Source organism: Saccharothrix sp. CCNWYY140 (genome assembly GCF_037401995.1).
Taxonomy (GTDB): Bacteria; Actinomycetota; Actinomycetes; order Mycobacteriales; family Pseudonocardiaceae; genus Actinosynnema.
Genome location: NZ_JBBEGC010000005.1, coordinates 111,654 through 168,255, shown reverse-complemented (window position 1 = coordinate 168,255; position 56,602 = coordinate 111,654). Strand labels below are relative to the sequence as shown.

Below are 56,602 nucleotides of genomic sequence, written 5' to 3'. Positions count from 1 at the left end.
GCTGTGGGTCGGCGTGTTCCTCGCGGGCATCTACGGCGGCTACTTCGGTGCGGCGCAAGGCGTTCTGGTGATGGGGTTGATGGGCGTGCTCATGAACGAGCACCTCCAGCGCATGAACGCCCTCAAGAACGTGCTCACCGCGTTCGTGAACCTCGTCGCGGGCATCCTGTTCATCTTCATCGCCGACGTGGCTTGGCTCGCCGTGGCACTGCTCGCGGTCGGCTCGGTGATCGGCGGGCAGATCGGCGCGAAGGTCGGCCGCCGACTCCCACCGACCGCGCTGCGGGCGGTCATCGTGCTGGTGGGAGTGGCGGCCATCGTCCAGTTGCTGGTGAAGGACTAGAACTGGAAGGACTTCGCGGCGGCCAGGAAGGCGTCGTTCTCCTCCGGCTCGCCGATCGTCACGCGCACCCCGTCACCGACGAACGCCCGCACGACCACCTTGTGCGCCAGGCAGTGCTCGTTGAACGCGGCGGTGCGGTCGCCCAGCGGCAGCCACACGAAGTTCGCCTGCGACTCCGGCGCCTCGAACCCGGCGGCGATCAGCTCCGACCGGACCCGCGCCCGCTCGCCGACGATCGCCCGGCACCGCGCCATCAACTCGTCCTCGGCGTCCAGCGACGCGATCGCGGCCACCTGCGCCAGCGCGTTCACGCTGAACGGCACGTAGACCTTGCGCAGCGTCTCGGCCACCTCCGGCGACGCCACGGCGTAGCCCACGCGCAGCCCGGCCAGGCCGTAGGCCTTGGAGAACGTGCGCAGCACGGCCACGTTGTCCCGGCCCGCCGCCCACTGCCGCTTGGCCAGCTCCACCCCGTCCGGGATGGCGTCGTCGTCCACGAACTCCCGGTAGGCCTCGTCGACCACGACCAGAGCGTCGCGCGGCACGCGTTCGATGAACGCCTCGATCTGCTCGGTGCGCAGCGCCGTGCCGGTCGGGTTGTTGGGGTTGCACAGGAACACCAGCCGGGTCTTCGGCGTGATCGCGGCGGCCATCGCGTCCAGGTCGAGCCCGTGCCCGGCGGTCAGCGGCACGCGCACCTGCCCCGCGCCGACGACCTGGGTGATGATCGGGTACGCCTCGAAGGAGCGCCACGGGAACACCACCTCGTCGGCCTCCGTGCAGGTGGCCTGCACCACCTGCTGGCACAGCGTCACGGAGCCGCAGCCCACGGCCACCCGCTCCGGCGCCACACCGAGCTTGTCGCCCAATCGCGCCACGAGGTCGGTGGCGGCGTTGTCGGGGTAGCGGTTCACGGCGGTGGCCGCGTCCGCGATCGCCCGCACCACGCTGGGCAGCGGTCCGGCCGACACCTCGTTGCTCGCCAGCTTGATCGCGCCGGGGATGGTTTTGCCGGGCACGTAACTGGGTAGCGCGGAGAGGTCTGCGCGGGTTCGCACGGTCATCCAAGTGCTCCTTCCGGTTCTGACCAGGACGTTAGCCGCTCAAGACCCGGATGGGGCATACCAGCCGTCTGGTTGCTCACGTTGACTGACGTTCACCCCGACGTGGAAGGGTTGCGCCATGACACCTACCCGCACCGAGACGCTCTCGCTCACCGACGGCCGCACGCTGCGGCTGACCGTCGCCGAGCCGGAGAACGTCGTCCGCGGCGGCATCGTCGTCCTGCACGAGGCGCGCGGCGTGACCGACACCGTCCGGGGACTGGTGAGCAGTCTCGCCGGCGAGGGGTGGCTCGCGGTCGCCCCGCACCTGTACCACGGCGCCGAGGACGAGCCGGCGGACGCGGACGAGCGGGCAGGCAGGCTGTCCGGCGAGTCGGTGCTGGCCGACACGGACGTGGCGTTCGTGTGGCTCGGGCAGCAGGGCGTGAGCACCGACCGGCTCGGCGTCATGGGCTTCGACCTGGGCGGATCGGTCGCGATGGTGGTTGCGGGAAGCCGAAGCATCGGCGCCGCGGTCACCGTGGGTGGCGGCGGCATCCTGGAACCGCTGGCCGAGGGGCTGCCCTCGCTGGTGGAGGTGGCGGAGGAACTGGCGTGCCCCTGGCTGGGGCTCTACGGCGACGACGACGCGGAGATCCCGTTCTCGGACGTGGAGAAGCTCCGGGACGCCGCCGCGTCGGCGTCCGTGGCGACCGACGTGGTCCGCTTCGAGCACACCAGCCACCGGTTCGACACCACCCCGTCCGCCAGCGCCGAGGCCTGGCAGCGCGCGCTCAACTGGTTCGACTCCCACCTGCGCTGAAGCGCTCCGACAAGAGTCTTTACAGCGGCTTGGAACCGGACGTGCTTCCCGGTACATCTAAGGAGTGCGTCCGCCAACGCCGGCGCGGACGCGGTGGCTGGGTAACGCGCGGCGCGACTTCGGCGAAGTGCGCAGTGCAGGGGGTAACTGATGAGCGACGGGAACACCGTTCCACTGACACATCCCGCACCACCGGTGAGCGCGCCGTACCCGGTGCCGGACACTTCGACGACGCAGGTGATCACGGCGGCCGACCTGCCGCAGACCGCGGCGGGTCCCTTCGCCGCGGCCGTGCAACCGCCGCCACTGGCGCCACCGCCACTGGCGCCGCCGGCTGACGGCGCGACCGTGACGCTGAGCGCTCCCGGCCTGTCCGAGGCGCCGACCTTCGCCACGACCGTCCAACCGACTCCACCGGCACCCGCCGACGCGCCGACGCTCGCCACCGGGGCGCAGCCGGTGCCGCCGGCCGACGCGCCGACGTTGTCGACGGGCGCGCAGCCCGTGCTGACCGCTGACGCGCCGACGTTGTCGACCGGAGCACAGCCCGTGCTGACCGCTGACGCGCCGACGTTGTCGACCGGAGCACAGCCCGTGCCGCCGGCCGACGCGCCGACCTTCGCCACCACCGTGCAGCCGACGCCACCGGCACCCACCGACGCGCCGACGTTCTCGACGGGCGTGCAGCCGGTGCCGCCGGCCGACGCACCGGCGCTGTCGACGGGCGCGCAGCCGGTCGTCCAGGCACCCGCGCCGACCGCACCCGCACCCGCCGGCCCGGCGCCGACCGACCAGTCCGCCACGCAGGTGATCAAGCCCGAGACGCTCGCCGGCGTCTCCCCGAACTTCGCCACCGCCGCCCAGACCGACCTCCAGAAGGCCACCACGGCGCTGGACGCGGTCGACAAGGAAGAGGTCAAGCTCGACCTCGACAAGCAGGCCGTGCACGACCTGCTCAAGCTGATCACCCAGGCGCGCGACGTGGTCGACGGCGTGCACCGCACCGCCGTCGACAGCCTCGACGTGGAGCTCAAGTTCGGCAACAACTGGGTCGGCGAGGCGATCAGCCGCCGGCTGCGCGAGGTGGCGGTGGGCGACGACGCGTCGGCCGTCTCGGTCATCGGCGACTTCCTGAACGTGCTGTTCGAGGTCGAGAAGACCATCCGCGACGCCGCCCGCAACCTGGAGGACGCCGACGACGAGGCCGCCGACGTCTTCGGCAAGGCGGCGGGGGAGGTCAAGGGTCCGTGAGCAACAACAGGCCCGGCAACAACGGCAACCAGGGCAACCACGGCAATCAGGGGAACCACGGCAACCAGGGGAACAACGGGCAGCACCACGGCCACGACAAGCCCAGCGACCTCGGCCAGAAGGTCGACTGGATGACCTACTCGCACGAAGCCCTCTACAAGATGATCCACGAGGGCGTCGACCTGAAGGCCGCCGGTTCCGCGCAAGCCGACTGGACCGCCGTGGGCAAGCAGCTCACCGACGTGCACGAGCTGCTCGCGCGCGCCATCGCCCAATCCCAGCAGGCGTGGTCCGGCGAGTCGGCCGACCGCGCCCGGGAAGCGCTGGAGTCGGTCGAGAAGTGGGCGCTCAACACCAGCGACCACGCCGGGAACGTCGCCAAGTGCATCGGCGACGAGATCCAGCACGTGCAGACCGCGCGCGAGATGATGCCCCCGCCGGTGCCCCCGGCCCCGCTGCCCGACCCGGCCGTCCCGCCGACCACCGGCACGCCGGTCGCGCCGACGCCGGTGCGCTCGCCGCTGGTCTCGGCCCGCCGCCCGCTGGTGGACTCGGTGTACGAGGACCGCCTGCCCGTCGACAGCCTGCACGAGCCGGTCGAGCCCATCGGCACCACCACGCCGACCAGCCCGTTCACCGGCATCGACCGGGTCGGCGCGCCCGCGGTCGACTCGGTCCTGACCGCCGACGCCTCGCACCGCCAGGCCGCCGAGGTCATGGCGATGTTCCAGCAGAACTCGTACCTGGTGGACCGGACGGTGCCGTCGTTCGCGCCGCCGCCCAACCCGGTCGCCCCGGCGCCCACGCCGGTCATCACGCCGCCGGCCGGTCCGAGCACGCCGCCGGACGCCTCCGGTGGCGGCGGTGGCCCGGTCGTCTCCGGCCAGCCCCAGCAGCCGGGCCGCGAGCAGACCACCCCGCAGCAACGGGGTCGCGGCGGTGTCGGCGGGCGCGGCGGCTACGCGCCCGGCCGGGTGCCCGTCATGGGCGGATCGGCCGGTGCCGGTGGCGGAGGCGGCGGTGCGCCCCTGGGCAGCCCGGCGTCCAGCCCCGGCGTCGTCAGCTCCGAGCGGACGGCCCACCCGGGCAGCGTGACCAGCCAGTTCTCCTCGTCCAAGGCCGTCACCCCGCAGTCGGGCATGATCGGCGCGGCGCCGATGGCCGCCCCGCCGCCCGTCGCCGGTGGCTCCGCCGGGTCGAACGAGCGCAACCGGCCCGGGTACCTGGAGGAAGAGGACAACGTGTTCGGCGTCGACCGCAAGGCCGCACCCCCGGTGATCGGCCTGTGACCGACAGAGTCTTCCGGCTCAGCACGCTGGAGTTCTTCCTGCTGTGGCAAGCGGTCCACCGCGAGGCGCACCCGGTCCCGCTGGGCACCCGGCACTACGGGCACACCCAGCAGGAACGGGCGCGGCTGGTGGAGACCACGTCCCGCGAGCTGTTCGCGCGCGGCCTGGGCACCGTGCAGCGGCCCGACGAGGAGCTGTACGGGGTCCTGCGCGGCCTGGCCGAGTTCGAGGTCGGCCTGGAGGTCGTCTTCACCCGCGGCGGTGAACAGGCCCGCGGCCTGGCCACCGCCGCGTGGCACGGCGCGTTCGCGGGCCGGGTCGGCGAGCAGGTCCAGGTGACCGGCTTCCGGCCGACCGCCCTGGCCGCCACCACCATCGGCACCCTGCCGCCCGCGCCACCCGGCACGGGCCGCTCGGTCAACGTCCGGTGGGACGACTACCTGGAGGCCGGGCGCGCCGGCGAGCAGGACGGCACCGAGGGCTTCCTGGACGTGCTGCGCCGCGCCGGCCTGCGCGAACCCGAGGCCAACACGCTCATGCGCGCGGTCACCACCCGGCGCGGCGGCGGCCAGGTCGGCGTGATCGCCCGCAACCGCAACGGCTACCTGCACCCGACCGGTGACACCGTGTCGTGGCTGGACACCGCCGACGGCCGGTACCTGGTCCGGCGCGACGGCACGTGGCTCGTGATCGCCCCGGTGGACGCCCAGCGGCTCGCGTCGGCGGTCGAACAACTGGTGGCGGGCGCCAGCCGCAACTGAGCCGGTGTGTGGTTGACGACTGTGGTTCCGGGCGCTCCGATGAGCTAGGAACTTCAGGTATGACCGACATGCGTGCCGGCACCGCCGCCGGCGAGGCAGAGCTGCTCTGGCGTCCCGACCCCGACCGGGTCGCGGACAGCCGCATGGCCGCGTTCCGCACCTGGCTCGCCGCCGAGAAGGGCCTGTCCTTCGCCGACTACCCCGAGTTGCACGAGTGGTCCACGACCGACCTGGACGGCTTCTGGGGCGCGATCGCCGAGTTCTTCGACGTGGCGTTCCACAGCGCGCCCACGGCCGTGCTGGGCGCCCGGACCATGCCCGGCGCGCAGTGGTTCCCCGGCGCGACCCTGAACTACGCCGAGCACGCGTTGCGGCACGACACCGACGACCTCGCCGTGATCTTCCACCGGGAGGACGGCCTGGCGACCCAGCTGACCTACCGCGAGCTGCGACGCCGGGTGGCGGCCGTGCGCGCCGGGTTCGTCGAGCTGGGGGTGACCAAGGGCGACCGGGTGGTCGCGCTGGTGCCGAACTCGCCGGAGGCCCTGATCGCGTTCCTGGCGGCGGCGTCGCTGGGCGCGGTGTGGTCGTCGTGCTCGCCGGACTTCGGCGCGCGGGCCATCGCCGACCGGTTCACCCAGATCGAGCCGACCGTGCTGGTCGCCGTCGACGGGTACCGGTACAACGGGCGCGGGTTCGACGTGCGGCCGACGGTGGAGCAGCTGCGGTCGGAGATCCCGTCCCTGCGCGCCACCGTGCTGATCGACTACCTGGGCGGCACCCTGCCCGGCACGGTCGAGTGGAACTCCCTCCTGAAGGCCCACGCCGACGCCGAACTGGCCTTCGAACCCGTGCCGTTCGACCACCCGCTGTGGGTCCTGTACTCGTCCGGCACGACCGGGCTGCCCAAGGGCATCGTCCAGGGGCACGGCGGGATCGTGCTGGAACACCTGAAGATGCTGGCGCTGCACAGCGACCTCGGCCCCGGCGACCGGTTCTTCTGGTTCACCACCACCGGCTGGATGATGTGGAACTTCCTGGTGTCCGGCCTGCTGGTGGGCACCACGATCGTGCTGTTCGACGGCAGCCCCGCCCACCCGGACCTGAGCGTCCTGTGGCACCTGGCCGAACAGCACCGGGTGACGTACTTCGGCACGTCCGCCCCGTACATCCAGTCGTGCCTCAAGGAGGACCTCAAGCCGGCCACCAGGTACGACCTGACCGGCCTGCGCGTGGTCGGCTCGACCGGCGCGCCCCTGACCCCCGAGGGCTTCCGCTGGATCGCCGACGCGGTGGGCCGCGACCTCCAGATCGCCTCGGTGTCCGGCGGCACCGACCTGTGCACCGCCTTCGTCGCCGCCGCCCCGGACCTGCCGGTGTGGCTGGGCGAGCTGTCCTGCCGGGCACTGGGTGCGGCCGTGCAGGCCTACGACGAGTCCGGCAACGCGGTCGTCGACCAGGTGGGCGAGCTGGTGATCACCGAGCCCATGCCGTCCATGCCGGTGTTCTTCTGGGGCGACGAGGACGGCTCACGCCTGCGCGAGGCGTACTTCGACACCTACCCGGGCGTCTGGCGCCACGGCGACTGGATCCGCATCACCCCGCGCGGCTCGGCCGTCATCTACGGCCGCAGCGACTCCACGCTGAACCGGGGCGGGGTCCGCATGGGCACCAGCGAGTTCTACCGGGTCGTCGAGGGTTTGGAGGGTGTCGTCGACTCCTTGGTCATCGACACCTCCGGCGCCGGCCAGACCGACGGCGAACTGCTGTGCTTCCTCGTCCTGGCCCCCGGCACCACCCTGGAATCGGTCGAGCCGCTCCTCAAGTCCGAGCTGCGCACCAACCTGTCCCCGAGGCACGTCCCCAACAGGTTCATCGCGGTGGCCGAGATCCCGAGGACCCTGAACGGCAAGAAGTGCGAGGTCCCGGTCAAGAAGATCCTGGCCGGCACCCCACCGGAGAAGGCCGTCAGCAGGGACGCCCTCCGCAACCCGGACGCCCTCACCCCGTTCCTCGCACTGGCTCACGGTTGATCAAGCGAGACGTACGCCACAAGTACACCTCCTGAACCCCCGCTGAACGCCCCCCTCACCCCCCCTGACCAGGGCGGATGACCTCACGAGGGGGGCGTTTTGCTACCAGGGCACCGGCATGTGTAACCTATGCGTCGTACCGCAGGGCTCCGGGAGGCTTCGCCTAGTCTGGTCTATGGCGCCGCACTGCTAATGCGGTTTGGGTTCACCCCCATCCCGGGTTCAAATCCCGGAGCCTCCGCAACACCCGACCCGGTCGGGTGACAACTGAATACGATGCGCTCGTAGCTCAACGGATAGAGCATCTGACTACGGATCAGAAGGTTGCAGGTTCGAATCCTGCCGAGCGCGCAACACCATCAGGGTCTCCTTCACTCGAAGGGGACCCTGATTTCGTGTGGGACAGTCCACGTGACCGCCGTCGGCCAGGGCCTCGCTCGTGGAACGAGGCCCTGGGGCGGTGGTCAAGCCAGGATTTCCTCGTCCGCCGGGTCGAAGGCCGGGGAGCAGATGATCAGGACGCGGGCGGCGTGGCCGACCATTTCGTGTTCCTCGTCGACCCGGACCAGGATCGTGGATCCCGCGTCGGCGGTGTACTTGCGGCCGTCGATGGTGATGTCCAGGGTGCCGCGTTCGACGTAGTACAGCTTCGTGCTGCGCCGGTTCACCCGGAGCGAGTGCAGTCCGTCCAGTTCGGCGGCCACCAGGTCCACCGCCGTGCTCTGCTCGGCGGAGAAGTAGGAACGGATCGTCATCGCGTCGTCCACGACCCGTTCCACGGCGTCGGCCTCCCGGACCAGGGACAGTTGCTCAAGCGATTCCATGCGCATCCTTTCGGGTGTGGTCACCCGCGTTTCCGCGGGTGCGGTGCAGTGCCGTGCGCAATTCGGCGATTTCGGGCCAATGGGCACATCGGGGATCCGATTCCAGCTTCGCGCACAGCTTGTTCAGCGTCGACCGGTTCTGGTCGAGGACGGCGACGGCTTCTTGTGCCGAACAGGTCCGGGACGTGGCGATGTCGACGAGGCTGTACAGGTCGAGTCGCCAACTCGCCTGGTGGGTCGCGGTGTGCAGTTGGTAGATGAGTCGCTGGAGGGTGCGGCGGCACACCGGGAGGCCCTGGTCGTGGGCGGGGAGGAGCAGGTCCAGGGGCTGGTCGCCGAAGTAGGACAGTTGGGCGCCCACGTTCACCGCGTTCTCCGGGGCCGTGCCGCCGGCTTGGCGCTCGGCGCGCAGGGTGTCCACGTAGCTGTCGAGCAGACCGATCTGCCCCGCGAACGACAGCCCTATGGTGATGCTGCGGCGCAGCCAGGGATCGGTCTCCCTGTCCCGGTGTTCCAACAGGAAAGCCACAATCCGGCGGTTGGGGATGTTCGCCATCTCGTAGGCGAGTTGGCTCAGCGCCAGCCGGGACCGGGCGTAGCGGATCTCGTTCGACGGGTCCTCCGCGGCGCTGCGGGTGAAGGCGGACGTGAAGATGTCGACCATCGTCCGGGCGGCGCGGCTGTGCGGCGGGACCGAGGTCAGCATGTCGCGGAGGAACTCGACGACCTCCGGCGAGTGGTAGCGCTCGAACAGCTGGCGCACCTTCGCCGCGTCCGACACGACCGCGCGCATGATGTGGTCCGCGACCAGGAACTCCTGGAACGACTTGTGCGAGAAGTTGAGCAGACCGGTCGTGCTGTCGTGGTGGGGCAGCAGCGCGGACTCGACCAGCAGCGAGTGGTCCACCAGGTCGCGCACGACCGTCGCGACGTCCCCGTCGCCCGACCGGTCGCCCAGCACGGCGCGCGCACCGCGGACGTGCCGGGTCAGCTCCGCGACGCTGAAGTCCGGGGGCTCGTCCTGGTCGAACGGCGACTCGTCGTAGAACGTCCAGGCGAGCGACCGCAGCAGGTCGCCCTTCTGCGCGGCGGTGAGCACGGCGCCGATCCGCGACGACTCCGACTCCAGCGTCCGCTGCACCCACGCCCGGTACAGCGACGGCAGGTCGATCACGGTGCTCATGACCTGGTCCACGGCGCCCGGTCCCGGGTCGAGGAGGTCGAGCAGCATGTTCGCCCGCAGCGGCGTGGCGCACACCTCGGACAGCGTCGCCTTCGTCGCCAGCTGGTCGAGGACCCCGGTCACCAGCGCGGTCTCGTCCCCGGGCCGGAGGTGGCGGTAGAACCGCCGCGCGTAGTCGGCGAGGCGCTCCCGGGGCCAGCCCCGCAAGGTCACCACTTCCCGGCTGAGCGCGAACGGCCCCGAACGCAGGTGCCGGTCGTAGAACAGCTCGCGGCAGCACACCACGTTGGCGCGCAGGAACAGCGGTCGCTCCAGCATCGAGACGATCTCGGCGTGCTGGCGGTTGGCGAGGAACTCGTCGAGGGAGTCGAGCATCAGCAGCAGCTGGGAGTCGCCGATGCCCAGGGTGTCGATCCGGTCCGCGAGCCAGGACGCCGACCCGAACGCCGGGTCCCGGTTGAACTCGGTGAACTGGCGCAGGTCGAGCACGAAGGGGACGGTCCGGCGGTCCGCGGCCACGCCCTCCACCCGCTCGCGCAGGCTGAGGTAGAGCGAGGCCAGCAACATGCTCTTGCCCATGCCGGGTGAGCCGGTGACCAGGAGCCGGGTCGACGGCGCGCTGTGCGGCGCGCGGTCCAGCGCCGACCGCTCGATGTGGTGCTGGAGGTCGGTGATCACGCCGTGCCGCTCGTCGGTCGCGGTGAACGGCAGGAGCAGCCGGTTGTCCACGAGGTCGCCGACCTGGAGCCGGTGCGCGCCGAGCGTCCGGCGCCGGCGCACGGCCCGGTCGGTGTCCGCCAGCCACTCCCGCAGCGACGGCGTGGTCTGCGGGGCGTGCGCGGGGAACACCGCCGCCGAGCTGCCGCCGCCCTGCTCGATCAACTCGTGGAACCGGGGCGACGGCTTGCCCCCGAGCGTGTAGACGAAGTTGTCGAACACCTCCACGGCCGCGCTCTCGTCGCCCAGCCCGAGCAACGCCTCCGCCAGCAGGAGGTGCAGCGACTCCTCGAACTGGTGCTCCGGGTGCCGGACCAGGTCGCGGGTGGTGGTCACCACGCGCTCCAGCGCCGCGGGCGTCCCGATGTGCATGAGCACGCGGCACAGCAGGCGCTGTGCGGTGAGCAGCTTGCCGACGAAGTGGTCGCGACCCAGCCCCGCCGACAGGACCTCGGTGTCGAACGGGTCCGCCGGGTTGCCCCGCCACAGCGCGAGGGCGCGTTCGACGGCGGTCAGTGCGGCCGGTCCGTCGCCCTCGGCCAACGCGGCCCGCGCGGCGGCGAGCAGGTCGTCGAACTCCGCGAGGTCGACCGAGTCCTCGGCGGCGGGCCGGAACAGGTAGTAGGTGGTGTCGGCGCGCCGGGTCCGGATGCGGTCCGGGCCGAGCAGGCGTGCGGCGCGCAGCTTGAGCCCGTGGACGTCGCTGCGCGCCTGGGTGGGGTTGGTGGCGGTGCGCCTGGCCGACGCGACCAGCTCGACCAGGGTCTCGATGGGGACCTCGCGCCCGGCGCTGAGCACGAGGTAGCGGATGACCAGCGCGAGCTGTCCGCGGGCGGGCAGCTCGCGCCGGCCGTCGTCGGGGTCGACGATCTCCAGCGGGCCGAGGACGTTGACCCGGAGTCGGCGCGGGGCCACCGCCGGCGCCTCAGCGGTGGTCGAGCAGGTCGCGGATCAGCGCCAGCTCCGCGCGGGTCTCCTCGACGGTCAGTCGCTCGACCCTGCCGTCCTCCGGAGGGGCGGTGGGGTGGCGGAGCACCGTCGTGTGGTCGGTGGCGGCCGGTGCGCTGAGGAAGCAGGTCACCGCGGGGGTCACCGGCGCCGTCACGCGGTGGAGGCGGTGGTGGCGCAGGTGGTACCGGTACCCGGCCTCGCCGGTCGTCGCCGAGGTGCGGGCGGCCAGCACCGGGCCCAGCGGGCGCAGGTCGTACGGCCCGCCGCCCCGCGGCACGTACCGGAACGCTTCGAGTTCCACGACGTCGAGGCTTCCGGGATCGGTGTCCCGGTCGAGGACCTCGTAGTACTCCATGTCCAACGCGCCGGCCAGCACCATCGACGCGAAGTCCCAGCGGTGGTTGTGGACGTTCGACTCGCTGGTCCGCGCGGTGGCCCACACGTGGAACCGGATGCGCGCGTTGTCCCGCGTGCCCAGCACCACCTTGGTGAAGCCGTTGTCGTGCCGGTACGAGGCTTCCGCGACGCGCCGCACCATGCCGAGGTCGTCGATGACCCGCTCGACGGTTTCCGGCAGGCGCCCCCGGGTGGCCGCGGTTAGGGCGGCCACCAATTCCGACTCCATGTGCCCCTCCTCACATGTTCAACAGCTGGCCACCGTCCATCGTCAGAACATGGCCGTTGGCGAACTCGTTCTCGATGAGGAACAGCGCGGCCCGGGCGACTTCCTCCGGGGTCCCGAGGCGGCCGGTCGGAGTGGTCCCGATCGCCCACTCGACGGCTTCCGGCCCCGCCGCGCTCGTCATCGCGGTGTCGATGTTGCCGGGCGCGACGGCGTTCACGGTGATCCCGCTGGGACCCAGCTCGCGGGCCATCGCGTAGGTCAGGCTGATGATCGCGGCCTTCGCGGACGCGTAGGCGAGGATCGGCGCGCACCCGGCCATCCCGTAGGTGCTGGTGAGGTTCACGACCCGGCCCCAGCCCCGCTCGCGCATCGCGGGCGCCAGGCGCGTGATCAGCCGGATCGGCGTGGTCAGGTTGAGCTCGATGGTCCGGTGGAGGTCCTCGTCGGAGATGTCCGCCCACCCGGCCGGCCGGATGATCGCGCCCGCGTTGTTGACCAGGACGTCGACCCCGGCCCCACCGACCGCCTCCAGCACCCGCTCCACCCCGTGCGGCGCGGCGAGGTCGGCCTGGACGGTGGTCGCGGTGCCGCCGGCCCGCTCGACCAGCTTCGCCGTCTCGTCCGCGGCGGTTCGCTGGGCCAAGTAGCCCACGTACACGTGTGCGCCGGATTCACCGAGCAAAACAGCAATATTGCGGCCAATGCCCCTGCTGCCGCCGGTTACCAAGGCTGTCTTGCCCCGTAGGTCCACGGTGGTGCTCCTTGCGTCGAGGCATGGGACAAATGGCTCGAATTCGAGTTGTTCAACAGTAGCAGCGCCAAGGCGCTCCGGAATCTTGATCGCGTTCGCCTCAACGGGTGACTTCAAGCGGCGTCGCAGCGGATCAAGGCGCATTCAATTGTGGGGTCAAGCCGCATTGCAGTCCGCAAATCGAGACTGGCAGGCGTCCATTCGATGCAGGGAGGGCGTCATGTCGAGGAAACCTCGTAGGGCGGCACGCCGGTCCGGGGAGAACCGCTCTCGTTTCGGGGGCACTGAGGTGTTGTTGTTCCTGGTGCTCGTCTTCGGCGCCGGGGAACCCCAGGCCACTCCGATCACGCCGGACGACACGGCACCGCGCAGCTGCGTGCGACCCGCTCGCTGACCCCACCGACCCCGTCCTGCCTGAGCGTGTGTCAAAGATGCTTGACATGGTGTCAGCACTGCTTGACACTGGCTCGTGTCAAGTTTGCTTTACACCACCAAGGGGGACGGTGTGTCGTACGAAGAACGCGGGACGTGGGTCTACCTCGTCGTCAGCCTCGGCACGTGGGTGGTCTACGCGGTCACCCTGCTCCGCCGCAGCACCGGCGACCTCGCCGCCGTCGAGTACCGGAGCACCCTGCTCTGGGCCGTCGGCGTGGCGATCGTCGCGGCGATCATCGGCCGCATCGTGGTCGAGATCGTGGCTCGCGGGGACCAGAAGCGGGACGAGCGGGACCGGGAGATCAACCGGGTCGGGGAGTACGTCGGCGGGGTGGTGCTCGGGGTCGCGATGGTCGGGCCGTTCGCGCTCGTGCTGTTCGAGGCCCGGCACTTCTGGATCGCCAACGCCATGTACGTGGCGTTCGTGCTGGCCGCCGTGGTCGGGAGCGTGGTCAAGCTCGTCGCGTACCGGCGGGGGTTCTGACCGTGGGCAAGCCGACGAAGGTCACCAACTCGATCCGCGCCCTGCGCTTCCAGCACGGCGAGATGACCCAGGCCGAACTCGCCGCCCGGGTCGACGTCACCCGCCAGACCATCATCGCCATCGAGCAGGGCAGGTACTCGCCCACGCTGGAGATGGCGTTCCAGATCGCGCGCGTGTTCGGCGTGCCGCTGACCGACGTGTTCCAGTACCCGGAGGACGAGTCATGAGAGCCCTTGTGCACCAACGCTACGGACCCGCCGCGGACGTCCTCGTGGTCGACGAGGTGGAGAAGCCCGAACCGGGCGCGGGGGAGGTGCTGGTGCGGGTCGAGGCCGTGCCGGTGACCGGGACGGACTGGCACCTCGTCCGGGGCTGGCCCTACGTGGCCCGGCCGGTGCTGGGCCTGCGCGGACCCCGCAACCGCGTGTTCGGCCTCGAACTGTCCGGCACGGTGACCGCCGTCGGCCCCGGCGTCACGTCCCTCGCGCCCGGCGACGACGTGTTCGGCTGGCACGGCGGCACGTTGGCCGAGTACGTGGCGGTGCCCGAGGGGCAGCTCGCGCCCAAACCGGCCAACCTCACCCACGTCCAGGCCGCCGCCGGCCCGATCGCCGCCTTCACGGCGTTGCAAGCGCTCCGGGCGGCGACCGGGCGGCGCGTGCTGATCTCCGGCGCGTCCGGTGGCGTCGGCACCTACGCGGTGCAGATCGCCAAGGCGATGGGCAAGGAGGTGACCGCCATCTGCGGCCCCGCCAAGGCCGACCTCGTGCGCGGGCTCGGGGCGGACCGGGTCCTCGACCACACCAGGGACGAGTTCGGCGGCGGCGAGCGGTACGACGCCCTGCTCGACGTCTTCGGCAACCCGTCGCTGCGGGACTGCGCCCGCGTGCTCGTCGACAACGGCACGTTGGTGCTGGTCGGCGGCACGGGCGGCCGGTGGCTCATGGGCACCGGCAAGTGGCTGCGCGCAGTGCTCGGCTCGCCGTTCCGCAAGCACAAGACCAAGATCCTCGTGCACCAGGACCGGCGCGACGACCTGCTCACCCTGAAGGACCTCATCGAGGACGGCAAGGTGACCCCGGTCGTCGGCCGGACCTACACCCTCGACGAGGTCCCGCGCGCCATCGAGGACGTGCGCCGGGGCGACTCACGCGGTCACGCGGTGATCAGCCTCGCAGTTCCGCCAGCACCCCGTCGGTGAACGGCGTCCACGCCTCCACGGCCCACTCGCCGAACGGCCGGTCGGTCAGCGCCACGCACGCCGCGCCCGCGTCCGGGTCGATCCACAGGAACGTGCCGCTCTGCCCGAAGTGCCCGGCCGTGCGCGGCGAGCTGGTCGTCCCCGTCCAGTGCGGCGACTTGCCCGACCGGACCTCGAAACCCAGGCCCCACGCGTTGTCCTTCTGCATCCCGTACCCGGGCAGCACCCCGCGCAGCCCGGGGAACACCACCGACACCGCCTCGGCGACCAGCCCGGCGGACACCAGCTTCGGCGCCTGCACCTCGGCGGCGAACCGGACCAGGTCGTCCACCGTCGACGTGGCGCCCGCGGCGGGTGAGGCGTCCAAAGTGGACGACGCCATGCCCAGCGGCGCGAACACGGCCTCCGCCAGGTAGTCGGCGAACGGGATGTCGGTAGCCGCCGCCACGGTGTCGGCCAGCAGCTCGAACCCGGTGTTGGAGTAGATCCGCTTGGCGCCCGGCGCGGCCTGCGCCGCGTCGGAGTCGAACGCCAGCCCGGACGTGTGCGTGATCAGGTGCCGCAGCGTCGACCCCTCCGGCCCGGCCGGCTGGTCCCACTCCACCGCGCCCTCCTCCACGGCCACCAGCACGGCGTACGCCGTGAGCAGCTTGGTCACCGAGGCCAGGGGGAAGCGGTGGTCGGTCGGGCCGGTCGCGCCGAGGACCCGCCCGGAGGCGTCGACGACGGCCGCCGCCGCCGTGCCGACCGGCCACCGGGACACCACGTGCAGACTCTCCATGCCGCAAACTCTGCCATGTGTCACCCCGTGAGCTGGTCGTGCTCGGCACCGCGAGCCAGGTGCCCACCCGCACCCGCGCCCACAACGGCTACCTGCTGCGGTGGGACGACGAGGGCTTCCTGTTCGACCCCGGCGAGGGCAGCCAGCGCCAGATGCTGCTGGCCGGCGTGGCATCGCGCGACGTCACGCGCCTGTGCGTCACGCACTTCCACGGCGACCACTGCCTCGGCGTGCCCGGCGTGGTGCAGCGCCTGTCCCTGGACCGCGCGCCGCACCCCGTGCACGCCTACTACCCGGCGTCCGGCGAGGAGTACTTCGGTCGGCTTCGGCACGCGAGCTCGTTCTTCGACACCCTGGACCTCCGCGAGGTGCCGGTGGACGGCTCCGGTGTGGTCGCCGACGGGCCGTTCGGCGTGCTGGAGGCCCGCCGGCTGGACCACGTGATCGAGACCTACGGGTACCGGCTGGTCGAGCCGGACGGGCGGCGGATGGTGCCGGAGCTGCTGGCGGCCCGAGGTATCAGCGGCCCGGCGGTGCGCGCCCTGACCCCGCCGCTGCTGGACGAGGTCAGCGTGCCCCGGCCGGGGCAGCGGTTCGCGTTCGTCATGGACACGCGGCTGTGCGATGGCGTCTACGAGCTGGCGGACCGGGCCGACCTGCTGGTGATCGAGTCGACCTTCCTGCACGCGGACGAGCGGCTCGCGGTCGAGTACGGCCACCTGACCGCGCGGCAGGCGGCGCGGGTGGCCGCGGAGTGCGGGGTGCGCAAGCTGGTGCTGACCCACTTCTCGCAGCGCTACACCGACCCCGAGCTGTTCCGGGCGGAGGCGGCGGAGGTGTACGACGGCGACCTGGTGGTGGCCGCCGACCTGGACCGGGTCCCGGTGCCGCGCCGGCGGTGACAAGCCGACCGGGTGCCGGTCCCCCCACGCCGGTGGCGACCCGGCCGGGCGGTCACCGGCCGCGTTCGCAGGCCCACTGGTCCGCGACGATCTCCGCCAACCCCGACTCGCGCGGCGCCCAGCCCAGCGCGCGCAACTTCGCGGTGTCCGCGCGCAGTACGTGGGTCTCGCCGGGGTGGGCGGGGTGCCGGACGACCGGGATCGGGCGCCCGGTGACCCGCTCGGCCGCGTCGAGCACCTCGTTCACGCTCGCCGGGGTGGCGCCGACGTTGTAGGCCTCGCAGTGGCCCGGTTCGGCGGTCTCCAGGGCCAGGACGAACGCGCGGGCCGCGTCGCGGACGTGGACGAAGTCGCGCACCGCCGTGCCGTCGCCGTAGACCTCCGGCGCCGGCAGCCGGCCCGACGCCGCGCCGCAGACCCGGGTGATCAGCCGCGTGTCGTCGCGGTCGCCGCCACCGGCGACGTTGAACAGCCGCAGCACCGTGGCCGCCGTGCCGGTGCGGGCCGCCCACGTGACGGCGTCCTCGGCGGCGGCTTTCGTGGCGGCGTAGGGGTTCGTGGGCACGCGCGGGTGGTCCTCGGCCAGCACCGGACCGGTCGGTGTGCCGTACACGCCCGCCGTGGACGCCAGGACGAACCTCGGCGCGCCCGCCCGCAGGAGGCGCAGCGTGCCGGTGACGTTCACGTCGTAGTAGTCGAGCGGGACGGTGAACGATTCCCTGATCCGCACGAGTGCGGCCAGGTGCACGATCCCGTCGCACGGCGGCACTTCGGCGGTCCGGACGTCCCCCGCGAACGGGACCACATCGTGACCTGCGGTGACGAGTTGCTCGACCACGCGACGACCGAGGTAGCCGCGGCTCCCGGTGACCAGAACGCGCATGGCGGACATCCCAGCACGATCACCCGGACGGATTCGCGCAGGCCGGCAACCACCCGGACGGGTGGCGGCGAAGTGGTGGAAATTGACCCTAAAGGTGTTGCGGGAGTCGGCCGATACAACCCAAGTGAGTTACCCGCACCCAGCCATGCACACGAGCATCGAGGGCGTTCTCGCGGAGCACGCCGTGCACGAGGCGAAGCGGCAGCGCTTCCTGGAGACCGCCGCGGCGATCGTCGCCGCCGCACCACCGTCGTTGGACGACACGCTGCTGGGGCTCCTCCTCCAGGTGCCCCAGGCCAACCACCGGAAGGCCTTCCTCAACCAGGTTGACCAGGTACTTCGCGCCGCCGCTCGATGATCTCGCGCGGCGGGTTCCACCGCCATCGGCAAGTTTCATCCGGTCGTTGCCGGACCGTGCTAGGCCGATCCACTCGGGGACCTCTACAGTGCGTGACACCCGGCGCTCGCCGGTTGTCTCGTCTGCTTCTCATAAAGCGAGTTCTCGGCGATGGATCATGTCCTTTCCGCGCTCCACGCGCGCCTCGGCACGTTGTTCGGCGACCGGCTGGTCGTGCTCGCGGGCGGTACTCGGCTGAGTACGCGCGCCGGTGAGCTGCATCAGCTGGGCGCCCGCCACACGCTCGTGCTCTCGACGGACGACCACGCGCCGCTGCACGACTCCGACGTCGCCCGCTGGGTGTCGCTGGGCATCGCGGGCGGCTTCGTCGCCGTCGAGCAGAACCGGCTGACCCGGCTGCTCACCTCGCCCAACCGCCGCGTCCGCGAGGTCCTGGAGGACTTCGACCCGACCGGCGACGCGCTGGTGATCAGCACCCCCTACGTGCACACGCCCGAGTTCGCGGGCCGGCCCGTGCTCAACGCGCGCCGCCCCGAATGGGTGGACCTGGAGAACAAGACCACGATCGACGCGCTGTGGGACGAGCTGTCCGCGCCGCGCGCCCCGGCCGTGGTGCTGGACCTCGACTTCGAGGGCCTGTGGGAAGCGACGCTCGAGCTCGACCGCGGCGCCGGCGTCGTCTGGTCCGGCGACGGCCCGGCGATCAACGGCGGCGCGAACTTCGTCCGCCGGGTCCGCAACCGCGAGGAGGCCCTGGACGCGTTCGAGGTCCTCGCGCCCAAGTGCGAGTTCGTGCGCGTGATGCCGTTCCTGGAGGGCATCCCGGTCAGCGTCCACGGCATCGTGTTCCCGGACGGGACGGCCGTGCTGCGCCCGATCGAGATGGTCGTGCCGCGCCGCGCGGGCCAGGCCCGGTTCCTGTACGCGGGCTGCGCGTCGTACTACGACCCGCCCACCCGCATCCGCGAGGAGATGCGCAACCTGGCCCGGCGGGTCGGCGAACGCCTGCGCGAGACCGTCGACTACCGCGGCACGTTCACCCTCGACGGCATCGCCACCGCGGACGGCTTCCTGCCCACCGAGATCAACACCCGGTACGGCGGCGCGATGGTGTGCTTCGAGGACGCCCTGCCGCAGCTGCCGCTGGCACTGGTGCAGGTCGCCCTGGTGGCCGGGCACGACCTGGGCATCTCGTCCATCGAGTTCGAGGAGCTGCTGGTCGGGGCGGCCGACGCGTTCCGGCACGGGTCGGTCGGCGCGAACGTCCGCGCCCTCAACCCGAGCGAGACGGTGGAACGCCCGATCGTGTTCACCGAGTGGTCCTGCCGGTTCGCCCACCCCGACGAGACCCCGCACGGGTACCTGCGGCTGCGCCCGTCGCCGCTGGGCGCGCGGCTGGAACTGGACTTCGTCGCCGACCAGCTCGCCCTGGGCCGCCCGGTGGTGGCGCTGACCGTGGCCGCCTTCGCCCTGGCCGACCAGGAGTGGGGCACGGCGCTCGGCCCGCTGGAACCCGCCGTGCCGGTCGAGGACGAGGCACTGGCCCCCGTCGTGGAGCTGGGCGCGGTCACGGCCTAGCCGTAGGCGGCGCGGAACGCGTACCGGAAGCCCATCAGCTGCGCCGTCACGGCGGGCGGCTGGTGGGCCGGGTACGCGCCGCCCTCGTAGCGGGCCAACTCCTCCGGGTCGCCCTGCGCGATGGCGTACGCCCACGTGTCGTCCGTGCCCTCGTCCAGCAGCAGGTGCAGGGCCGCGCACGCGGCCTCCACCAGCAGCTGCGGGTGGGTCCCCGCGAACGCGATGCCCTGCGCCACGTCCACCACGTGCTTGGGCACCACCTCGGGCACGGCGATCGCCAGGGCGAGCGCACACGCCACCTCCGCGCCCGCCAACGCGTCGAACACCTTCGGCGCGCCCTTGGCGACGGCGTAGCGGGTCTGCGTGATCCAGTCCGGCGGGAGGCGGGGCAGCTCGCGGCGCAACGGGTTCCAGTGCCGGCGGGTGCGCTTGCCGTCGTCGGTGAACCCCGCGCCCGCCAGCGCCATCGCGGCCAGCAGGAACACCACCCGGTCCCGGGCCGCACCGGGCACCTTGTAGTTCGCGCCCAACTCCACCAGGAACGGCACGGCGTGGAAGCTCGCCTCCGACACCGTGTCGTCGTCCAGCAGCCGGTTCTCCAGGGCCTCCAGCGCGTCGGGATCGCCTTCGGCGGACGCCCGCAGCAGCACGTCGACCCCATCACCGTGGTCCAATTCGGACCACGGCACTTTCTCCAAGCCGCGCAACGGGTCTGGTCGTTGCCAGGCGGGTGGCAGCTCTGTGTCCAATTGCCGCTCCTTCGTCGCGGCGGCTCGGCCGCCGGGCGGGTCGGTGCATCGCGGGGCGATCCGGGCAGATCGAAAAGCATGATCCGCCCGGATCGCGCCGCGACACACCGACGCGGCCTCGCGGGGCAAGCTACGTGATCAGCCCCCTCGACAGCCGGCAACCGCACCATCGGGGATTTGGTGTCGCGCCGTAGGATCGCCGGGTGCGCGGACCCAGCTACAAGGTCGTCGACCTGTTCTCCGGCGCGGGCGGGATGAGCCTCGGGTTCCAAGCGCACCGCGACTTCGCCGTGGTCGGCGCGGCGGACGCGCAGATCGGCAAGCCCTCGTCGCGGCTCGGGTCGTTGCGCTGCAACGGGACCTACCGCGAGAACATCGGCGTGGACCCCCTCCAGGTCGACCTCGGCCGGCTCGACCCGGCCGTGCTGCGGCAGGTCTGGAACCTGCGCCGGGGCGAGCTGGACGTGCTGGTCGCCTGCCCGCCGTGCTCCGGCTTCACCCGCATCTCGCCCGCCAACCACCTGCGCGACGACCCGCGCAACTCGCTGGTCGGCCGGGTGGCGGCGTACGTGGCGGAGTTCCGGCCCCGGATCATGCTGCTGGAGAACGCCCGCGAGCTGGTCAAGGGCAAGCAGCGGCACCACCTCGACGGCCTGGTCGACCAGCTCGTGGACCTCGGGTACGAAGTGGACGCGAGCTGCCACATGCTGTCCCGCTTCGGGCTACCGCAGCTGCGGGAGCGCGCGATGGTCGTCGCCGTGGACAGCGGCGTGCCGCTGCGCACGATGGAGGACCTGTGGTCGGGCTGGGAGGTCCGGCCCGGCTCGGTGACCGTGCGGCGGGCGATCGGCAAGCTGCCGCCGGTCGCGGCGGGCGTCGCCGACCCCGAGGACCCGATGCACGTCTCGCCGTCGTTCCGCAGCGGGAAGTCGCTCGAACGCATGATGGCGATCCCGGCGGACGGCGGTTCGTGGGGCGACCTGGTCGGGTCGCCCGCCGAGGAGCTGCTGAACCCGGCGCAGCGCAAGATCATCGACGACGGCAAGTGGGGGTCCCACCCGGACGTCTACGGGCGCATGTGGTGGGACGAGCCGGCGCGGACGATCAAGCGGGAGTGCGGGCACGTCGGCAACGGCCGGTACGCGCACCCCGTGCAGCACCGGTTGTGCACGGTCCGGGAAATGGCGTTGTTGCAGGGTTTCCCGCGCAAGTTCCGGTTCGACGTGTCCATCATCGGCAACGCTTACCGCCACTTGGGCGATGCGGTTCCACCGTTGGTGTCCTACCAACTGGCGGCCTTGTGCAAGTGGATCCTCAGTGGACAACCGCCCACGGCGAAGGACCTGTGCCTGCCCGGGACGTCCTTGCGGGTGGGGGACATCCGGCCGGTCGGCGCGGCGGAACTGGTCGCCTAGATCACTTTTCGGCAACGGAGTGGCGTCGGTTTGAGTCGGCGACCCTGTGGACAACTGGTCCACACCAGTGCTGACCAGCGGTGATCCGTTCCACGTGGACTGGTCGCGACCTTTCGCCGGTAACCGAAACGGCCGTTCGGCCGTGGTGTCGCACCGCTTTGGATCGTCCACTGTGGACGCTCCACTCGCGTTTTGGCTGCTCGTGAGCAGTGCTACACAGAGTGTCACCCTCACCTGTTCGTGGGTAACTCGATCGGATAGTGTTCCGCCGATTCTTGTCGATTCGGTGTCGGAGCCCCCTGCCAGGCGGTCCCCCGAAGACGACTCGAAGCCCGCCGCCTTGAACCACAAACGGGCTACTCGTGAGCCTCAAGGAGACACATGGCACCCCGGTTGACCCTGAAGCGCGTAGGGGCTGCGGTCCTTGGCGCCTCTCTGTTCGCTCTGACCGCCGCGCTCCCCGCCGCCGCCGACGCGGTCGAGGTGAAGCCGTTCCCCGGTGCCGACGAGCCGGGCATGGGCGTCCACCTGAAGAAGGACGGCAAGGACTACAACGACGGCAAGCCGGTCAACGCCGAGCTGATCGGTCTGAAGATCACCGAGGGCGGCGAGAAGGACACGGCGACCGCGTACTGCGTCGAGCTGCCGACCCGTCTCGAGGACAACACCCCCCTGGAGGAGGTCCCGTGGGGTGAGCACCCCAACCCGGAGACCAAGTTCAAGGAGAACGCGGCCAAGGTCAACTGGATCCTGCACCACAGCTACCCGAAGCTGGACGTGGCGACCGCGGCCAAGGAGTTGGGCGCCGAGGGTGCCAAGCGCAGCTCGGTGATCGCCGCCACGCAGGCCGCGATCTGGCACTTCACCGACGGCGTGGACCTGAACACCTCGAACGCGACGGCCGAGGTCGACGACGTCGACGCCGACGTCCTCGCGATGTACAAGAAGCTGACGGAGAACAACCCCGGCCTCGACCAGGAGCCGAACCCGACGCTGAAGATCGACCCGAAGGAGCTGGAGGGCAAGGCCGGCACGCTGATCGGCCCGTTCGTCATCAGCACCACGGCGACCACCGGCACCATCGAGGCGAACCTGCCGACCGGCATCAAGTTCACCAACAAGGAGGGCGCGGAGCTCGACGTCGCCGCCAAGGGTGACCTCGCCGCCGCCTCCCAGGTCAACATCGCCGAGGTCTACGTCAAGGTCGACGAGGGCGTCGCGCCGGGCGAGGTCGAGTTCACCGTCCGCGCCACCGCGGAGCTCCAGCACGGCCGCCTGTTCGTCGCGAAGGACCGCAACCAGAAGACCCAGTCGCTGGTCATCGCGAAGCCGACCCCGGCGTCGGTGAAGGACACCGCGAAGGTCAAGTGGACCGAGAACGTCGTCCCCACCAGCGAGACGACGACCACCACCACGACGACCACGACCACCGCCCCGACCACGACCACCACCCCGGCCCCGGCCGCCGGTGGCGGTGAGGACGACCTGGCCCAGACCGGTGCGTCCATCTTCGTGCCGCTGCTGATCGGCCTCGGCCTGCTCGGTGCCGGCGCGGCTGCCCTGATCGTCGTGCGCCGCAAGAAGGCCGCCTGACACAGGCGATAGCTGATCGAACGGCCCCCTCGGGAACCTCCGAGGGGGCCGTTCGCGTCGGTCGCCGCCGGCGTCGATCGCTACGGGGATCAGCAGCGGCGGTGCCGACGGGCTCGACGACCGTGACAGGCGGCGGAAACCCCCTGGTCGGGGCCACGCGGGTGTGGCCGGCCGGGCGACGGCGAGCCGGCTTCCCACGCCGGCGGTAGCGTTTGCCGCTGGGGACGCGGGGGCGATTCGGGTAGCCTGCGTCAGGAGTGCGAAGGAGCACGATGAACTTCGACGAGATCAAGAACAAGGCGTCCGAACTGCTCGAGGAGAACCACGAGAAGGTCGACCAGGGCATCGACGCCGCGGCCGACTTCCTCGCGGGCAGGTTCGGGCACGAGGAGCAGGTCAAGCAGGTGGCCGAGAAGGCCAAGGACATCCTTCCGGGTGGAGAGTGAACTCGTTCAACACGGCTGAGCGGGCCACCCAGACCGGTGAAACCCGCTCGCCTTCCGCGCAGATCGTGACCTGGCAGGGGTACGACGTGCCCCGGCTCGAGCAGGTCCGCTTCCTGTTGTCGGAGCACAAGCTGCGGGCGTCCGGCCGGATCGTCACGGCGGGGCCGAGCGAGCAGTTCAGCGGCTCGTTCGAGGTCAGCGTCGGGGAGACCGGCAACGTCACCCGGCTGCTGCTGCGCACCGCCACCGTGTCCGAGGAGCGCCAGATCTCGGTGTCCCGGTCCTCCGAGGGCGCCTGGCTGGTCGACTACGGCCAGGGCGCCGAGCGGGCCGACTTCGACGGGGCGGTGGACGTGGACGTGCAGTCCGCGGTGCTGTTCAACGCCATCCCCGTGCGGCGGCTCAACCTGCACCTGGAGCCCGGCGAGCACGAGCTGCCCGTGGTGTACGTGACGCTGCCCGACCTGTCGGTGAAGCTGGTGCGCCAGAAGTACCGGACCGTGTCCGTGGGCGACGAGCACTCCGTGGTGTCGTTCGAGAGCGGCGACTTCCAGCAGGACATCACCGTCGACCGCGCCGGCCTGGTCGTCGACTACCCGGGCATCGCCTACCGCATCTGACCGGGGGACCACCCCCGGACCGGGTGGTGGTCAGGCGCGGACCGCGATGGCCATGCCCTGGCCCACGCCCACGCACGCCGCCGCCACCCCGGTGCCGCCGCCGCGCGCCCGCAAGTGGCGGCACAGGTCGACCACCACGCGCGGCAGGGAAGCGCCCAGCGGGTGGCCGTAGGCGATCGCGCCGCCGTGCACGTTGACCTTCTCCCGCGCCACCTCCGGCAGGTGGTGCAGGACCGACAGGGCCATCGCCGCGAACGCCTCGTTGATCTCCCACAGGTCCACGTCCTCGGCCTCGATCCGCAGCCGCCCCAGCAGCTTCCGGATCGCGTTCACCGGCGTCAGCGTGAACCGGTGCGGCTCGTCGGCGGTCACCGCGCTGCCCAGGAACTCCGCCAGGGGCGTCATGCCCAGGTCGGCCGCGACCTCCTCGGTGCCCATCAGCACCGCCACCGCGCCGTCGCTCAACGGCGACGAGTTGCCCGCCGTCACCGGCCCGCCCTCGGAGAACGCCGACGCGAGCTTGGCCAGCTTCTCCAGCGACGTCTCCGGCCGCACCGACTCGTCCCGCCGCACCGCCGACCCGTCCCGCAGCTGCACGGCGAACGCGAACCCGTCGTGCACGCCCGCGTCCCACGCCGCCGACGCCCGCCGGTGCGACCGCAGCGCGTAGGTGTCCATCTGCTCCCGCGTGATGCCCAGCGCCACGGCCACGTCCTCCGCCGCCCGCCCGAGCGGCACGGTCCACTCCGACCGCATCCGCGGGTTCACCAGCCGCCAGCCCAGCGCCGTGGACACCGGCTCCAACCGGTCGGCGAACGGCTTGTCCGGCCGCGGCACCACGAACGGCGCCCGCGTCATGCCCTCCACCCCGCCCGCGACCAGCAGGTCCGCGTCACCCAGGGCCAACGCCCGCGCCGCCTGGACGATCGCCTCGCCGCCCGACGCGCACAGCCGGTTCACCGCCACCCCCGGCACGGTCGGCGGCAACCCGGCCAGCAGCGCCGCCATCCGGCCGATGTTCCGGTTCTCCTCGCCCGCCCCGTTCGTGTTGCCGTACAGCACGTCGTCCACGCGCGCCGGGTCGACCTGGTGGCGGCGCAGCAGCTCGGTGATCGGCAGGGCGGCCAGGTCGTCCACCCGCACACCGGACAGCCCGCCGCGGTAGCGGCCGAACGGCGTACGCGCGGCGTCGAGGATCAGCGGGCGCTGCATGGCCCCATCTTGACACCCGACCGGTGGGTCCGGCAGGGCGCGGACACCTCAGGCGGTGATCAGGAACGGCACGAAAGCCGAGGTCGGACGCGTGTCGGAGGACGTGCCGAACAGCCTGACCTCGATCATGTGCGGACCCGCCGACAACGCTGAGGTGTCCACGGCCAGCCGGTACCGCCCGGCCACCCCGGGACCGCCGAGGTTCGTCGGCACGGCCGCCACCCGCTCGTCGTCCAGCCGCACCGTGAACCCGGCCAGGCCCGCCAGGCCCGTGCCGCGCTGCTCCGGCCGCCCCACCAGGGTCAGGTCGAACACCACCCGCCCCCGGTGCACCGTCGCGCCCTCCGGCACCGGCTTCCCGCTCGCGTCGAGGATCGCCCCGTCCACCCGCGCCAGCTCCAGCTCCACCTCGGGCAGCGGCGCGGACCGGGTGGCCGAGGCCCCCGAGGCGTCCGGGCCGGGCGTCAACTCCAGGTCCACGTGGCTGACCTGGACCCGCAGCGGCGTGACGACGTTCGCCTTCAACCGGCCGTCGTCGAGCAGCAGCGCGCTCGCCGGCAGGTCCGCCACCACCGGGTACCCGACGCCCGCCTTCCAGGGCGCGCCCGCCACGGCCGGCCGCAGCGGAACCCGCGTGTCGCCGACGGCCAGCGTGAACTCCGGCGCGGCCGGCGAGCCGTCCGTGTGCACGAGGGTCAACCGCAGCTGCCCACCGGTCACGCCGGTCAGTGGCGACCCGGTCAGCGGCGCGGCCTCCGGCACCACGCCGACCTGCACCGGCGGGGCCGGCAGCGACGGCGGCGCGCTGGTCGCGGCGCCGTCGAACGCCACCAGGCCCACGTGCACCCGCTGCCCGGTCGGCCCGGACACCGACACCAGCGCGGTCGCCTCCCGCCACCGCGGCACCACCGGGCTGGTCGCCACCAGCTCGCCGTCGAGCAGCACCCGCGCCCCGTCGCGGCGCAGCACCAGCTCCCACCGGTGGGTGAGGGCGTGCTGGAGAGCGGACACCTCCCGCACGGACGTGGTCGGCGTGCCCTCGGGCGTGACCACCGCCACGGTCGTCTTGCCGTTGCCGGACGCCACGCGCAGCCGGATCGCGTCGGGCGGCAGGCCCTCGCCCATGAGCGTGCTGACCGGCCCCGGCACCAGGTCCAGGAACAGCTCGCCGTCCGCACCCGGCGCGTCGGTCTCCACCACGAACCGACCCAGGTCGTCCGCGTCCCGCAGCACGAACGGCGCCCGCGACCGCAGCGTCGTCGGCGCCGCCGCGCAGCTGCTGCTGATCACCAGGCGGCCGTCGTCGGACCCCGCGCGGGCGCACGTGCCGCGCGTAGCGAGCCGCCACCACACCGGGTCGGGCGCGGTGGGCTGGTCGAAGGTGTCGGCCAGGGCGTAGTCGCCGAGCTCGGCGACGTTGGGCGTGCCGGTGACCCGCGCAGGTTCGGACCGCTGCCCGAACGCGTCCACCGCCCGGACGTCGACGGTGTACTCGACCCCGTCCAGCAGCCCGGTCAGCTCCGTCGCCGGCTGGGCGACGAGCCGGCTCTGGTCGGGGTCGCCGCGGCGACCCCAGCGGACCTCGTACCCCGGCGCGTCCCCGGTCCACACCACCTGGAGCCGCCGCGGACCCGACACCACTCGCAGACCGCCCGGCGACTCAGGCCGCGCACCCGGCGTCGGCACCAGGACGCCCGGAGCGGCGAACGGCGTGAGGGACGTCGGCGGCGGCTGGGACGTCGAAGTCGCGGTCCCCGGCTCGTCCACGCCGTTGGTCCGCAGCACCGCCACCACCCCGCCGAACAGCACCACACCAGCGGCGATGAGGGCGATCCGGCGACGGTCCATGCGGCCAAGCTATGTCCCGCCGTGATCGCGGTCACGGTCCGTTGCGCACCCGATATCTAGAGGGGCCGGATCTCGAAGGAGTACTCGGCCGACCGGGTCCGCCCCCGTTCGTCCGCCGGGAGTACCCGCACCTCGACGCGGTGGCTGCCCGTCGGCACCCGGTCGAGGTCCACCAGGAACTCGTGCCGCCCGCCCGCCGAGCCGTTCGTGGGCAGGACGACCACCCCTTGCCCGTCCAGATCCACCTCGACGCCCTTGACCGCCGCCACCTCACCCGCGACCCCGTCCAGCTCGACCACCACCCGCGCCTTGCCGCCCCGCGGGAACGCCTCACCCGGCCCGCTCTCGTGCACGACGCTGACCACCGGCTCCGGCACCTCCGCCGCCTCGGCGGCCCGGTCGGTCACCCGGGGCAGCGGCCGGCGCGCGGTGGCCTGCCCGTCGGCCACCACCAGGTGGGCGTCGTTGACGAAGAACGGCTCCGGCGCCCGCAACCGGACCTCGACGTCCTTGCCCGGTGGGGGCAGCGGGAAGTCGGCGTACACGAACTCGGCGCTCATCGGCCCGCCTCCGGCCGGTGGCAAGGCGACGGCGGGCGCGGACCGGTCCCCGAACTGGATCGTGATGGGCAGTCCGGCCATGCTTCCGGCCTGCCGCGCCACCCGCGCGGCCACCCGCACACCGCTCGCGCCCTCCACCCGGTGCGCCGGCACGGTGCCGATCGGCACGTCCCGGTCCTCGGCGAGGAGCGTCGTGCCCAGCGGGACCAGCGACACCGGCACCGGGCTCTCCGGCGCGCCACCCACCCCGAACGTGTCCACCCGCGTGCCCCGCGCGTCCCGGAACGCCAGCCGCGGGTGCACGGCCGTCCACGGCACCGCCACCGGCGCGGTCGCCAGGGCCTGGCCGTCCCGCAGCGCCACCACCGCGTCCGGCAGGACCCGCAGCTCCCACCGGTGCCGGACGCCCGGCGTGGGCGGCGGGGCGGTGCCGATGACCGGGACGACCTTCGTGGTCGGGACCAGGCCCTCGCCGAAGTCGAACGTCGCACCGTGCCGCGCCAGAGTCAGCACCACCGACCCCGGCGGGTACGGCTTGGTCAGGTGCCCCAGGTCCTGGAACGGCTCGGGCAGCAGCGCCACCAGCACCCGCCCGTCCGCCTCGGTCGGCCCGTCGGTGGTGACGACCACCCGGCCCACCGCGCCGTCGGGTCCGGGCACGCCCAGCCGCAGCGGCGTGTTCGACTGGAGGTCGAGGGTGTCGCAGGTGACCTCCAGGCGGCGGCCGTTGAGCGGGCGCAGCCCGAGGCAGTCGCCGCCGCCCCCGTCGATCACCCGCCACCGGCGCGGGCTCAACGCCTCCGGGCCGTCGAAGTGGTCGATGGGCGGCACCAGCGAGTCGGACCACGCCGGGTCGTGCACCAGGCGCGGCACGGCCGTGGCGACCGCGGGCTCCGAACGGTCGCCAAACGGCCCCAAGGCCCGCACCTCGACGGTCACGTCGGCGTTCGCGTCCAGGTCGGTCAGCTCGGTCTCGGTGGCGAGCACCAGCTTGGTGCGGCCGTTCCAGCGCACCTCGAACCCGCCGTGGGCGAGGCCGTCGGTCGGCGTCCACGTGGCGCGCAGACTGGTCCGGTCCAGCGCGGTGAGCGTGAGGTCGGCGGGGCGGCGCAGCGGTCGCGTGTCGGCGACGTGCTCCACCCGCTCGTCCAGGAACCGGCCCCACTCCCGCGCCGGCGGCGGCGCCGACTCGTTGCGCAGCACGACCACCGCACCCGCCACGAGCACGAGCCCGCCGACCCACACCAGGACCTTGCGCCGCTCCACCCCTCGACCCTACGAGGTGCGCGCGAGAGCGGTGCTGCCGTTCAGCCCAACGATCCGGCCGCCACGGGAACCCAAGGCCCGCAACGCCTCCAGCGCCCCCGGCGAGGTCAGGTCGACGGTCAGGTCGGTCAACTCGGCGGCCTGCCGCTCCACCAGCGCCCGCCGCGCCGCGTGCCCGGCGTCGATCGTCTTGGCCAGGCCACCCGTGGACGCCAGCGACCCGCGCGCCGCGCCCAGCCGTCCCAGGGCGTCGTCCACGGCGTCCAGCAGCGCCGCCCGGTTGCCCTCGCACATCGCCCGCACCAGCTCGGGCCTGCTGCCCGCCACCCGCGTGCCGTCCCCGAACGACCCCGCCGCCAGCGCCAGGGCCAGCGGCCCACCGTCCGCGCCGACACTGGCCAGGACCGCCGCCAGGACGTGCGGCAGGTGGGAGATCCGGGCGACCGCCGCGTCGTGCTCGCCGGCCGTCGTCGGCACCACGTGCGCCCCGGTGGCCAGCGCCAGCTCCACCACGTCGGTCAGCACGTCGAGGTCGGCCCCGTCCTCGGCGGTGACCACCCAGGCGGCGTCGCGGAACAGCTCCGCCGTGCCGGCCTGCCACCCGGACGCCGACGTGCCCGCCATCGGGTGCCCACCGACGTACCGCGCCCGCGGGGCGACCCGCTCGACCAGCTCCGCCACAGGTCCCTTGACGCTCACGACATCGGTCAGCCGCACCCCGTCCGGCACCAACCGCAGCACGTCCTCCACCGCCGGCAACGGCACCGCCACCACGACCAACGCGTCCCGCTCCCGCGCCCGCCGCAGCGCGTCGCCGGTGCCCACCACGTCGAAGCCGTCCGCACGCGCGGCCTCGGCGTCACCCACCGAGGCCGTGGCACCCCACACCACCCGCCCGGCAGCGGCAGCGGCCCGCAGCACCGAACCACCGATCAACCCCAGTCCGACCACGCACACGTCACGCACGCCGGACATCCTGCCGGCGACCCCCGACATCCCCCGCACCCTCGCGGCGCAGTCAGGGGTTCTCGGCCGTGCTGATCGCAGGGGGCCGATCGGTGCGGCGGGTGGCGCGCTGCGGCTGGTGCTTCGCGCGATGGGTGCGTGCGGGACCGGTGCGCGCGGTGGGTGGGCGGGGCGGCTGGCGTGCTGCGGGAGGCGCGCTGCTGGGGGAGGGGGCGCTGGGTTGGCCGGGTGGCGTGGCTGTTGGTTGGTGTGGAGGTCGAGGCCGGGTGAGGGCCGGGTGGTGGCCCGCGCCCCACCCGGTCCGCGCCCCCACCCGGCCGTTGCCGCACCCGGTCGGGTCAGCGCAGGGCGTCCAGGGCGAAGGCGGTGTAGACGACCACGCCGTGTTCCATCGCGGCCTCGTCGAACAGGACCCGGTTCGAGTGGTTGGGTTCGGCGTGGGCCAGGTCCACGCCGCGGGGACAGGCGCCGAGGAAGGCGATCGCGCCCGGCACGCGTTGCAGGACGTAGGAGAAGTCCTCGGCGCCCATCAGCGGGTCCTCCATCGGGGCCGCCCAGCGGGAGCCGAGGGCCGCCGCCGTCACCTCGCCCACGCGCGGGCCGACCTCGTGGTCGTTCACCGTCACCGGGTAGCCGGGCACGATCTCCACCCGGGCCGTGCAGCCGTGGGCCGCGGCGACGTGGGCGCAGACCTTCGGCAGTTCCTTCAGCACGAACGCCCTGGTCTCCTCCGAGAGGGTGCGGATGGTGCCCTCGACCAGCGCCGTCTCCGGGATGATGTTGGTGGTCGTGCCCGCCTTGATGTGGCCGACCGTGACCACCGCAGGGTGGTGCACGCTCACCCGCCGCGCCACCAGCGTTTGCAGCGCGCCGACCAGGGCGGCGGCGGCCGGGATCGGGTCCAGCGCGTCGTGCGGCATGCCGCCGTGGCCGCCGCGGCCGGTGAAGGTCACGTGGAAGGTGTCGGCGGAGGCCATCGTCGGGCCCGGCCGGGACACCACGACGCCGGATTGCAGGGTGGAGGTGATGTGCAAGGCGAACGCGCGCTCCACCGGAGGTCCCGCCGCGTCGAGCACGCCCTCGTCGAGCATGTGCTTGGCGCCGTGGTGCCCCTCCTCGCCGGGCTGGAACATGAAGACCACCTGCCCGGCCAGCGCCTCCCGCCGCGAGCTGAGCAGGCGCGCCGCCGACGCGAGCATCGCCACGTGGGTGTCGTGCCCGCACGCGTGCATCGAACCGTCCACTTCGGACGCGTACGGCAACCCGGTGTCCTCCTGGAGCGGCAACGCGTCCATGTCGGCCCGCAGCAGCACGGACGGCCCGCGCTGGGCGCCCCGCAGCACCGCGACCACGGACGAAGTGGACTTGCCGGTCGTGATCTCCAGCGGCAACCCGGACAGCGCGTGCAGGATCGACGCCTGCGTCGCGGGCAGGTCGAGGCCCTGCTCCGGGTGCCGGTGCATCTGCCTGCGCAGCGCCACCGTCCTGGGCTGGAGCGCGCGTGCGGCCTCCGAGAGCCCGGTGAACCGCGGCTCGGAGGTGGACGTCGGTGCGTTCGGCAGAGTTGTGCTCATCCCTCGATAGTGGCATCGGAAGCGCCTCGACGCCCGGAGCCGAGGCCCCCGTGCTACCGGGTGCGGTCCGGTGGCCCTACGGTGTGCACATGGCACACCAGGAGCCGGTCAACGGCTTCGCTGTCGCGGTGGTCCGGGAAGACGGCCGCTGGCGGTGCAGCAGGATGGACAGCTCCGCGCTGTCCGAGCTCGACGCGGCCATCACCGAACTCCGCCAACTCCGCTCCACAGGCGCCGTCTTCGGACTGCTCGCCGTGGACGACGAGTTCTTCATCATCATGCGCCCGGTGCCGGGAGGGGTCTCGCTGCTCCTCTCCGACGCCGCCGCGGCGCTCGACTACGACATCGCCGCCGACGTGCTGGACCTCCTGCGGGTCGATCCGCCCGACGAGGAGGACGACGAGCTGTGGCCCGAGGGCGACCTGGCCATCCTGGCCGACCTCGGCATGCCGCAGCACGAGCTCCAGGTGATCGTGGACGAGGTCGACCTCTACCCGGACGAGCAGTTGCAGATGATCGCCCAGCGCTGCGGGTTCGGCGACGAGTTCACCAAGCTGCTGGACACCATCCAGGCGTGAGCGACGAAGACCTGGTCCGGTCCGCCCTGGAGGTCGCTCGCCTGGCCCCCGCGACCGGTGACGTGCCGATCGGCGCGGTCGTCTACGGCCCCGACGGCAGGGAGCTGGCGCGGGCCTGCAACGCCCGCGAAGCCCTGGGCGACCCCACCGCGCACGCGGAGGTGCTGGCGCTGCGCGCGGCGGCGGACGTGTTCGGCGACGGGTGGCGGCTCAACGGCTGCACCCTGGCGGTGACCGTGGAGCCCTGCACGATGTGCGCCGGCGCTCTAGTGCTCTCCCGCGTGGCCCGGGTGGTGTTCGGGGCCTGGGAGCCGCGGACCGGCGCGGTCGGCTCCCTGTGGGACGTGGTCCGCGACCGGCGGCTCAACCACCGGCCCGAGGTGGTCGGCGGCGTGCTGGCCGACGAGTGCGCCGCGCTGATGGAGTCCTTCTTCGCCGACATGTGATCGAGGTCACGGAGGTCGGTGCCCAGGGTCGGTCGCCGTCGGGTGGTCGTGGCGGAAATAGCCCGTGCGGGGGAAGCCGCTGATCGGCGGGGACGAGTGGGCGCTGCGACGATCGGGTGTGTGTCGGTCGACAGCGTGGACGCCGTGTTGGCGGGTGGGGTCGCCAGGGGCGACCTCGGTGCGTTCGAGGTGCTGGTCCACCGGTACCGGGGGCGGGTGTTGGGGTTCGCCGTGCGCGTGCTGGGCGACCGGGCCGAGGCCGAGGACGTGACGCAGGAGGTGTTCGCCACGGCCTGGCGGCGGCTCGACTCGCTCGCCGAGCCGGCCGCGGTGCGCACCTGGCTGTTCCGGGTGGCCTACCGGGAGTGCCTCGGGGTGCTCCGGCGGCGGCGCACCGACCCGGTGGGGGAGTTGCCCGACTTCGGGGTGACGCCCGTCGGGGTGGGGCAGGTGCCGCGGGACCCCTCGGCCGTGGCGGAGGTGGTGGCGGCCGTCGCGGCGCTGCGGCTGGCGTTGCGCCGGTTGCCCGAGCCGCAGCGGGTGGCCTGGCTGCTGGCCGAGGTGGACGGGCTCTCGTACGCCCAGATCGCGCTGGTGGTGGGTGCCAGCGAGGAGTCGGTCCGGGGACGGTTGGCCCGCGCCCGGGTGCGGCTCGCGGAGGTCATGAAGGTGTGGCGGTGACCAGCCGCCCGACCAGCCGCCGACCGGTCCGCCGACCCCCTGTGACGGCCCGCCCCGACCGTCTTGTATTGTTCTCGGCGGTGGCGTGTCCGAGCGGCCGAAGGAGCACGCCTCGAAAGCGTGTGAGGTGAAAGCCTCCGTGGGTTCAAATCCCACCGCCACCGCAGACGAGAGCCCCTGTTGCCGATCACGGCGACGGGGGCTCTCGGCATTTGCGGCATCGGGCGCCGGACGGGTGGGCGCGGTCGCCGGGGATTCCCGGCGCGGACCCTGCCGGGGTGGCCTCCAGGTGCACGGAGCGCCGGGGCGCTACGGTGCGAGGCGGGGGACTGTCGTCGTTCGCGCTCTGGTCTTGTCAAGGTGCGACCTTCGGGGGCACCGCGCCGCCTCGTCAGGCGGGCGGCGCCCCGTCGTGTGCGTCGTGCCACGCCGGCGCTGGGAGGGCCACCGGTTCGGCACGTGACCGAGCTTACCCCACATTCGAACACACGTTCGAGTGAAGTAGGCCAATCCGCCCTGTGGGTGATCACACGACCGCACATGTCGCCAGCGTGTGCCCGTGCAGGGTCAACAGTTAGTGACGGCTTCTTTCGAAGTTCATCCGTTCCGGGGAAGATGCGCGGACCCGCCAACTTTCTCCGGAGGATCCGTTGAGACCCACCCCGCTCCGCGTCGGGTTAGTGGTCACCGCCGCCTCGGCCGTGTCCCTGGCCCTGGTCGTGCCCGCCACCGCGGCGCCCAGCCCCGACGCCCTCATCGCCGAGGTCTACGGCGGTGGCGGCAACTCGGGCGCCACGCTGACCCGCGACTTCGTCGAGCTGGCCAACCGCGGCTCCAGCCCGGTCGCCCTCGCCGGGTGGAGCGTGCAGTACCTGCCCGCCAGTGCCAGCGCGACCAGCCAGTGGCAGGCCACGCCGCTCACCGGCTCGGTCGAGCCCGGCAAGCGGTTCCTGGTCGCCCAGGCGCAAGGCTCCGGCGGCACGGTGCAGCTGCCGACCCCCGACGCGACCGGCACGATCACGATGTCGGCCACCGGCGGCACGGTCGCGCTGGTCAGCAGCACCGAGCTGCTCACCTGCAAGACCGCCGCCGACTGCGCCGCCGACCCGCGAGTCCGCGACCTGGTCGGCTACGGCACGGCCACGGTGGTCCGCGAGACCACCCCCACGGCGAACCTGAGCAACACCACGTCCGCCGCACGTCCGGCCCTCACCGACACCGACGACAACGCGGCCGACTTCACCGTCGGCGCGCCCACACCGGTGAACTCGAAGGGCCAGGGCACGGGCGACCCCGAGCCGGAGCCCCAGCCGGGTGACAAGCGCATCCGCGACATCCAGGGCACCACCCGGATCTCGCCGCTGCTCGGCGCGAAGGTCGCGGGCGTCCCGGGCGTCGTCACGGCCACCCGCGCCACCGGCGACCGCGGCTTCTGGATCCAGGACACCGCGCCGGACACCGACCCGCGCACCAGCGAGGGCGTGTTCGTCTACACCGCGGGCCTCGCGCCGACCGTCGAGCCGGGCGACTCCGTCCTGGTCGGCGGCACGATCGCGGAGTACCGGCCGGGCGGCGACAACGCGTCCAACGCCAACCAGACGCTCACCGAGATCACCGGCGCGACGGTCACCGTGCTGGCCAAGGGCAACGCCCTGCCGGCCCCGGTCGCGCTGACCCCGCCGGACGGCTTCACCCCCACGGCGGGCGGCGGCAGCATCGAAGCGCTGCCGTTGGAACCCGCCAAGTACGGCCAGGACTACTACGAGTCCCTCGAGGGCATGTACGTCCAGGTGAACGACGCTCGCGTGGTCGGCCCGACGAACGGCTTCGGCGAGAGCTGGATCACCACCCGCCCGGACCAGAACCCGACCCCGCGCGGCGGCACCGTCTACCTCGGCTACGACCAGCCCAACAGCGGCCGGATCAAGGTCAAGGCGGGCAGCGCCACCCCGCAGGCGTCCAACGTGGGCGACGTGTGGCGCGGCGCCACCGTGGGCAACGTCGAGTACACCAACTTCGGCGGCTACACCCTGGCCACCAAGGCGGTCGGCGAGCACGTCCCCGGCGGCATCCAGCCGGAGGCCACCGACGCGGCCCGCCAGTACGAGCTGTCCGTCGCCACCTACAACGTGGAGAACCTGGCCGCGACCAACCCGCAGGCCAAGTTCGACCGGCTCGCGGCGGCCGTGGTGAACAACCTCGCCACGCCGGACGTCGTGGTGCTGGAGGAGATCCAGGACAACAACGGCGCCACCGACGACGGCACGGTCGCGGCGGACCAGACGTTCACCAAGTTCACCGACGCGATCGTCGCGGCGGGCGGCCCGCGCTACCAGTGGCGGCAGATCGACCCGCAGAACAAGACCGACGGCGGTGAGCCGGGCGGCAACATCCGCGTGGCGTTCCTGTTCAACCCGGCGCGGGTGTCCTTCGTGGACCGCGCGGGCGGCGACGCGACCACCCCGGTGTCCGTGGTGCAGCAGCACGGCCGCGCCGCCCTGTCGGTGTCGCCGGGCCGCATCGACCCGACCAACCCGGCCTGGGCGAACAGCCGCAAGCCGCTCGCGGGCGAGTTCAAGTTCCGCGGTCGCACGGTGTTCGTGGTCGCCAACCACTTCAACTCCAAGGGTGGCGACCAGGCGCTGCACGGGCGCTACCAGGAGCCCAACCGCAGCTCCGAAGTGCAGCGGTTGCAGCAGGCGACGGCGCTCAAGGGGTTCGTGGACCAGGTGAAGGCCGTCGACCGTGGCGCGAACATCGTGCTCGCGGGCGACATCAACGACTACCAGTTCTCGCCGGTGGTGCGGACGCTGACCGCGGGCGGCACGGTGGTCGACCTGATCTCGACGCTGCCCGAGTCCGAGCGGTACAGCTACGTCTTCGACGGCAACTCGCAGACGCTGGACCACATCCTGATCAGCTCCAACATCAACCGCTACCGGTATGACGTGGTGCACATCAACGCCGAGTTCACCGACCAGGCCAGCGACCACGACCCGCAGGTCGTGAAACTGCGCCCGAGCACGGGGAACGCGCAGCTGGACCGCATGGTGTTCCTGCTGGAGGACCTCGCGGAGTGCGTGCGGGGCTGAGTCCCGCTCCACGCGAAACGGCCCCGTCCGGAAATCTCCGGGCGGGGCCGTTTGCTGCGGAGGATACGGGATTTGAACCCGTGAGGGGGTTAACCCAACACGATTTCCAATCGTGCGCACTAGGCCGCTATGCGAATCCTCCGCCGAGGAGTCTAACGGAGTCACCTTCCGGTCCCCAAAACGGGTGGTCATCCCGGCCTCAGCGGGTTCTCAGGTGGTCCTCAGCGCCCTCTCAGCCCGGCCGGCCGATGATCAGGTCGTGAGGGGACGGACGGTCGGTCTGCTGGTGGTGTCCTTGCTGGTGACCGGGTGTCTGGACCGCAGGTACGAGCCGTTGCCGGACTCGCCGGGGGTCGGCGCGGCGGAGCTGGAGGGGAGGTGGGAGTCGCCGGACACGGGTGCCGTGCTGGTGCTGAACGGGGACGGGTCGGCCGAGGCGACCGGGGTGGAGTGCTTCGGGGACGGCGGCGGGCCGGTGACGGGGGTCGGCCGGTGGCGCGTCGAGGCGAACGAGGGGCCGCGTCCCGGGCAGTGGCCGTTGGGCGGTGACCTGGTGGTGGTCGTGGACGCGGGGTGCGCGCAGCCCTACGGCGTCGCGGGGACCGAGGAGGAGTTCCGGTTGTACTACTACCGGGGCGACTTCGACGCCCGGGACGCGTACGTGCTGGAGCGCTAGCGGCGGCCGGCGCGTTTGACGGCCGAGCCGACGACGGTGACCTCGGCGGACGGGACGTCGTGCAGCTCTGTGACGAATCCGTAGAGCGCCGGGAGGTCGCGGCAGAAGACGGCGACGGCCAGGTTGGTGGGGCCGGTGGTGGCGAGGGCGCCGTGCACGGCGGGGTGGCGTGCGAGGCGGCGGCCCAGGGCGTCGAGGTGGCCGGGTGGGACGGTCATCCACACGTTGGCGTCCACGGTGAGGCCGAACAGGCGCGGGTCGGCGACGGCGTAGGTGCGCAGGTGGCCGGAGGCCGCCAGGCGGTCGACGCGCCGCCGGACCGTGGACTCGGGGGTGCCGGTGGCGGCGGCGAGGGCGCCGGGGCCGGTGCGGGCGTCGGCGGTCAGCAGGGTGAGCAGCGCCTGGTCGAGGTCGTCGGGGGTGTGGTCGGCGGTCGGGGGTGGTGGGGTGAGGGCGGCGGTCTCCTCGGGGGTGAGCAGGCCGCTGCGCCAGTCGGCGGCGTCGGAGAAGACGTGCAGGACGGAGAGGGCCTGCACGGAGGTGATGGCGTTCGCGGGGAGCGCCGGCACGCCGCCGAGGACCACGGCGCCGATCTCCTCGCAGCCGCTGAGCACGTCGACGAACAGCACTTCGGGGCGGCGGGCGAGGGAGTCGGCGATGACCTCGACCCGGCCGCGCAGGACCCGGATGCGCAGCAGGGTGGCGCCGCGCAGGCCGTGCTCGGGGTTGGGGACCCGGACGACCCGCGCGTGGGGTGCGAGGCGGGTGAGGGCGCGGGCGACCGTGCGCGGGGACACGTCGAGCACCTCGGCGATGCGGCCGGGGCTCGCGCGGCCGTCGACCTGGAGGGCGGAGAGCACCCGCTGGTCCGGGAACGCCAATTCAGTGGTCATCGGTGTCCACTTCCGCTCGGTTTTCAGACCGGAAGGTACGGGAACGCCGGGCCGGCCGTCAGTCTCGATCGCATGAAAGAGCACGTGATCGAGGTGGTGCGGGACGTGGCGGGGCGGCTCCGGGGGGTGCAGCCCGGCAGGCCGGCGGCGTCGTGGGACGAATTGGTGGCGCGGTTCCGGGAGGTCGACGGGCCGGCGGAGGCGGAGCTGCGCGACCGGCTGCCGCGCGGCGAGTGGGTGGTGGACGCGGTGGACGGCGCGGTGCAGTTCCTCCAGGGGTTGCCGCAGTGGTGCGTGACGGTGACGCTGCTGCGGGAGGGCGAGCCGGTGTTGGCGGTCCTGCACTCGCCGCTGCTGGGGGAGACGTACGCGGCCGAGCGCGGGGTCGGGGCGTGGCGGGACGGTGTGCCGGTCGCGCCGTCCCGCAAGACCGACCTGGCGGCTGCCGTGGTCGCCACCAGCCATCCGCACGAGCGGCAGCCGGCGGCCAACGCCGAGGCCGGGCGGCGGCTGCCGGGCGTGCTGGACCGGGTGGCGGCGGTGCGCAACCTCGGGCCCACGTCGTGGCAGGTGGCGGACGTGGCGGCCGGGCGGCTCGACGCGTTCTGGCAGTTCGGGCGGGACGCGGAGAACCTGCTGGGCGCGACGCTGGTCGCGGCGGAGGCGGGTGCGGTGGTGACGACGGCCTCGGGCGGGCCGTGGCACGCCGGTGCGGACAGCGTCCTGGTGGCCGGGCCGCGGCTGCACCCGGTGGTGGTCGAAGTGCTCCGCTGACCCTCCGCTACACTTGCCGTGGACCTCGTGCGGCGCACATCCCATGAACCTCCCCAGGGCCGGAAGGCAGCAAGGATAAGTGGGCTCTGGCGGGTGCACGGGGTCCCCTTTCTGTGTCGGACCCCTTCGGTACTGTCTGGACCCGTGGCGCTCGCCCTCTACCGCAAGTACCGACCGGCCACCTTCGCCGAGGTGGTCGGGCAGGAGCACGTCACCGACCCGCTGCGCACGGCGCTGGCCGCCGGTCGGGTCAACCACGCCTACCTGTTCTCCGGTCCCCGCGGCTGCGGCAAGACGTCCTCCGCGCGCATCCTCGCGCGGTCGCTGAACTGCGTGAACGGCCCGACGCCCGACCCGTGCGGCGAGTGCAACTCGTGCATCGGCCTCGCGCCCAACGGCTCGGGCAGCGTCGACGTGGTGGAGCTGGACGCGGCGTCCCACGGCGGTGTGGACGACGCCCGCGAGCTGCGCGACAAGGCGTTCTACGCGCCGGCGGAGTCGCGGTACCGGGTGTTCATCATCGACGAGGCCCACATGGTCACCACGCAGGGCTTCAACGCCCTGCTGAAGATCGTGGAGGAGCCGCCGGAGCACCTGATCTTCATCTTCGCGACCACCGAGCCGGACAAGGTGCTGCCGACGATCCGGTCGCGGACGCACCACTACCCGTTCCGGCTGATCCCGCCGTCGTCGATGCGCGCGCTGCTGGAGCGCAACTGCGCGGCCGAGGGCGTCGCGGTCGAGCCGTCGGTGTTTCCGCTGGTCATCCGGGCTGGCGGTGGGTCGGCGCGGGACACGCAGTCGGTCATGGACCAGCTGTTGTCCGGTGCGGGTCCCGAGGGCGTGAAGTACGACCGGGCGATCGCGCTGCTGGGCGTGACCGACGTGGCGTTGATCGACGACGTCGTGGACGGCCTGGCGGCGGAGGACGGCGCGAAGGTGTTCGGCACGATCGACCGGCTGGTCGACGCCGGGCACGACCCGCGCCGGTTCGCCTCCGACCTGCTCGACCGGCTGCGGGACCTGGTGCTGCTGCACGCGGTGCCGGACGCCGGGGAGCGCGGGCTGGTCAACGTGCCGGACGACGTGCTGGTGAAGATGGTCGCCCAGCGGGACGCGACCCGGCCGGCGACGGTGACCCGGTGGGCCGAGGTGCTGCACCAGGGTCTGACGGACATGCGCGGGTCGACCGCGCCCAGGCTGCTGCTGGAGCTGGTGTCGGCGCGGATGCTGCTGCCGTCGGCCAGTGACGCGGAGTCCGCGGTGTTGCAGCGGGTCGAGCGGCTGGAGAGGTACGGGCCGCCCGCCGGTGCAGCCGCGGGGGCTGGACCTGTCGGCGGTGGGCCGGGTGCCGCGTCCGCCGGCGGGCCGAGTGGTGGCGCGCCGGGCGAGAGTGGGCGGACGTTCCAGCGGCCATCGCAGCGGTCGGTGCAGCCCGAACCCGCGCCCGCACCGAGGGAGGCAGAGCGTCCCGCGGCACCGCCCCAGCAGGCGGCAGGACCGGCCCCGCAGGCAGCGGGGGCGACGGCCCAGCAGTCGGCGGCCCCGGCACAGCAGGGCTCGCAGCCGGCGGCAGGGCAGCAGGGCTCGCAGCCGGTGGCGGGGCAGCAGGGCGCGCGGGCGGTGGGGCAGTCCGAATCGGTGGTGGTCGCCGCGCCGAGCGCTCCTGCTCAGCCGGCCGAGGCACCCGTGCCGCCCGTGGCCGCCGGGTCCTCCGGGTCTGCCGGGTCCTCCGGGGTGGACGTCGCCGAGGTGCGCAGGCGGTGGGCCGAGTTGTGCTCGATCGTCAAGGGGCTGGCCGGGCCGAGTGCGAGTGCGCTGCTGACCAGTGGTGCCACCGTCGCCGAGGTGGACGGCACCACCGTCACCATCACGCACGGGTCCGCGCCGCTGGCGCGCCGGCTGGCCGAACCGCGCACCGTGGACGCCATCGCGACCGCGTTCGGGCAGGTGTTCGGCGGGTCGTGGCAGGTCCGCTGCCTCCACGGCGCGCCCAACCAGGCCGCACCGCGACCGACCCCGCAGCGCGAGCAGCGGCCGGCGCCGACGCGGCCCAGCCAGGCGGCCCGTCCGCAGGAGCCCCGGCAGGCGCCGACCAGGCCCGCGCCGGCCGACGACATCCCGCCGCCGCCCGAGCCGCCGGAGCCCGATGAGCCCCTCCCGCCGGAGCCGGTGGACGAGGAGGAGATGCTCGCCGAGGCCGCCCGGCCCGGTGACGCCGGTGATCAGCTCGACCCCGAGCAGGTCGTGCTCAAGCTGCTCGCCGACGAGTTGGGCGCGCGCCCGCTGAAGAGCTGAGCGCGCGACTACGCTGGTGGCAAACCCCAACGGAGAGGAACCCGCGGTGCAACCCGGTGGGCCGAACATGCAGCAGATCCTCCAGCAGGCGCAGTTGATGCAGCAGCAACTCGCCGCCGCCCAGCAGGAGTTGGCCGAGGCCGAGGTGACCGGCACCGCGGGCGGCGGGCTGGTGACCGCCGTCGTGTCCGGTGGCGGCGAGCTGAAGAGCCTGGCCATCGACCCGAAGGTGGTCGACCCGGAGGACGTGGAGACGCTGTCCGACCTGGTCGTGGCCGCCGTCCGCGACGCCAACCGCGCCGCGCAGGAGCTGGCCGCCCAGAAGATGGGGCCGCTGGCCTCCGGCATGGGCGGCTTGGACAGCCTCGGCGGGCTGTTCGGCTGATGTACGAGGGGCCCGTCCAGGACTTGATCGACGAACTCGGCCGCCTGCCGGGCGTCGGTCCCAAGAGCGCGCAGCGCATCGCCTTCCACCTCCTCGGTGCGGACCCGGCCGACATCACCCGGCTCCAGGACGCCTTGCAGAAGGTCAAGGACGGCGTGGTGTTCTGCGAGGTGTGCGGCAACGTCTCCGCCGAGACGACGTGCCGCATCTGCCGCGACCCGCGCCGCGACCTGAGCCTGATCTGCGTGGTCGAGGAGCCGAAGGACGTGCTGGCCGTCGAGCGGACCCGTGAGTTCAAGGGCCGCTACCACGTGCTGGGCGGCGCGTTGGACCCGTTGTCCGGGGTGGGCCCCGACCAGCTGCGCATCCGGCAGCTGCTGACCCGGATCGGGACCGAGGTCAACGAGATCATCATCGCGACCGACCCGAACACCGAGGGCGAGGCGACCGCCACCTACCTGGTGCGGATGCTGCGCGACTTCCCGGGCCTGACCGTGACGCGGTTGGCGTCCGGCCTGCCGATGGGCGGGGACCTGGAGTTCGCGGACGAGCTGACCCTCGGCCGGGCGCTGTCCGGTCGGCGCAGCATGTGAGGCTGGTCGCCGTCGACGGCCCCTCGGGGTCGGGCAAGTCGACCTACGCGGCGGCGCTGGGCGCGGTGGTGGTGCCCACGGACCACTTCGCGACCTGGGACGACCCGGTGTCGTGGTGGCCGCGCCTCGTCTCGGACGTCCTGGAACCGCTGTGGGCGGGCCGCCCGGCCCGCTACCAGCGCATGGACTGGAGCCAGGGTTGGCCGCGCCTGGGCGAGTGGGTGACGGTCGAAGTGCCGGACGTGCTCGTCGTCGAGGGCGTGTCGGCGGCCCGGCGGTCCATCGCGGACCGGCTGGACGAGGCCGTCTGGGTCGAGCTGCCCGACGAGCGGGAACGGCTGGAACGGGCGGTGCGGCGCGACGGCGAGGCCAGCCGGCGGCACCTCGAGCGCTGGCAGGCGTTCGAGCGCGGCTGGTTCGCGGTCGACGGGACGAAGGAACGCGCGGACCGGGTCGTGATCACCGACTGACCGGCCCCGGTCACCGGTCGAGGGCCGCGCGCACGATCTCGGCGTCGGGGCAGCCGATGGCGGTGAACCACTCCAGGGCCGTGGTCCACAGCTCGCGGGCCTCCTCCGCCGAGCCGGTCGCCGCGTACGCGTCACCGGCCACGTGGGCCGCGCGGGCCTGGACGTAGCGCTGGCCGGTGGCCCGGCTGCGTTCCAAGGCGCGGTGGGCCAGGTCCAGGGACTTGGCCACGTCACCCTGCTCCAGCTGGATCCGCGCCAGCAGCGCCAGCACGTCCACCTCGGCCAGCTTCAACCGGTAGCGGACCGAGCTGTCCAGGGCCTGCTGGGCCGAGTAGCGGGCCTCGTCGAGCCGACCCGCCGCCTTGTGCGCCATCGCCAGACCCCGGCGGGCCGCGCAGATGCCCCACAGGTAGCCGTTCTCCTCGGCGATCCGCAGCGCCGCCGTGTGCAGCTCCACCGCGTCCGCGTGCCGCCCCTCGCCGTGCACGGCCTCGCCGAGGACGTTCTTGGTGTCGCACACGCCCTTGAGGTTGCCCAGCTCCTCGGCCATCTCCAGCGCCTTGGTCGCCTCGACGATCGCCTCCGCGTACAGGCCGCGCATGTTGAGGGTGTGCGCCAAGCCCTCGTGCGGCATGTGCATGAACCCCCGCGTGCCGGACTTCTCGTACAGGTCAACCGCCCGCCGGTACAGCTCCGCGGCGCGTTCCGGCTGCCCCTGGTACAGGAGCACCTCGGCCAGCGACCGGTGGCTGTCGGCCTGCGTGATCCACACGCCCAGCCGGTTGCCCACGTCCAGCGACCCCTCGAAGGACGACACCGCCCGGTCCAGCTGCCCGAGCACCAGGTACACCCCGCCGAGGTTGATCAGGGCCACGCCCTCCTGCTGCAACGCCCCGATCTCGCGCGTGATCACCAGCGCCCGCTCCAGGCAGTCCGCGGCCTGCTCCAGCTCGCCGGTGTCGATGTAGACGCCGCCCAGGTTGATCAGCACCGCGGCCTCGGCCGCCGGCGCCGCCCCGGTGCGCCGCTGGATGGGGATCGCCCGGCGGAAGCAGTCCACGGCCACCCGGTGCTGCCCGATCGTCCAGTACAGCGTGCCCAGCGACGACAGCATCGCCACCTCGCCCGCCGGGTCGCCGATGGCCTGGGCCACCGAGAGGCCCGCCTTGGCCACCGCGAGCCACTCCGCGGGCAGGCCCTGGCCGTAGAAGTACCGGCGCAACGCGTCCGCGAGCTGCCAGCAGTCCCGGTCGGGTTCCCGGTCGGCCGCGTGCAGCACCAGCGCCACCAGGTTGGCCCGTTCCGCGTCCAGCCAGGCCAGCGCCTCGCCCGCCGCGGCGAACACCCGGGGCGTCACGCCCGCCACCACCGATTCGCGCGGCAGCCGCAGCATGCTGGACTTGGCCGCGTCGGTCGCGTTGTCCACCGACCGGATCGACCAGTCCAGCAGCCGTCGGTGGGCCAGCGCCCGCTCGGCGGGGTCGTCCTCGAAGGCCAGCCGCTCGGCCGCGTAGTCGCGCAGCAGGTCGTGGAACTGGTAGCGGCCCGGCGCGTGGTTGTCCACGAGGTTGGCGGTGGCCAGCCGGTCCAGCCGGCGGCGCGCGTCCTGCGTGGTCAGGCCGCCCAGCGCGGCGGCGATGTCCGGCGTGATGTCCCCCGGCGCGAGGCTGAGCAGCCGGAACAGCGACGCCAGCTCGGGCTTCAGCGCGGTGTAGGACAGGTCGAACGCCGCGTGCACGGCCGCCCGCTCGTCGCCCTCGACGGCCAGCGCCGCGAGCCGGTTGCCCGCCCGCAGCTCCTCCACGTAGGAGGCGATGGTGGTCTCCGGCCGGGACAGCAGGTTGGCCGCCGCGATGCGCAGCGCCAGCGGCAGGTGCGCGCACAGCTCGGCCAGCTGGTCGGCCGCCTCCGCCTGCTCGGCCACGACGTCCTCGCCGAGCATCCCGGCCAGCAGCGCCCGCGTCTCGTCGCGGTCGAGCACGTCGAGCCGCACGTTGGACGCCGCGTGGCTGACCGCGAGCCCGCGCAGGGTGTCGCGGCTGGTCACCAGCACCGCGCAGCCCGGCGACCCGGGCAGCAGCGGCCGGATCTGCTCGGCGTTGGCCGCGTTGTCCAGCACGAGCAGCACCTGCTGGTCGGTCAGCCGGGACCGGAACATCGCCTCCTGCTCGTCCTGGTCCAGCGGCACGGACTCGGGCGGCACGCCCTGCGCCCGCAGGAACCGCGGCAGCACGTCCACCGCGCTCAACGGCGGACCCTGGGCGTACCCGCGCAGGTTCACGTACAGCTGCCCGTCCGGGAAGTACTTGCGCATCTTGTGCGCCGCGTGCACCGCCAACGCCGTCTTGCCCACCCCGGGCGGACCGGCCAGCGTCACCACCGGCACGCCCTGCGCCGTGCGCAACAACGCCTCGATCAGGTGAACGGCCTGCTCGCGGCCCACGAAGTCGCCGATGTCGGCGGGCAGCTGCGAGGGCACCACCCGGTCCCGCCGGGCCGGCGCCGCCGACCCGGCGACCTCCAGCGACCCGCCCAGCACCTGTTGGTGCACCCGCCGCAGCTCGTCACCGGGGTCGATGCCCAGTTGGTCGGCCAGCAGGTCGCTGACCCGCTTGTACGCGTGCAGCGCGTCGGCCTGCCGCCCCGACCGGTACAGCGCGGTCATCAGCTGCGACCACAGCCGCTCGCGCAGCGGGTGCTCGCTGGTGAGCCGGGACAGCTCGGGGATCAGCTCGGCGTGCCGCCCCAGCTCCAGCTCCACCTCGACGCGCCGCTCCTCCACGTGCAGCCGCCGCTCGCCCAGCCGGGGCACCTCGTCGCGGTGCAGCACCTCCGACGGCACGTCCACCATCGCCGGACCCCGCCACAGCCCGAGCGCCGCGGTGAAGATCGCCGACGCCGGTTCCAGCCGGCCCGCGAGCCGCTCCTGCTCGCCCTCCTCGACCAGTTGTTCGAACCGGACGACGTCGATGGTGCGCTCGTCGACATCGATCAGATAACCATCGGGGACGGTCCGGATCGGTACAGCCGGCCCCAGCACCTGCCGCAGCCGCATGACGTAGGTCTGGAGGGTGCCGCGGGCGCGGGCGGGCGGTTCGGCGCCCCAGACGTGCTCGGCGAGCTCGTCCACCGACACGCCGGCGCCGGCGCGCATCAGCAGCGACACCAGCAGCGCCCGCTGCCGACCTGCGCGGACGACCACGTTCTCGCCGTCGACCAGCACCTGCAACGGCCCGAGGACGCGGAACTCGACCTGAGGGCCCACCCGTCCCGACCTCCCCTCCCGCGCACGGGTTTCTGTTGTCCGTTGTACAGCGTAGGAGAGCGTTTGAAGGATCGGTCGTCGTCACGTTGGGTCAGCGAACCTGCGCCGGAAGTACGAGAATGCCCATTCACGTGGCCGGATCGTGACCTGGCTTACTGCGGAAGGGTTGTGCTCACCGGTTAGGGTCCGACACCACACCGAGAGATCCCGGATTTCCCAAGGGGTGTTTGATGGTTCATTCCCGAACGGCTCGGCGCCGCTGGACGGCCGCGATCGGCCTGACCGGCGCTGCTGTCCTCGCACTGTCCGCCTGCGCGCAATCCGAGCGTGGTGGAGACTCCGGGTCCGGCAAGACCGGCGGGACGATGGTCTTCGGGGCCGCGGGCGAGCCCAAGAACTTCGACCCGATCTTCAACGACGACGGTGAGAGCTTCCGCCCGATCCGCCAGATGTACGACACGCTCATCACGTATAAGCGCGGCACGGCCGACCTCGCGCCGGGTCTCGCGGAGAAGTGGGAGCCCAGTGCCGACGGCAAGTCGTGGACGTTCACACTGCGGAAAAATGTGAAATTCCACGACGGCACTCCGTTCAATGCCGCCGCGGTCTGCTTCAACTTCGACCGCTGGTTCAACATGAAGGGCGCCGCCGCCCAGACGCAGATGATCTACTACGGCGACGTGTTCAGCGGCTTCGCCAAGAACGAGGGCGACGCGGCCGGTGAGCCCCTGTACAAGTCGTGCGAGGCCAAGGACGAGGGCACCGCGGTCCTGAACCTCAACGCCTACAAGGGCGCGTTCCCGGCGGCCTTCGGCCTCACGTCGTTCTCCATCTCCAGCCCCGACGCGCTGAAGAAGTACGACGCGGACAACGTCCAGCAGTCGGGTGACTCGTTCACCTACCCGGCCTACGCCACCGAGCACCCGACCGGCACCGGTGCGTTCAAGTTCGAGAAGTTCGACAAGGCCAACAAGACCATCACCCTGGTCCGCAACGACGACTTCTGGGGTGAGAAGCCGAAGCTCGACAAGCTGATCTTCAAGATCATCCCGGACGAGAACGCCCGCAAGCAGGAGCTCAAGGCCGGCACGATCGACGGCTACGACTACCCGAACCCGGCGGACTACAACACGCTGAAGTCCGACGGCTTCAACGTCACCCCGCGCCCGGCGTTCAACATCCTGTACCTGGGCATCAACGGTGCGAACACCCCGGCCCTGAAGGACCTGCGGGTCCGCCAGGCCATCGCCTACGCCGTGAACCGCGAGCAGCTGGTCAAGACCAAGCTGCCCACGGGCGCCGAGGTGGCCACCCAGTTCATCCCGAAGACGGTCGCGGGCTACGCCGACGACGTGCAGAAGTACCCGCACGACGTGGCCAAGGCCAAGGAGCTGCTGACCCAGGCCGGCGCCACCGGCCTGACGCTGAAGTTCTACGTGCCGACCGAGGTCAGCCGCCCGTACATGCCGAACCCGACCGAGATCGCGGCCGTCATCACCGACGACCTGAAGGCCGCGGGCATCAACGTCGAGATCGTGTCCCGCCCGTGGAACGGCGGGTACAAGGACGACGTGCAGAAGGCGGGCAAGCACGACCTGCACCTGCTCGGCTGGACCGGTGACTACAACGACGCCGGCAACTTCGTCGGCACGTTCTTCGGTCGCGCCAAGGCCGAGTTCGGCTTCGACGACAAGGCCCTGTTCGACGCCCTGTCCGCCGCCGACGCGGTCGTGGACGAGACCAAGCACGCGGACGCGTACAAGCAGGTCAACCGCGACATCATGAGCAAGTACCTGCCTGCGGTGCCCGTGTCGCACTCGCCGCCGGCGATCGTCGTGAGCAGCAAGATCTCGGGCCTGGTGCCCAGCCCGCTCACCGACGAGCGCTTCGACACCGTGAGCAAGGGCTGATCCGACTGGACCGGTGAGTGGTGGCGCTCGTGATCCGAGCGCCACCACCTTGCTGTCCAAGGGGTTTCCAACATGCTGCGATTCATAGTCCGTCGCCTGCTCCAGGCGATCCCGACGCTGCTGATCCTCTCCCTGCTCGTGTTCATGTGGCTGCGCTCGCTGCCCGGCGGTCCGGCCGGCGCGCTGCTCGGCGACAAGGCCACGCCGGAGAAGATCGAGGCCCTGAACAAGGTGCTCGGGCTCGACCAGCCCCTGATCATCCAGTACTTCAAGTTCCTCGGGCGCACCCTCTCCGGGGACTTCGGCAGCTCGCTGATCAGCGGCGAGCCGGTGATGACCGAGATCGGCCGGGCACTGCCCGCGACGATCGAGCTGTCCATCGCGGCGCTGCTGTTCGCCGTCGTCCTGGGCATCCCGCTGGGTTACCTCGCGGCGAGCTACCGCGGGCGCTTCCTCGACAACGTCACCGTCATCGGCACCCTGGTCGGCGTCGCCGTCCCGGTGTTCTTCCTGGGCATCCTGCTCAAGCAGGTGTTCGCCCAGGAACTGGCGCTGTTCCCGCCGTCGGGCCGCCAGGACGTCACGATCGACCCGACGCACGTCACGAACTTCGCCGTCCTGGACGGTCTGCTCACCCAGGAGTGGGACGCCGCGGGCGACGCGCTGTGGCACCTGGTGCTGCCGGCGATCGCGTTGAGCAGCATCCCGCTCGCGGTGATCGTCCGGATCACCCGCGCGTCCGTGCTCGACGTGCTCAACGAGGACTTCGTCCGCACCGCCAACGCCAAGGGCCTCCAGGGGTCGATCGTGCGGCGCAGGCACGTGCTGCGCAACGCGATGCTGCCGGTGTCCACGACCATCGGTCTCCAGACCGGCCTGCTGCTGGGCGGCGCGGTCCTGACCGAGCGCGTGTTCGTGTGGGGTGGTCTCGGGTCGCTGCTGGCCCAGGGCATCGAGCGCCGCGACTACCCGCGCTTGCAGGCGTTGCTGCTGCTCGCGGCCGTGGTCTACGTGCTGGTGAACCTGCTGGTGGACATCTCGTATGCCATCATCGACCCGAGGGTGCGGACCTCATGACGACCCTGCTGAACCGCAAGAAGCGGCGGATCGACGAGTTGGCGGGGTCCGCCGGCACGAGCCTCGCGGCGGACGCGCTCAAGCGGATGTCGCGCAGCCCGGTGGCCATCATCGGCGCGGTGATCGTGCTGGTCTTCCTCGTGCTGTCGGTGATCGCGCCGTTCATCACGCCGAAGGACCCGTACAAGCGCTACGAGGAGCTGCTCGACCAGCTGCGCCCGGACAACATCCCGGGCGCCATGCCGGGGTTCGTCATGGGCAGCGACGAGCTGGGCCGCGACTTCTTCAGCCGGCTGCTGGTCGGCGCGCAGCAGTCGCTGGTGGTCGGTGTCGGCGCCACGCTCATCGGCCTGGTGCTGGGCATGCTGATCGGCGGCGCGGCCGGCGCGTTCGGCGGCTGGGTGGACTCGTGGCTGATGCGGTTCACCGACATCATGCTGTCGATCCCGAGCCTGCTGCTGGCCATCTCCATCGCGGCGCTGGCCAGCCGGGGCAGCCAGACCACGGTCATCATCGCGGTCGCGGTGACCACCGTGCCGATCTTCGCCCGCCTGCTGCGCGGCGCGATGCTGGCGCAACGGCACAGCGACCACGTGCTGGCGGCGACCGCGCTGGGCGTGAAGCGCAAGACGATCGTGTTCCGGCACATGCTGCCCAACTCGCTGGGCCCGGTGATCGTGCAGGCCACGCTCACCCTGGCCACGGCGATCATCGAGGCCGCGTCGCTGTCGTTCCTCGGCCTGGGCGACCCCGACCCGGCGCGCGCGGAGTGGGGCCTGATGCTGGGCAACTCGCAGCGCTACATCGACGTGAAGCCGGAGCTGGCCTACTTCCCGGCCATCGCGATCATCATCGTGGCGCTGGGCTTCACGCTGCTCGGCGAGTCGTTGCGCGAGGCTCTCGACCCGAAGAACCGGAGGTGATCCGCGGTGGCCTTGCTCGAAGTGCGTGACCTGCGCGTGGTGTTCCAGCGCCGGGGCACCGAACCGTTCGCCGCCGTGGACGGCGTCTCCTTCGACGTCGACCCCGGCCAGACCGTGGGCCTGGTCGGCGAGTCCGGCTGCGGCAAGTCGGTGACCTCGCTGGCGATCATGGGGCTGCTGCCCGCGCGCGGCAACAAGGTGACCGGCTCGGTCAAGTTCGAGGGCACCGACCTGCTCACGCTGTCCAACCGGGAGATGCGGGACCGGCGCGGCCGGGACCTGGGCATGGTGTTCCAGGACCCGCTGTCGTCGCTGAACCCGGTGATCCCGATCGGCCTCCAGGTCACCGAGGTGCTGGAGCGGCACCGGGCCATGCCGCGCAAGAAGGCGATGGTCGAGGCGGCCGAGCTGCTGGACAAGGTCGGCATCCCCGACCCGACCCGGCGGCTGAGCGAGTACCCGCACCAGCTCTCCGGCGGGATGCGGCAGCGCGCGCTGATCGCGATCGCGCTGGCGTGCCGGCCGCGGCTGCTCATCGCCGACGAGCCGACCACCGCGCTGGACGTGACCATCCAGGCGCAGATCCTGGCCCTGCTCAAGGAACTCGTGCAGGACACCGGGACCGCGCTGATCATGATCACGCACGACCTGGGCGTCGTGGCGGGGCTGTGCGACGAGGTGAACGTGCTCTACGGCGGTCGCGTCGTGGAGCGGGCGGAGCGGCACGAGCTGTTCGGCGAACCGCGCCACCCGTACACGCACGGCCTGCTGGCCTCCATCCCGCGCCTGGACGCGGCGCGCGGCGAGAAGCTGGTGCCGATCAAGGGCTCGGTGGCGGACAACATCCCGTGGGACAGCGCCTGCGCCTTCGCACCGCGCTGCCCGAACGCGCTGGACGTGTGCCGCCAGGTCACGCCCGCGCTGGAGCACGAGGACCGGCGGTCGCTGCGCTGCCACAACCCGGTGCTGCCGGGAACGCCCGCCGCACAGGAGGTGCCCGCATGACCGCTGCTGTCGAGCCGACGGCCGCCGACGCGCCCGTGGGCGGGTCGCTGGTCTCGGTGCAGGACCTCAAGGTCCACTTCCCGATCAAGCGCGGCCTGATCGTGGACCGCACGGTCGGCCACGTGTACGCCGTGGACGGCGTGGACCTGGAGATCCGGCGCGGCGAGACCTACGGCCTGGTCGGCGAGTCCGGCTGCGGCAAGTCCACGCTGGGGCGCGGCATGCTGCGGCTGGTGGAGCCCACCGGCGGCAAGGTCGTGTTCGACGGCACGGACCTGGTGACGCTCAAGGGCGAGTCGCTGCGCAAGATGCGGCGGCGGATCCAGATGGTGTTCCAGGACCCGATGTCGTCGCTGGACCCGCGGCAGTCCGTGGAGTCGATCCTGGTCGAGGGCCTGCGGGCGCACGGCCTGGACAAGGGCCGCGAGGCCACCGGCAAGCGCTTGCGCCAGCTGCTGTCCGCGGTGGGCCTGCCGTCGACCTCGCTGCGGAAGTACCCGCACGAGTTCTCCGGCGGCCAGCGGCAGCGCATCGGCATCGCCCGCGCGCTGGCGGTGGAGCCCGACCTGATCATCGCCGACGAGCCGGTGTCCGCGCTGGACGTGTCGGTGCAGGCGCAGGTGGTGAACCTCCTGGAGGAGTTGCAGGAGGAGTTCGGGCTGACCTACCTGGTCATCGCGCACGACCTGGCCGTGGTGCGGCACATCTCCGACCGGGTGGGCGTGATGTACCTGGGCGGGATCGTGGAGGAGGCGTCCTCGGACGACCTCTACGCCGAGCCGCTGCACCCGTACACCAAGGCGCTGCTGTCGGCGATCCCGGTGCCGGACCCGGAGGTCGAGGACCGGCGCGAGCGGATCCTGCTCACCGGTGACCTGCCGTCGCCGGCGAACCCGCCGAACGGCTGCCGGTTCCACACCCGGTGCCCGTGGAAGCAGGAGACGAAGTGCGCCACCGACCGGCCCGTGCTGCGCGAGGTGCGGCCGGGCCACAAGGTGGCGTGCCACTGGGCGGAGGACATCGAGGCGGGCCGCATCCGGCCGCACGAGGTGGAGACCGTGCTGGTGGAGGAGTCGTCGATCTCGCCGGACGTGCCCCTGATCGGGCCGTCGTCGGTGGGCGAGGTCCTCAACCCGTAGTCCCCCGGTGGGGGTGCGTCCCCCTGGTACGCACCCCCACCGGCTTTCAGGCCCAGTCCGGCTCGCGTCCGAGCAGCCCGACCAGGCGGTCGGTGAGCGGGGCGTCTTCCGGCACGTCCACGGGGTGCCCGAAGGCCGCGCCCGGTCCCCGCACGTCGGGGGTGCTCGGGTAGCGCCGGGCCATCTTGTACGCGGCGAGCGCCATCTCCTCGTCCAGCGTGCTGTCGAACCCGACCGCCTTGGCCAGGTCCCAGGCGTGCACCAGGTTGTCCACGAAGTGCCCGGCGACCAGGCTGCGGCCCGGTTGGGGGCCGAAACCGGGGAACACGCTGGGCCGGTCCAGGAAGCCGTCGACGCGGAAGGCCTCGGTGGCCCGGTCGGCGGCGGCCGTGTAGGCCTCCACCAGGTCGTCGCTCGCCTGCGGCGCGGTCGCGGCCTCGCGGGCGGCGGCGTCGAACTTCAGGGTGCTGTCCACCTGGTGTTGCAGCAGGTCGCGGACGGTCCAGCCGGTGCACGGGGTGCGCAGGTCGAAGTGGTGGGGTTCGAGCTTGCGGTAGAGCGTGACGTTGAGGTCGAGCGCGGCGCGGTCGAGGTCGAGCAGGTCCATCGGTCCTCCAGAATTTGTACGAACGATCGTACAGTTTGTTTGGGTGGGACCGTCAAGAGCGGCTAGCGTGGTCGGGGTGAAGGTGGACGGACGGCTGGAGCGCGGCGAGCAGACCCGGCGGCAGATCCTGCGGCGGGCCGCGGAGATCGCGTCGGTGGAGGGCCTGGAGGGCCTGTCCATCGGGCGGCTCGCGACCGAGCTGGAGGTCAGCAAGAGCGGGGTGTTCGCGCACTTCGGGTCCAAGGAGGAGCTGCAACTGGCCACCGTCCGGGCCGCGGCGAAGATCTTCCTGGACCAGGTGGTCACGCCGGCGCTGGAGCTGCCGCCCGGCGGGGCCAGGCTGGAGCTGCTGCTGGAGGGCTGGCTGGTCTACTCGGAGCGGCGGACGTTCCCCGGCGGGTGCTTCTTCTACGCGGTGCAGGCGGAGTTCGACGCGCGACCCGGCCGGGTGCGCGACGCCATCGCCGAGTACGGCCGCGCCTGGACCGCGCTGGTGCGCGACACCGTCGAGGGCGTGCCGGACCTGGCGGCCGACCCGGACCAGGTCGCGTTCGAGCTGATCGCGTACCTGGAGATGGCCAACGCGCAATCCGTCCTGCACGACGACCCCGCCGCCTACGCCCGCGCCCGCACGGCGGTCCACTCCCGCCTGGCCCGGCCGGTCGGTTAGGCGGCGGCGGCGGTCTCGGCGGCGTCGACCACCCGGCGCTGGGCGGACTTCACAGCCATGCCCACCGGGATGCTGATCAGCACCGCCGTGCCCCACGACAGGGCGATCGCGAGCAGCGGGTCCTCGATCACCTGGCCGCCGAAGTACCCGATCAGCGCCGTGTACCCGCTCCACAGCGTCGCCCCGACCAGCGCGACCGGCGCGAACCGCCTGCTCGGCCACCGCAACGACCCCGCCAGCAACGCCCCGACCAACCCGCCGCCGGGCACCCACCGCACCGCCACCAGGATCGGCTCACCGCGCGACGCGAGCCGCGCCGCCGTCCACTCCACCACCGCCCGCGACCCCGGCCGCCGGCTGAACCGGCGCAGCGCGCGCATCCCGGCGCTGCGGCCGAGCGAGTAGTTGACCAGGTCGGCGACGAAGCACCCCAGCGCCGCCACCACGATCACCCCGGTCAACGGCAGTTCACCGGTCGCGGCCAGCACAGCACAACCGATGAGCACGGCCTCCGTGGGCGCCAGCGGCACGGCCGCGACCACGAACAGCACCACGAGTGCGGTCATGATCGGAGAACGCTAGTCCCACCGGGTTAACTCCGAGGGTCGCCCGCTCTTCAGGAAAGGCTCAGGCGACCCCCGGCGCACCTCTCAGCGGTTGGCCCGGTTCAGGGCCGAGACGACCGCGCGCAGCGACGCGGCCACCGTGGACGAGTCGATGCCCACGCCCCACAGGACCCGGTCGCCCACCGCGCACTCCAGGTACGCCGCCGCCCGGGCGTCGTCACCGGAGGACATCGCGTGCTCGAAGTAGTCCAGCACCCGCACGTCGTACCCGACCGACGCCAGCGCGTCGACGAACGCGGCGATCGGGCCGTTGCCCGACCCGGTGACCTCGGTGGTCTCGCCGTCCACGACGACCACGGCCTTGATCGTCTCGTGCCCGCTGCCGTCGCCGGACACCTTCTGCCGCACGAGCCGCAGCGGCACGGCGCCGTCCAGGTACTCCTCGGAGAACGCGTCCCACATGTCCTTGGGCGAGATCTCGCCGCCCTGCGTGTCGGTGACCTCCTGGATGACCCGCGAGAACTCCACCTGCAACCGGCGCGGCAGGTCCAGGTGGTGCTCGGTCTTCATCAGGTAGGCCACGCCGCCCTTGCCGGACTGCGAGTTGACCCGGATGACGGCCTCGTAGTTGCGGCCCACGTCCTTCGGGTCGATCGGCAGGTAGGGGACCTCCCACGGGAACTCGTCCACGTGCTCCCCGGCCGCCTTCGCCGCGTCCTCCAGGGCCTCGAAGCCCTTCTTGATGGCGTCCTGGTGGGACCCGGAGAACGCGGTGAACACCAGGTCGCCGCCGTACGGGTGCCGCTCGGGCACGGGCAGCTGGTTGCAGTACTCGACCGTGCGGCGGACCTCGTCGATGTCGGAGAAGTCGATCTGCGGGTCCACGCCCTGGCTGAACATGTTCATGCCCAGCGTCACCAGGCACACGTTGCCGGTGCGCTCGCCGTTGCCGAACAGGCAGCCCTCGATGCGGTCCGCGCCCGCCAGGTAGCCCAGCTCGGCGGCGGCCACCCCGGTGCCCCGGTCGTTGTGCGGGTGCAGCGACAGGATGATCGAGTCGCGGCGGGCCAGGTTGCGCGACATCCACTCGATCGAGTCGGCGTAGACGTTGGGCGTGGCCATCTCGACGGTCGCGGGCAGGTTCACGATCAGCGGCTTGTCCGGCGTCGGCTGGATGACCGCGGAGACCGCGTCGCACACCTCCAGCGCGTAGGACAGCTCGGTGCCGGTGTAGGACTCGGGGGAGTACTCGTAGCGGAAGTCCGTCTCCGGGTACTTCTTCGCCTCCTCCAGCGCGAACGCCGCCGCGTCGGTGGCGATCTTCTTGATGCCCTCGCGGTCGGCCTTGAACACCACGCGCCGCTGGAGGATCGACGTGGAGTTGTAGAAGTGGACGATCGCCTTGTGCGCGCCGCGCAGCGACTCGAACGTCCGCTCGATCAGCTCGGGCCGGCACTGGGTCAGCACCTGGATGGTGACGTCCGGCGGGATCGCGCCGTCCTCGATGATCTCGCGGACGAAGTCGAAGTCGGTCTGCGACGCGGCCGGGAAGCCGACCTCGATCTCCTTGAAGCCCATCCGCACCAGCAGGTCGAACATCTTGCGCTTGCGGGCGGGGGACATGGGGTCGATCAGGGCCTGGTTGCCGTCGCGCAGGTCCACCGCGCACCACAGCGGCGCCTTCTCGATCCGCTTGGTCGGCCACGTGCGGTCCGGTACGTCGACGGTCTCCACCTGCTCGTGGAACGGGCGGTAGCGGTGCACCGGCATCGACGTGCCGCGCTGCGGGTTCCAGGCGGGCTGGTCGGCGGGCGCGGGCCGGGACGGGGTGCGGATGCGGCTGGTCCCGGACGAGTACGAGTCGGGTGACGTGGTCATGGTGTGCTCACAGCTCCTGCTGGCCGTTTCGGGAGGACGACCGGCGGCAACGCTCGAGCCCGCGACGGGGGGCCGGTCTGATCAGACCCCGTCACGGCGGCGAAGCAGGAGGGCACGTGCCACGTCGAACAGGTTAACCACATTCCGCCGGGGGGTGGAACCGACCGCCCAGATACTGGACGCGTGGAGCGCGTCCGCAGGCGTGGGGCGTCCGACCAGGTGGTCCGGGTTAGCGCGTGTTTATCACTCGTTCGTGTGAGGTACCTGAACGGCATGTCCAGATGGCGAACCTCAACGCGCAGCGGCAGCTTCACCGCTGCTCGAGTGATCAGCGGCGTGGGCGCTGTGTTCGCTCTCATCGAGGTCCTCTACATCCTGATGATCCTCTTCGGGGCGAACCAGGCCAACGCGTTCTTCCGCTTCATCCAGCAGCTCGCCGAGCCGCTGGCGCTGTTCTTCCCAGGGTTGTTCCAGCTCGGCAACCCCAACCTGGACGTCATCGTGAACTACGGTCTCGCGGCGGTGTTCTGGCTGGTGGTGACCGGCATCCTGGCGCGTGTCGTCGCGCGCTGATGCCGCGTCGGCTTGTCGGGTCGCATTTCCCGCCGATCAGCTCTTCCGATCAGCGGGAAATGCGGGCCGACGAGCCGACTCCAGGCGGCATCAGCCGCGGCGCCGGAGGCGTCGCAATTCAACACCGTCATGGGACACTCCCGTCATGGCTGAGCACACTGCGTCCGACGTCCGGACGCGGATCGTGTCGGTCGTGGCGGGAGTTGTCGGTTGGGTGGGGCTGCTCGTCGCAGCGGTTCTGGTCGTGCACGTCCTGTTGACCGTGGGCGGGGCGAATCCGTCCAACTCGATCACCACGACCGTCGCGACCTGGGCCGATCGGTTCGCCTTGGGCTTCCGCGACCTGTTCACGCCCGAGGACCTGAAACTCCGCGTCCTGGTCAACTACGGCATCGCCGCCGTGTTCTGGCTGATCGTCCGATCACTGGTCGTGAAGCTCGTCCGCCGGCTCGGCTGAGAACAGCGGCTCGCCCCACTCGGTGAACACCGTCTCGGTGAGCGGCCTGCGCTTTCGGACCCGCCTCTCGCGCGCCCGCAGGTCCTCCGGCAGGTCCGAGTCGTCGCCCAACCGACCGACCGCGACGACGACCACCGGCACCACGTCCTCCGGCAGCGCGAAGGCCTCCCGGACAAGATCC

Annotated in this window: 53 protein-coding genes, 4 tRNA genes and 1 other RNA gene (2 of these 58 only partly in view); 38 read left to right on the top strand and 20 right to left on the bottom strand. The window is 72.1% G+C overall.

Annotation, left to right across the window (positions count from 1 at the left end):
- On the top strand, positions 1-343 hold the 3' end of the coding sequence (locus WBN91_RS05190; protein WP_337722773.1) for a sulfite exporter TauE/SafE family protein. The gene continues 410 nt to the left of window position 1, outside the view; 343 of the gene's 753 nt are visible here — the last part of the coding sequence; its start codon lies beyond the left edge, outside the window; the stop codon is at positions 341-343.
- On the opposite strand, the gene hisC is transcribed toward WBN91_RS05190, so the two are convergent.
- Entirely contained in the window at positions 340-1,407 is a 1,068-nt protein-coding gene (gene hisC, locus WBN91_RS05185; RefSeq protein WP_337722772.1) for a histidinol-phosphate transaminase, read from the bottom strand. The two genes, WBN91_RS05190 and hisC, sit on opposite strands and share 4 nt — an antisense overlap.
- Before the next feature lie 118 nt (positions 1,408-1,525).
- On the opposite strand from hisC, the gene WBN91_RS05180 reads away from it, so the two are divergent.
- From WBN91_RS05180 to WBN91_RS05150, 7 genes are all read left to right on the top strand, one after another.
- Complete coding sequence (locus WBN91_RS05180) at positions 1,526-2,209, top strand: dienelactone hydrolase family protein (protein ID WP_337722771.1); 684 nt, start codon at positions 1,526-1,528, stop codon at positions 2,207-2,209.
- A gap of 150 nt (positions 2,210-2,359) precedes the next feature.
- Positions 2,360-3,460 carry a hypothetical protein gene (locus WBN91_RS05175; protein WP_337722770.1) on the top strand — a complete coding sequence of 367 codons (1,101 nt, stop codon included), beginning with the start codon at positions 2,360-2,362 and terminating at the stop codon, positions 3,458-3,460.
- Positions 3,457-4,749: a PPE domain-containing protein gene (locus WBN91_RS05170; protein WP_337722769.1), complete on the top strand. Its 1,293-nt coding sequence runs from the start codon at positions 3,457-3,459 to the stop codon at positions 4,747-4,749. Before WBN91_RS05175 ends, WBN91_RS05170 begins: the two co-directional genes overlap by 4 nt.
- The gene (locus WBN91_RS05165; protein WP_337722768.1) at positions 4,746-5,510 is read left to right on the top strand and encodes an ESX secretion-associated protein EspG; all 765 of its coding nucleotides are present in this window, start codon (positions 4,746-4,748) and stop codon (positions 5,508-5,510) included. Before WBN91_RS05170 ends, WBN91_RS05165 begins: the two co-directional genes overlap by 4 nt.
- A 59-nt stretch (positions 5,511-5,569) precedes the next feature.
- Entirely contained in the window at positions 5,570-7,543 is a 1,974-nt protein-coding gene (locus tag WBN91_RS05160; protein ID WP_337722767.1) for an acetoacetate--CoA ligase, read from the top strand.
- A gap of 152 nt (positions 7,544-7,695) precedes the next feature.
- Positions 7,696-7,784 (top strand) — tRNA-Ser (locus WBN91_RS05155).
- Positions 7,785-7,821: 37 nt separating this feature from the next.
- Positions 7,822-7,894 (top strand) — tRNA-Arg (locus WBN91_RS05150).
- Between the two features lie 113 nt (positions 7,895-8,007).
- Here the strand turns inward: WBN91_RS05150 and WBN91_RS05145 are convergent.
- The 4 genes from WBN91_RS05145 to WBN91_RS05130 are packed head-to-tail and all read right to left on the bottom strand — an operon-like array spanning position 8,008 to position 12,738.
- Positions 8,008-8,367, bottom strand: coding sequence for an AraC family ligand binding domain-containing protein (locus WBN91_RS05145; RefSeq protein WP_337722766.1), 360 nt, complete (start codon positions 8,365-8,367; stop codon positions 8,008-8,010).
- On the bottom strand, positions 8,354-11,182 hold the full coding sequence (locus WBN91_RS05140) for a BTAD domain-containing putative transcriptional regulator (protein ID WP_337722765.1): 2,829 nt from the start codon (positions 11,180-11,182) through the stop codon (positions 8,354-8,356). The genes WBN91_RS05145 and WBN91_RS05140 overlap by 14 nt, the downstream gene beginning before the upstream one ends.
- A gap of 10 nt (positions 11,183-11,192) precedes the next feature.
- Positions 11,193-11,843, bottom strand: a complete 651-nt coding sequence (locus WBN91_RS05135; protein ID WP_337722764.1) for a hypothetical protein — start codon at positions 11,841-11,843, stop codon at positions 11,193-11,195.
- A gap of 10 nt (positions 11,844-11,853) precedes the next feature.
- Complete coding sequence (locus WBN91_RS05130) at positions 11,854-12,738, bottom strand: SDR family NAD(P)-dependent oxidoreductase (protein ID WP_337722763.1); 885 nt, start codon at positions 12,736-12,738, stop codon at positions 11,854-11,856.
- 361 nt (positions 12,739-13,099) lie between these two features.
- On the opposite strand from WBN91_RS05130, the gene WBN91_RS05125 reads away from it, so the two are divergent.
- Genes WBN91_RS05125 through WBN91_RS05115 form a run of 3 tightly spaced genes read left to right on the top strand, consistent with a single transcriptional unit; the run spans position 13,100 to position 14,714 of the window.
- A complete protein-coding gene (locus WBN91_RS05125) occupies positions 13,100-13,513 on the top strand; it encodes a hypothetical protein (RefSeq protein WP_337722762.1) in 414 nt (137 codons plus the stop codon).
- Positions 13,514-13,515: 2 nt separating this feature from the next.
- Positions 13,516-13,740: a helix-turn-helix transcriptional regulator gene (locus WBN91_RS05120; protein ID WP_337722761.1), complete on the top strand. Its 225-nt coding sequence runs from the start codon at positions 13,516-13,518 to the stop codon at positions 13,738-13,740.
- Positions 13,737-14,714 (top strand): NAD(P)-dependent alcohol dehydrogenase, encoded by a 978-nt coding sequence (locus WBN91_RS05115; protein ID WP_337722759.1) that lies wholly within the window; start codon positions 13,737-13,739, stop codon positions 14,712-14,714. Before WBN91_RS05120 ends, WBN91_RS05115 begins: the two co-directional genes overlap by 4 nt.
- Here WBN91_RS05115 and WBN91_RS05110 read toward each other — a convergent pair.
- Positions 14,680-15,495: a serine hydrolase domain-containing protein gene (locus WBN91_RS05110; RefSeq protein ID WP_337722758.1), complete on the bottom strand. Its 816-nt coding sequence runs from the start codon at positions 15,493-15,495 to the stop codon at positions 14,680-14,682. The two genes, WBN91_RS05115 and WBN91_RS05110, sit on opposite strands and share 35 nt — an antisense overlap.
- Positions 15,496-15,512: 17 nt before the next feature.
- Between WBN91_RS05110 and WBN91_RS05105 the strand changes: the two genes are divergently transcribed.
- Entirely contained in the window at positions 15,513-16,397 is an 885-nt protein-coding gene (locus WBN91_RS05105) for a ribonuclease Z (protein ID WP_337722757.1), read from the top strand.
- 52 nt (positions 16,398-16,449) lie between these two features.
- Here WBN91_RS05105 and WBN91_RS05100 read toward each other — a convergent pair whose 3' ends face one another.
- Positions 16,450-17,280 carry an NAD-dependent epimerase/dehydratase family protein gene (locus WBN91_RS05100; RefSeq protein ID WP_337722756.1) on the bottom strand — a complete coding sequence of 277 codons (831 nt, stop codon included), beginning with the start codon at positions 17,278-17,280 and terminating at the stop codon, positions 16,450-16,452.
- A gap of 145 nt (positions 17,281-17,425) precedes the next feature.
- On the opposite strand from WBN91_RS05100, the gene WBN91_RS05095 reads away from it, so the two are divergent.
- Both WBN91_RS05095 and WBN91_RS05090 read left to right on the top strand, forming a co-directional pair.
- A complete protein-coding gene (locus WBN91_RS05095) occupies positions 17,426-17,638 on the top strand; it encodes a hypothetical protein (RefSeq protein WP_337722755.1) in 213 nt (70 codons plus the stop codon).
- A gap of 150 nt (positions 17,639-17,788) precedes the next feature.
- Positions 17,789-19,216, top strand: a complete 1,428-nt coding sequence (locus WBN91_RS05090; protein WP_337722754.1) for a hypothetical protein — start codon at positions 17,789-17,791, stop codon at positions 19,214-19,216.
- Here the strand turns inward: WBN91_RS05090 and WBN91_RS05085 are convergent.
- Positions 19,213-19,965: a hypothetical protein gene (locus WBN91_RS05085; protein ID WP_337722753.1), complete on the bottom strand. Its 753-nt coding sequence runs from the start codon at positions 19,963-19,965 to the stop codon at positions 19,213-19,215. The two genes, WBN91_RS05090 and WBN91_RS05085, sit on opposite strands and share 4 nt — an antisense overlap.
- Before the next feature lie 203 nt (positions 19,966-20,168).
- Here WBN91_RS05085 and WBN91_RS05080 point away from each other — a divergent pair, with 203 nt between their 5' ends.
- From WBN91_RS05080 to WBN91_RS05065, 4 genes are all read left to right on the top strand, one after another.
- Positions 20,169-21,380 carry a DNA cytosine methyltransferase gene (locus WBN91_RS05080; RefSeq protein ID WP_337722752.1) on the top strand — a complete coding sequence of 404 codons (1,212 nt, stop codon included), beginning with the start codon at positions 20,169-20,171 and terminating at the stop codon, positions 21,378-21,380.
- A gap of 381 nt (positions 21,381-21,761) precedes the next feature.
- Positions 21,762-22,973, top strand: a complete 1,212-nt coding sequence (locus WBN91_RS05075; protein ID WP_337722751.1) for a thioester domain-containing protein — start codon at positions 21,762-21,764, stop codon at positions 22,971-22,973.
- A 272-nt stretch (positions 22,974-23,245) separates the two neighbouring features.
- Positions 23,246-23,419 (top strand): antitoxin, encoded by a 174-nt coding sequence (locus WBN91_RS05070; RefSeq protein ID WP_337722749.1) that lies wholly within the window; start codon positions 23,246-23,248, stop codon positions 23,417-23,419.
- Positions 23,416-24,039: a putative glycolipid-binding domain-containing protein gene (locus WBN91_RS05065; protein WP_337722748.1), complete on the top strand. Its 624-nt coding sequence runs from the start codon at positions 23,416-23,418 to the stop codon at positions 24,037-24,039. Before WBN91_RS05070 ends, WBN91_RS05065 begins: the two co-directional genes overlap by 4 nt.
- Positions 24,040-24,069: 30 nt before the next feature.
- Here the strand turns inward: WBN91_RS05065 and WBN91_RS05060 are convergent, their stop codons facing one another.
- From WBN91_RS05060 to WBN91_RS05040, 5 genes are all read right to left on the bottom strand, one after another.
- Positions 24,070-25,251 carry a thiolase family protein gene (locus WBN91_RS05060; RefSeq protein ID WP_337722747.1) on the bottom strand — a complete coding sequence of 394 codons (1,182 nt, stop codon included), beginning with the start codon at positions 25,249-25,251 and terminating at the stop codon, positions 24,070-24,072.
- A 48-nt stretch (positions 25,252-25,299) separates the two neighbouring features.
- The gene (locus WBN91_RS05055) at positions 25,300-27,099 is read right to left on the bottom strand and encodes a fibronectin type III domain-containing protein (protein WP_337722746.1); all 1,800 of its coding nucleotides are present in this window, start codon (positions 27,097-27,099) and stop codon (positions 25,300-25,302) included.
- A 56-nt stretch (positions 27,100-27,155) separates the two neighbouring features.
- Positions 27,156-28,925, bottom strand: coding sequence for a fibronectin type III domain-containing protein (locus tag WBN91_RS05050; RefSeq protein ID WP_337722745.1), 1,770 nt, complete (start codon positions 28,923-28,925; stop codon positions 27,156-27,158).
- A 9-nt stretch (positions 28,926-28,934) separates the two neighbouring features.
- On the bottom strand, positions 28,935-29,921 hold the full coding sequence (locus tag WBN91_RS05045; RefSeq protein WP_337722744.1) for a prephenate dehydrogenase: 987 nt from the start codon (positions 29,919-29,921) through the stop codon (positions 28,935-28,937).
- A gap of 308 nt (positions 29,922-30,229) precedes the next feature.
- Positions 30,230-31,465, bottom strand: coding sequence for a M20 metallopeptidase family protein (locus WBN91_RS05040; protein WP_337722743.1), 1,236 nt, complete (start codon positions 31,463-31,465; stop codon positions 30,230-30,232).
- 89 nt (positions 31,466-31,554) lie between these two features.
- Between WBN91_RS05040 and WBN91_RS05035 the strand changes: the two genes are divergently transcribed.
- The 5 genes from WBN91_RS05035 (at position 31,555) to WBN91_RS05015 (ending at position 36,262) form a co-directional block, all read left to right on the top strand.
- Complete coding sequence (locus tag WBN91_RS05035) at positions 31,555-32,043, top strand: tRNA adenosine deaminase-associated protein (RefSeq protein ID WP_337722742.1); 489 nt, start codon at positions 31,555-31,557, stop codon at positions 32,041-32,043.
- On the top strand, positions 32,040-32,489 hold the full coding sequence (locus WBN91_RS05030) for a nucleoside deaminase (protein WP_337722741.1): 450 nt from the start codon (positions 32,040-32,042) through the stop codon (positions 32,487-32,489). Before WBN91_RS05035 ends, WBN91_RS05030 begins: the two co-directional genes overlap by 4 nt.
- Before the next feature lie 120 nt (positions 32,490-32,609).
- Positions 32,610-33,170, top strand: coding sequence for an RNA polymerase sigma factor (locus tag WBN91_RS05025; RefSeq protein ID WP_337722740.1), 561 nt, complete (start codon positions 32,610-32,612; stop codon positions 33,168-33,170).
- A gap of 79 nt (positions 33,171-33,249) precedes the next feature.
- Positions 33,250-33,334 (top strand) — tRNA-Ser (locus tag WBN91_RS05020).
- Between the two features lie 516 nt (positions 33,335-33,850).
- The gene (locus WBN91_RS05015) at positions 33,851-36,262 is read left to right on the top strand and encodes an endonuclease/exonuclease/phosphatase family protein (protein WP_337722739.1); all 2,412 of its coding nucleotides are present in this window, start codon (positions 33,851-33,853) and stop codon (positions 36,260-36,262) included.
- A gap of 57 nt (positions 36,263-36,319) precedes the next feature.
- Here WBN91_RS05015 and WBN91_RS05010 read toward each other — a convergent pair.
- A tRNA-Ser gene (locus WBN91_RS05010) sits at positions 36,320-36,404 on the bottom strand.
- A gap of 117 nt (positions 36,405-36,521) precedes the next feature.
- Between WBN91_RS05010 and WBN91_RS05005 the strand changes: the two genes are divergently transcribed.
- Entirely contained in the window at positions 36,522-36,938 is a 417-nt protein-coding gene (locus WBN91_RS05005; protein ID WP_337722738.1) for a hypothetical protein, read from the top strand.
- Here WBN91_RS05005 and WBN91_RS05000 read toward each other — a convergent pair.
- Positions 36,935-37,831 carry an Lrp/AsnC family transcriptional regulator gene (locus tag WBN91_RS05000; protein WP_337722737.1) on the bottom strand — a complete coding sequence of 299 codons (897 nt, stop codon included), beginning with the start codon at positions 37,829-37,831 and terminating at the stop codon, positions 36,935-36,937. The genes WBN91_RS05005 and WBN91_RS05000 overlap by 4 nt on opposite strands.
- A gap of 72 nt (positions 37,832-37,903) precedes the next feature.
- Here WBN91_RS05000 and WBN91_RS04995 point away from each other — a divergent pair, with 72 nt between their 5' ends.
- From WBN91_RS04995 to WBN91_RS04970, 6 genes are all read left to right on the top strand, one after another.
- Positions 37,904-38,605, top strand: a complete 702-nt coding sequence (locus WBN91_RS04995; protein WP_337722736.1) for an inositol monophosphatase family protein — start codon at positions 37,904-37,906, stop codon at positions 38,603-38,605.
- Positions 38,606-38,622: 17 nt separating this feature from the next.
- An RNA gene (ffs, locus tag WBN91_RS04990) (signal recognition particle sRNA small type) lies at positions 38,623-38,717 on the top strand.
- Positions 38,718-38,749: 32 nt separating this feature from the next.
- Positions 38,750-40,903 carry a DNA polymerase III subunit gamma and tau gene (locus WBN91_RS04985; RefSeq protein ID WP_337722735.1) on the top strand — a complete coding sequence of 718 codons (2,154 nt, stop codon included), beginning with the start codon at positions 38,750-38,752 and terminating at the stop codon, positions 40,901-40,903.
- Between the two features lie 46 nt (positions 40,904-40,949).
- A complete protein-coding gene (locus tag WBN91_RS04980; RefSeq protein WP_337722734.1) occupies positions 40,950-41,288 on the top strand; it encodes a YbaB/EbfC family nucleoid-associated protein in 339 nt (112 codons plus the stop codon).
- Complete coding sequence (gene recR / locus WBN91_RS04975) at positions 41,288-41,881, top strand: recombination mediator RecR (protein WP_337722733.1); 594 nt, start codon at positions 41,288-41,290, stop codon at positions 41,879-41,881. Before WBN91_RS04980 ends, recR begins: the two co-directional genes overlap by 1 nt.
- Positions 41,878-42,351: a uridine kinase family protein gene (locus tag WBN91_RS04970; protein WP_337722732.1), complete on the top strand. Its 474-nt coding sequence runs from the start codon at positions 41,878-41,880 to the stop codon at positions 42,349-42,351. Before recR ends, WBN91_RS04970 begins: the two co-directional genes overlap by 4 nt.
- 10 nt (positions 42,352-42,361) lie before the next feature.
- Here the strand turns inward: WBN91_RS04970 and WBN91_RS04965 are convergent, their stop codons facing one another.
- Complete coding sequence (locus tag WBN91_RS04965; RefSeq protein WP_337722731.1) at positions 42,362-45,616, bottom strand: AfsR/SARP family transcriptional regulator; 3,255 nt, start codon at positions 45,614-45,616, stop codon at positions 42,362-42,364.
- Between the two features lie 230 nt (positions 45,617-45,846).
- Here WBN91_RS04965 and WBN91_RS04960 point away from each other — a divergent pair, with 230 nt between their 5' ends.
- The 5 genes from WBN91_RS04960 (at position 45,847) to WBN91_RS04940 (ending at position 51,670) form a co-directional block, all read left to right on the top strand.
- Positions 45,847-47,526: an ABC transporter substrate-binding protein gene (locus tag WBN91_RS04960; RefSeq protein ID WP_337722730.1), complete on the top strand. Its 1,680-nt coding sequence runs from the start codon at positions 45,847-45,849 to the stop codon at positions 47,524-47,526.
- A 72-nt stretch (positions 47,527-47,598) separates the two neighbouring features.
- The gene (locus WBN91_RS04955) at positions 47,599-48,603 is read left to right on the top strand and encodes an ABC transporter permease (protein WP_337722729.1); all 1,005 of its coding nucleotides are present in this window, start codon (positions 47,599-47,601) and stop codon (positions 48,601-48,603) included.
- Positions 48,600-49,526: an ABC transporter permease gene (locus tag WBN91_RS04950; protein WP_337722728.1), complete on the top strand. Its 927-nt coding sequence runs from the start codon at positions 48,600-48,602 to the stop codon at positions 49,524-49,526. Before WBN91_RS04955 ends, WBN91_RS04950 begins: the two co-directional genes overlap by 4 nt.
- A gap of 6 nt (positions 49,527-49,532) precedes the next feature.
- Positions 49,533-50,531, top strand: a complete 999-nt coding sequence (locus tag WBN91_RS04945) for an ABC transporter ATP-binding protein (protein WP_337722727.1) — start codon at positions 49,533-49,535, stop codon at positions 50,529-50,531.
- The gene (locus WBN91_RS04940; RefSeq protein ID WP_337722726.1) at positions 50,528-51,670 is read left to right on the top strand and encodes an ABC transporter ATP-binding protein; all 1,143 of its coding nucleotides are present in this window, start codon (positions 50,528-50,530) and stop codon (positions 51,668-51,670) included. The genes WBN91_RS04945 and WBN91_RS04940 overlap by 4 nt, the downstream gene beginning before the upstream one ends.
- 46 nt (positions 51,671-51,716) lie before the next feature.
- Here WBN91_RS04940 and WBN91_RS04935 read toward each other — a convergent pair whose 3' ends face one another.
- Complete coding sequence (locus tag WBN91_RS04935; protein ID WP_337722725.1) at positions 51,717-52,277, bottom strand: TIGR03086 family metal-binding protein; 561 nt, start codon at positions 52,275-52,277, stop codon at positions 51,717-51,719.
- A 76-nt stretch (positions 52,278-52,353) separates the two neighbouring features.
- Here WBN91_RS04935 and WBN91_RS04930 point away from each other — a divergent pair, with 76 nt between their 5' ends.
- Complete coding sequence (locus tag WBN91_RS04930) at positions 52,354-52,947, top strand: TetR/AcrR family transcriptional regulator (protein ID WP_337722724.1); 594 nt, start codon at positions 52,354-52,356, stop codon at positions 52,945-52,947.
- On the opposite strand, the gene WBN91_RS04925 is transcribed toward WBN91_RS04930, so the two are convergent.
- Positions 52,944-53,513: a DedA family protein gene (locus tag WBN91_RS04925; RefSeq protein ID WP_337722723.1), complete on the bottom strand. Its 570-nt coding sequence runs from the start codon at positions 53,511-53,513 to the stop codon at positions 52,944-52,946. The two genes, WBN91_RS04930 and WBN91_RS04925, sit on opposite strands and share 4 nt — an antisense overlap.
- Positions 53,514-53,597: 84 nt before the next feature.
- Entirely contained in the window at positions 53,598-55,391 is a 1,794-nt protein-coding gene (leuA, locus tag WBN91_RS04920; protein WP_337722722.1) for a 2-isopropylmalate synthase, read from the bottom strand.
- A 273-nt stretch (positions 55,392-55,664) separates the two neighbouring features.
- Between leuA and WBN91_RS04915 the strand changes: the two genes are divergently transcribed.
- Positions 55,665-55,964: a hypothetical protein gene (locus tag WBN91_RS04915; protein ID WP_121223641.1), complete on the top strand. Its 300-nt coding sequence runs from the start codon at positions 55,665-55,667 to the stop codon at positions 55,962-55,964.
- A 145-nt stretch (positions 55,965-56,109) separates the two neighbouring features.
- Complete coding sequence (locus WBN91_RS04910) at positions 56,110-56,421, top strand: hypothetical protein (RefSeq protein WP_337722721.1); 312 nt, start codon at positions 56,110-56,112, stop codon at positions 56,419-56,421.
- Here the strand turns inward: WBN91_RS04910 and WBN91_RS04905 are convergent.
- Positions 56,386-56,602, bottom strand: the end of a protein-coding gene (locus tag WBN91_RS04905) for a nitroreductase family protein (RefSeq protein ID WP_337722720.1). 377 nt of this gene lie beyond the right edge of the window; 217 of the gene's 594 nt are visible here — the last part of the coding sequence; its start codon lies off the right edge, out of view — the gene reads right to left on this strand; it ends in the stop codon at positions 56,386-56,388. The genes WBN91_RS04910 and WBN91_RS04905 overlap by 36 nt on opposite strands.

Coding starts and splice junctions, on each gene's coding strand:
- hisC (WP_337722772.1), bottom strand. CDS start 1,407: ATGACCGTGCGAACCCGCGCAGACCTCTCCGCGCTACCCAGTTACGTG.
- WBN91_RS05180 (WP_337722771.1), top strand. CDS start 1,526: ATGACACCTACCCGCACCGAGACGCTCTCGCTCACCGACGGCCGCACG.
- WBN91_RS05175 (WP_337722770.1), top strand. CDS start 2,360: ATGAGCGACGGGAACACCGTTCCACTGACACATCCCGCACCACCGGTG.
- WBN91_RS05160 (WP_337722767.1), top strand. CDS start 5,570: ATGACCGACATGCGTGCCGGCACCGCCGCCGGCGAGGCAGAGCTGCTC.
- WBN91_RS05145 (WP_337722766.1), bottom strand. CDS start 8,367: ATGGAATCGCTTGAGCAACTGTCCCTGGTCCGGGAGGCCGACGCCGTG.
- WBN91_RS05135 (WP_337722764.1), bottom strand. CDS start 11,843: ATGGAGTCGGAATTGGTGGCCGCCCTAACCGCGGCCACCCGGGGGCGC.
- WBN91_RS05130 (WP_337722763.1), bottom strand. CDS start 12,738: ATGCGCCTTGATCCGCTGCGACGCCGCTTGAAGTCACCCGTTGAGGCG.
- WBN91_RS05115 (WP_337722759.1), top strand. CDS start 13,737: ATGAGAGCCCTTGTGCACCAACGCTACGGACCCGCCGCGGACGTCCTC.
- WBN91_RS05110 (WP_337722758.1), bottom strand. CDS start 15,495: ATGGAGAGTCTGCACGTGGTGTCCCGGTGGCCGGTCGGCACGGCGGCG.
- WBN91_RS05100 (WP_337722756.1), bottom strand. CDS start 17,280: ATGCGCGTTCTGGTCACCGGGAGCCGCGGCTACCTCGGTCGTCGCGTG.
- WBN91_RS05095 (WP_337722755.1), top strand. CDS start 17,426: ATGCACACGAGCATCGAGGGCGTTCTCGCGGAGCACGCCGTGCACGAG.
- WBN91_RS05090 (WP_337722754.1), top strand. CDS start 17,789: ATGGATCATGTCCTTTCCGCGCTCCACGCGCGCCTCGGCACGTTGTTC.
- WBN91_RS05075 (WP_337722751.1), top strand. CDS start 21,762: ATGGCACCCCGGTTGACCCTGAAGCGCGTAGGGGCTGCGGTCCTTGGC.
- WBN91_RS05070 (WP_337722749.1), top strand. CDS start 23,246: ATGAACTTCGACGAGATCAAGAACAAGGCGTCCGAACTGCTCGAGGAG.
- WBN91_RS05060 (WP_337722747.1), bottom strand. CDS start 25,251: ATGCAGCGCCCGCTGATCCTCGACGCCGCGCGTACGCCGTTCGGCCGC.
- WBN91_RS05055 (WP_337722746.1), bottom strand. CDS start 27,099: ATGGACCGTCGCCGGATCGCCCTCATCGCCGCTGGTGTGGTGCTGTTC.
- WBN91_RS05045 (WP_337722744.1), bottom strand. CDS start 29,921: ATGTCGGGGGTCGCCGGCAGGATGTCCGGCGTGCGTGACGTGTGCGTG.
- WBN91_RS05040 (WP_337722743.1), bottom strand. CDS start 31,465: ATGAGCACAACTCTGCCGAACGCACCGACGTCCACCTCCGAGCCGCGG.
- WBN91_RS05035 (WP_337722742.1), top strand. CDS start 31,555: ATGGCACACCAGGAGCCGGTCAACGGCTTCGCTGTCGCGGTGGTCCGG.
- WBN91_RS05000 (WP_337722737.1), bottom strand. CDS start 37,831: ATGACCACTGAATTGGCGTTCCCGGACCAGCGGGTGCTCTCCGCCCTC.
- WBN91_RS04995 (WP_337722736.1), top strand. CDS start 37,904: ATGAAAGAGCACGTGATCGAGGTGGTGCGGGACGTGGCGGGGCGGCTC.
- recR (WP_337722733.1), top strand. CDS start 41,288: ATGTACGAGGGGCCCGTCCAGGACTTGATCGACGAACTCGGCCGCCTG.
- WBN91_RS04960 (WP_337722730.1), top strand. CDS start 45,847: ATGGTTCATTCCCGAACGGCTCGGCGCCGCTGGACGGCCGCGATCGGC.
- WBN91_RS04955 (WP_337722729.1), top strand. CDS start 47,599: ATGCTGCGATTCATAGTCCGTCGCCTGCTCCAGGCGATCCCGACGCTG.
- WBN91_RS04950 (WP_337722728.1), top strand. CDS start 48,600: ATGACGACCCTGCTGAACCGCAAGAAGCGGCGGATCGACGAGTTGGCG.
- WBN91_RS04940 (WP_337722726.1), top strand. CDS start 50,528: ATGACCGCTGCTGTCGAGCCGACGGCCGCCGACGCGCCCGTGGGCGGG.
- WBN91_RS04935 (WP_337722725.1), bottom strand. CDS start 52,277: ATGGACCTGCTCGACCTCGACCGCGCCGCGCTCGACCTCAACGTCACG.
- WBN91_RS04925 (WP_337722723.1), bottom strand. CDS start 53,513: ATGACCGCACTCGTGGTGCTGTTCGTGGTCGCGGCCGTGCCGCTGGCG.
- leuA (WP_337722722.1), bottom strand. CDS start 55,391: ATGACCACGTCACCCGACTCGTACTCGTCCGGGACCAGCCGCATCCGC.
- WBN91_RS04915 (WP_121223641.1), top strand. CDS start 55,665: ATGTCCAGATGGCGAACCTCAACGCGCAGCGGCAGCTTCACCGCTGCT.
- WBN91_RS04910 (WP_337722721.1), top strand. CDS start 56,110: ATGGCTGAGCACACTGCGTCCGACGTCCGGACGCGGATCGTGTCGGTC.